50 protein-coding genes and 1 tRNA gene (1 of these 51 cut by a window edge) are annotated in these 55,372 nt (G+C 68.4%); 27 read left to right on the top strand and 24 right to left on the bottom strand.

The genetic code is table 11. From position 1 onward, the window contains the following. The 4 genes from AC5P53_RS00485 to AC5P53_RS00500 all read left to right on the top strand — a co-directional run. Positions 1 to 222: the 3' end of a beta-ketoacyl-ACP synthase gene (locus tag AC5P53_RS00485; protein WP_014648835.1), read on the top strand. It extends 1,017 nt beyond the left edge of the window; only the last 222 of its 1,239 coding nucleotides appear in the window; its start codon lies off the left edge, out of view; its stop codon occupies positions 220 to 222. A 61-nt stretch (positions 223 to 283) separates the two neighbouring features. After that, positions 284 to 724 (top strand): hypothetical protein, encoded by a 441-nt coding sequence (locus tag AC5P53_RS00490; protein WP_032960605.1) that lies wholly within the window; start codon positions 284 to 286, stop codon positions 722 to 724. A 160-nt stretch (positions 725 to 884) separates the two neighbouring features. Further along, positions 885 to 1,145, top strand: a complete 261-nt coding sequence (locus tag AC5P53_RS00495; protein ID WP_049404015.1) for a YcgL domain-containing protein — start codon at positions 885 to 887, stop codon at positions 1,143 to 1,145. Then, positions 1,138 to 4,476: an ankyrin repeat domain-containing protein gene (locus tag AC5P53_RS00500; RefSeq protein WP_032960601.1), complete on the top strand. Its 3,339-nt coding sequence runs from the start codon at positions 1,138 to 1,140 to the stop codon at positions 4,474 to 4,476. Before AC5P53_RS00495 ends, AC5P53_RS00500 begins: the two co-directional genes overlap by 8 nt. Before the next feature lie 190 nt (positions 4,477 to 4,666). Here the strand turns inward: AC5P53_RS00500 and AC5P53_RS00505 are convergent, their stop codons facing one another. Beyond that, complete coding sequence (locus AC5P53_RS00505) at positions 4,667 to 6,445, bottom strand: monovalent cation:proton antiporter-2 (CPA2) family protein (RefSeq protein ID WP_014648831.1); 1,779 nt, start codon at positions 6,443 to 6,445, stop codon at positions 4,667 to 4,669. 346 nt (positions 6,446 to 6,791) lie between these two features. On the opposite strand from AC5P53_RS00505, the gene mgtE reads away from it, so the two are divergent. After that, positions 6,792 to 8,162, top strand: a complete 1,371-nt coding sequence (gene mgtE, locus AC5P53_RS00510) for a magnesium transporter (protein ID WP_014648829.1) — start codon at positions 6,792 to 6,794, stop codon at positions 8,160 to 8,162. A 149-nt stretch (positions 8,163 to 8,311) separates the two neighbouring features. After that, positions 8,312 to 11,038 carry a bifunctional acetate--CoA ligase family protein/GNAT family N-acetyltransferase gene (locus AC5P53_RS00515; protein WP_134966438.1) on the top strand — a complete coding sequence of 909 codons (2,727 nt, stop codon included), beginning with the start codon at positions 8,312 to 8,314 and terminating at the stop codon, positions 11,036 to 11,038. Positions 11,039 to 11,120: 82 nt separating this feature from the next. Here AC5P53_RS00515 and AC5P53_RS00520 read toward each other — a convergent pair whose 3' ends face one another. Beyond that, positions 11,121 to 11,501, bottom strand: a complete 381-nt coding sequence (locus AC5P53_RS00520; protein WP_241887723.1) for a YbjQ family protein — start codon at positions 11,499 to 11,501, stop codon at positions 11,121 to 11,123. A gap of 138 nt (positions 11,502 to 11,639) precedes the next feature. Here AC5P53_RS00520 and AC5P53_RS00525 point away from each other — a divergent pair, with 138 nt between their 5' ends. Then, positions 11,640 to 12,347, top strand: a complete 708-nt coding sequence (locus AC5P53_RS00525) for an alpha/beta fold hydrolase (protein ID WP_032960593.1) — start codon at positions 11,640 to 11,642, stop codon at positions 12,345 to 12,347. A gap of 162 nt (positions 12,348 to 12,509) precedes the next feature. On the opposite strand, the gene dkgB is transcribed toward AC5P53_RS00525, so the two are convergent. Further along, positions 12,510 to 13,319, bottom strand: a complete 810-nt coding sequence (gene dkgB / locus AC5P53_RS00530; protein ID WP_014648825.1) for a 2,5-didehydrogluconate reductase DkgB — start codon at positions 13,317 to 13,319, stop codon at positions 12,510 to 12,512. A gap of 245 nt (positions 13,320 to 13,564) precedes the next feature. Further along, a complete protein-coding gene (locus AC5P53_RS00535) occupies positions 13,565 to 15,685 on the bottom strand; it encodes a methyl-accepting chemotaxis protein (RefSeq protein ID WP_134809416.1) in 2,121 nt (706 codons plus the stop codon). Positions 15,686 to 15,868: 183 nt separating this feature from the next. On the opposite strand from AC5P53_RS00535, the gene AC5P53_RS00540 reads away from it, so the two are divergent. Next, positions 15,869 to 16,324, top strand: coding sequence for an Rrf2 family transcriptional regulator (locus tag AC5P53_RS00540; protein WP_014648823.1), 456 nt, complete (start codon positions 15,869 to 15,871; stop codon positions 16,322 to 16,324). Further along, positions 16,314 to 17,219 (top strand): NAD(P)/FAD-dependent oxidoreductase, encoded by a 906-nt coding sequence (locus tag AC5P53_RS00545; RefSeq protein ID WP_049442056.1) that lies wholly within the window; start codon positions 16,314 to 16,316, stop codon positions 17,217 to 17,219. Before AC5P53_RS00540 ends, AC5P53_RS00545 begins: the two co-directional genes overlap by 11 nt. Positions 17,220 to 17,314: 95 nt before the next feature. Here the strand turns inward: AC5P53_RS00545 and AC5P53_RS00550 are convergent, their stop codons facing one another. The 4 genes from AC5P53_RS00550 to AC5P53_RS00565 form a co-directional block, all read right to left on the bottom strand. Further along, positions 17,315 to 18,535, bottom strand: a complete 1,221-nt coding sequence (locus tag AC5P53_RS00550) for an RtcB family protein (RefSeq protein WP_134809417.1) — start codon at positions 18,533 to 18,535, stop codon at positions 17,315 to 17,317. Positions 18,536 to 18,591: 56 nt separating this feature from the next. After that, entirely contained in the window at positions 18,592 to 19,716 is a 1,125-nt protein-coding gene (locus AC5P53_RS00555) for a slipin family protein (protein ID WP_014648820.1), read from the bottom strand. A 356-nt stretch (positions 19,717 to 20,072) separates the two neighbouring features. Further along, positions 20,073 to 20,145, bottom strand: a tRNA-Gln gene (locus AC5P53_RS00560). Between the two features lie 649 nt (positions 20,146 to 20,794). Beyond that, positions 20,795 to 21,751, bottom strand: coding sequence for an aldo/keto reductase (locus tag AC5P53_RS00565; RefSeq protein ID WP_197557179.1), 957 nt, complete (start codon positions 21,749 to 21,751; stop codon positions 20,795 to 20,797). A 169-nt stretch (positions 21,752 to 21,920) separates the two neighbouring features. Here AC5P53_RS00565 and AC5P53_RS00570 point away from each other — a divergent pair, with 169 nt between their 5' ends. Both AC5P53_RS00570 and AC5P53_RS00575 read left to right on the top strand, forming a co-directional pair. Beyond that, entirely contained in the window at positions 21,921 to 22,778 is an 858-nt protein-coding gene (locus AC5P53_RS00570; RefSeq protein ID WP_241887725.1) for a methyltransferase, read from the top strand. Positions 22,779 to 22,949: 171 nt separating this feature from the next. Further along, a complete protein-coding gene (locus tag AC5P53_RS00575; RefSeq protein WP_111205360.1) occupies positions 22,950 to 23,489 on the top strand; it encodes a pseudouridine synthase in 540 nt (179 codons plus the stop codon). 93 nt (positions 23,490 to 23,582) lie between these two features. Here the strand turns inward: AC5P53_RS00575 and AC5P53_RS00580 are convergent, their stop codons facing one another. Next, the gene (locus AC5P53_RS00580; RefSeq protein WP_014648816.1) at positions 23,583 to 23,957 is read right to left on the bottom strand and encodes a hypothetical protein; all 375 of its coding nucleotides are present in this window, start codon (positions 23,955 to 23,957) and stop codon (positions 23,583 to 23,585) included. 200 nt (positions 23,958 to 24,157) lie between these two features. Then, positions 24,158 to 26,662: an ATP-dependent helicase HrpB gene (gene hrpB / locus AC5P53_RS00585; RefSeq protein ID WP_197576162.1), complete on the bottom strand. Its 2,505-nt coding sequence runs from the start codon at positions 26,660 to 26,662 to the stop codon at positions 24,158 to 24,160. A 67-nt stretch (positions 26,663 to 26,729) separates the two neighbouring features. Here hrpB and AC5P53_RS00590 point away from each other — a divergent pair, with 67 nt between their 5' ends. Beyond that, positions 26,730 to 27,527, top strand: coding sequence for a TatD family hydrolase (locus AC5P53_RS00590; RefSeq protein ID WP_046433165.1), 798 nt, complete (start codon positions 26,730 to 26,732; stop codon positions 27,525 to 27,527). A 55-nt stretch (positions 27,528 to 27,582) separates the two neighbouring features. On the opposite strand, the gene AC5P53_RS00595 is transcribed toward AC5P53_RS00590, so the two are convergent. The 5 genes from AC5P53_RS00595 to AC5P53_RS00615 form a co-directional block, all read right to left on the bottom strand. Continuing rightward, complete coding sequence (locus tag AC5P53_RS00595) at positions 27,583 to 28,392, bottom strand: Rossmann-fold NAD(P)-binding domain-containing protein (RefSeq protein ID WP_262093735.1); 810 nt, start codon at positions 28,390 to 28,392, stop codon at positions 27,583 to 27,585. Between the two features lie 71 nt (positions 28,393 to 28,463). Beyond that, positions 28,464 to 29,402 (bottom strand): 2-dehydropantoate 2-reductase, encoded by a 939-nt coding sequence (gene panE, locus AC5P53_RS00600; protein ID WP_241887727.1) that lies wholly within the window; start codon positions 29,400 to 29,402, stop codon positions 28,464 to 28,466. 187 nt (positions 29,403 to 29,589) lie between these two features. Next, complete coding sequence (locus tag AC5P53_RS00605; RefSeq protein WP_041863959.1) at positions 29,590 to 30,357, bottom strand: hypothetical protein; 768 nt, start codon at positions 30,355 to 30,357, stop codon at positions 29,590 to 29,592. A gap of 250 nt (positions 30,358 to 30,607) precedes the next feature. Next, positions 30,608 to 31,399 carry an ABC transporter permease gene (locus AC5P53_RS00610; protein WP_014038898.1) on the bottom strand — a complete coding sequence of 264 codons (792 nt, stop codon included), beginning with the start codon at positions 31,397 to 31,399 and terminating at the stop codon, positions 30,608 to 30,610. Continuing rightward, positions 31,396 to 32,364, bottom strand: coding sequence for an ABC transporter ATP-binding protein (locus tag AC5P53_RS00615; protein WP_005411567.1), 969 nt, complete (start codon positions 32,362 to 32,364; stop codon positions 31,396 to 31,398). Before AC5P53_RS00615 ends, AC5P53_RS00610 begins: the two co-directional genes overlap by 4 nt. 84 nt (positions 32,365 to 32,448) lie before the next feature. Between AC5P53_RS00615 and AC5P53_RS00620 the strand changes: the two genes are divergently transcribed. Continuing rightward, entirely contained in the window at positions 32,449 to 33,198 is a 750-nt protein-coding gene (locus AC5P53_RS00620; protein ID WP_241887728.1) for a ferredoxin--NADP reductase, read from the top strand. Positions 33,199 to 33,311: 113 nt separating this feature from the next. Here the strand turns inward: AC5P53_RS00620 and AC5P53_RS00625 are convergent, their stop codons facing one another. The 3 genes from AC5P53_RS00625 to AC5P53_RS00635 all read right to left on the bottom strand — a co-directional run bounded on the left by AC5P53_RS00625 (position 33,312) and on the right by AC5P53_RS00635 (position 36,551). Further along, entirely contained in the window at positions 33,312 to 34,481 is a 1,170-nt protein-coding gene (locus tag AC5P53_RS00625; protein WP_014648808.1) for a lytic polysaccharide monooxygenase, read from the bottom strand. A 181-nt stretch (positions 34,482 to 34,662) separates the two neighbouring features. Then, positions 34,663 to 35,832 carry a lytic polysaccharide monooxygenase gene (locus AC5P53_RS00630; RefSeq protein ID WP_134809412.1) on the bottom strand — a complete coding sequence of 390 codons (1,170 nt, stop codon included), beginning with the start codon at positions 35,830 to 35,832 and terminating at the stop codon, positions 34,663 to 34,665. 191 nt (positions 35,833 to 36,023) lie between these two features. Beyond that, positions 36,024 to 36,551: a DUF1203 domain-containing protein gene (locus AC5P53_RS00635; protein ID WP_241887730.1), complete on the bottom strand. Its 528-nt coding sequence runs from the start codon at positions 36,549 to 36,551 to the stop codon at positions 36,024 to 36,026. A 296-nt stretch (positions 36,552 to 36,847) separates the two neighbouring features. On the opposite strand from AC5P53_RS00635, the gene AC5P53_RS00640 reads away from it, so the two are divergent. Genes AC5P53_RS00640 through AC5P53_RS00650 form a run of 3 tightly spaced genes read left to right on the top strand, consistent with a single transcriptional unit; the run spans position 36,848 to position 40,298 of the window. Next, a complete protein-coding gene (locus tag AC5P53_RS00640) occupies positions 36,848 to 38,374 on the top strand; it encodes an alpha/beta hydrolase (protein ID WP_041863953.1) in 1,527 nt (508 codons plus the stop codon). After that, positions 38,371 to 39,117 carry an ABC transporter ATP-binding protein gene (locus AC5P53_RS00645; protein ID WP_049442045.1) on the top strand — a complete coding sequence of 249 codons (747 nt, stop codon included), beginning with the start codon at positions 38,371 to 38,373 and terminating at the stop codon, positions 39,115 to 39,117. Before AC5P53_RS00640 ends, AC5P53_RS00645 begins: the two co-directional genes overlap by 4 nt. Next, on the top strand, positions 39,114 to 40,298 hold the full coding sequence (locus tag AC5P53_RS00650) for an ABC transporter permease (RefSeq protein ID WP_049404907.1): 1,185 nt from the start codon (positions 39,114 to 39,116) through the stop codon (positions 40,296 to 40,298). Before AC5P53_RS00645 ends, AC5P53_RS00650 begins: the two co-directional genes overlap by 4 nt. Positions 40,299 to 40,322: 24 nt before the next feature. Here AC5P53_RS00650 and AC5P53_RS00655 read toward each other — a convergent pair whose 3' ends face one another. Both AC5P53_RS00655 and AC5P53_RS00660 read right to left on the bottom strand, forming a co-directional pair. Continuing rightward, the gene (locus AC5P53_RS00655; RefSeq protein WP_241887734.1) at positions 40,323 to 41,033 is read right to left on the bottom strand and encodes a transposase; all 711 of its coding nucleotides are present in this window, start codon (positions 41,031 to 41,033) and stop codon (positions 40,323 to 40,325) included. Between the two features lie 99 nt (positions 41,034 to 41,132). Beyond that, complete coding sequence (locus AC5P53_RS00660) at positions 41,133 to 41,930, bottom strand: AraC family transcriptional regulator (protein ID WP_241887738.1); 798 nt, start codon at positions 41,928 to 41,930, stop codon at positions 41,133 to 41,135. Between the two features lie 78 nt (positions 41,931 to 42,008). Here AC5P53_RS00660 and AC5P53_RS00665 point away from each other — a divergent pair, with 78 nt between their 5' ends. Then, complete coding sequence (locus AC5P53_RS00665; RefSeq protein ID WP_049442042.1) at positions 42,009 to 42,263, top strand: hypothetical protein; 255 nt, start codon at positions 42,009 to 42,011, stop codon at positions 42,261 to 42,263. Positions 42,264 to 42,346: 83 nt separating this feature from the next. Here the strand turns inward: AC5P53_RS00665 and AC5P53_RS00670 are convergent, their stop codons facing one another. Both AC5P53_RS00670 and AC5P53_RS00675 read right to left on the bottom strand, forming a co-directional pair. Next, positions 42,347 to 43,360, bottom strand: a complete 1,014-nt coding sequence (locus tag AC5P53_RS00670) for an energy transducer TonB (RefSeq protein ID WP_014648799.1) — start codon at positions 43,358 to 43,360, stop codon at positions 42,347 to 42,349. Between the two features lie 201 nt (positions 43,361 to 43,561). Beyond that, on the bottom strand, positions 43,562 to 44,182 hold the full coding sequence (locus tag AC5P53_RS00675; protein ID WP_041863948.1) for a TIGR00645 family protein: 621 nt from the start codon (positions 44,180 to 44,182) through the stop codon (positions 43,562 to 43,564). A 112-nt stretch (positions 44,183 to 44,294) separates the two neighbouring features. Between AC5P53_RS00675 and AC5P53_RS00680 the strand changes: the two genes are divergently transcribed. The 4 genes from AC5P53_RS00680 (at position 44,295) to AC5P53_RS00695 (ending at position 49,781) form a co-directional block, all read left to right on the top strand. Next, positions 44,295 to 44,984, top strand: a complete 690-nt coding sequence (locus AC5P53_RS00680; RefSeq protein WP_014648797.1) for a glutathione binding-like protein — start codon at positions 44,295 to 44,297, stop codon at positions 44,982 to 44,984. A 163-nt stretch (positions 44,985 to 45,147) separates the two neighbouring features. Continuing rightward, positions 45,148 to 47,373, top strand: coding sequence for a S9 family peptidase (locus AC5P53_RS00685; protein WP_164077006.1), 2,226 nt, complete (start codon positions 45,148 to 45,150; stop codon positions 47,371 to 47,373). A 25-nt stretch (positions 47,374 to 47,398) separates the two neighbouring features. Beyond that, the gene (locus AC5P53_RS00690; RefSeq protein WP_049442038.1) at positions 47,399 to 47,914 is read left to right on the top strand and encodes a cytochrome c oxidase assembly factor Coa1 family protein; all 516 of its coding nucleotides are present in this window, start codon (positions 47,399 to 47,401) and stop codon (positions 47,912 to 47,914) included. 67 nt (positions 47,915 to 47,981) lie between these two features. Beyond that, positions 47,982 to 49,781: a DUF885 domain-containing protein gene (locus AC5P53_RS00695; RefSeq protein ID WP_046433089.1), complete on the top strand. Its 1,800-nt coding sequence runs from the start codon at positions 47,982 to 47,984 to the stop codon at positions 49,779 to 49,781. A 105-nt stretch (positions 49,782 to 49,886) separates the two neighbouring features. Here AC5P53_RS00695 and AC5P53_RS00700 read toward each other — a convergent pair whose 3' ends face one another. Then, positions 49,887 to 50,345 carry a hypothetical protein gene (locus AC5P53_RS00700; protein WP_005420187.1) on the bottom strand — a complete coding sequence of 153 codons (459 nt, stop codon included), beginning with the start codon at positions 50,343 to 50,345 and terminating at the stop codon, positions 49,887 to 49,889. 186 nt (positions 50,346 to 50,531) lie between these two features. Here AC5P53_RS00700 and AC5P53_RS00705 point away from each other — a divergent pair, with 186 nt between their 5' ends. From AC5P53_RS00705 to AC5P53_RS00720, 4 genes are all read left to right on the top strand, one after another. After that, entirely contained in the window at positions 50,532 to 50,780 is a 249-nt protein-coding gene (locus AC5P53_RS00705; protein ID WP_005420185.1) for a hypothetical protein, read from the top strand. Positions 50,781 to 50,903: 123 nt separating this feature from the next. Continuing rightward, complete coding sequence (locus tag AC5P53_RS00710) at positions 50,904 to 51,821, top strand: bestrophin family protein (protein WP_049404914.1); 918 nt, start codon at positions 50,904 to 50,906, stop codon at positions 51,819 to 51,821. Between the two features lie 19 nt (positions 51,822 to 51,840). Then, positions 51,841 to 52,830 carry a porphobilinogen synthase gene (gene hemB, locus AC5P53_RS00715; protein WP_014648793.1) on the top strand — a complete coding sequence of 330 codons (990 nt, stop codon included), beginning with the start codon at positions 51,841 to 51,843 and terminating at the stop codon, positions 52,828 to 52,830. A 32-nt stretch (positions 52,831 to 52,862) separates the two neighbouring features. Beyond that, on the top strand, positions 52,863 to 53,132 hold the full coding sequence (locus AC5P53_RS00720) for a gas vesicle protein GvpG (RefSeq protein ID WP_014648792.1): 270 nt from the start codon (positions 52,863 to 52,865) through the stop codon (positions 53,130 to 53,132). 120 nt (positions 53,133 to 53,252) lie between these two features. On the opposite strand, the gene AC5P53_RS00725 is transcribed toward AC5P53_RS00720, so the two are convergent. Beyond that, positions 53,253 to 54,116 (bottom strand): TolB family protein, encoded by an 864-nt coding sequence (locus AC5P53_RS00725; RefSeq protein ID WP_014648791.1) that lies wholly within the window; start codon positions 54,114 to 54,116, stop codon positions 53,253 to 53,255. Positions 54,117 to 54,164: 48 nt separating this feature from the next. Between AC5P53_RS00725 and aroE the strand changes: the two genes are divergently transcribed. Both aroE and AC5P53_RS00735 read left to right on the top strand, forming a co-directional pair. Beyond that, the gene (aroE, locus tag AC5P53_RS00730) at positions 54,165 to 55,010 is read left to right on the top strand and encodes a shikimate dehydrogenase (RefSeq protein WP_046433083.1); all 846 of its coding nucleotides are present in this window, start codon (positions 54,165 to 54,167) and stop codon (positions 55,008 to 55,010) included. Positions 55,011 to 55,013: 3 nt separating this feature from the next. Further along, complete coding sequence (locus tag AC5P53_RS00735) at positions 55,014 to 55,367, top strand: hypothetical protein (protein ID WP_014648789.1); 354 nt, start codon at positions 55,014 to 55,016, stop codon at positions 55,365 to 55,367. Positions 55,368 to 55,372 lie beyond the last annotated feature (5 nt).

Here is a 55,372-nt window from a genome sequence, read left to right on the forward strand (position 1 = left end):
CTGGGTGCCTGTGGCGCGTTCGAGGCCTGGCTGAGCATCCAGATGATGCGCGCCGGCTGGTTCGCGCCGACCCTGAACCTGGCCGAGGTCGACCCGCGCTGTGGCCAGCTCGACTTCATCACCGGGCAGGGCCGCGAACTGCAGGCCGAGTACGTGATGAGCAACAACTTCGCCTTCGGCGGCATCAACACCTCACTGGTGTTCCGCCGCTGGAGCGAGTGATCCACCGCCCCACCGCACTGTTTCCGCCATCCACCCGCACCCCTGACAAGGAGAAGTTTCGATGCGCCGCACTCTCATGATCGCCACTGCCACCGCGCTGCTGGCCCTGACCTCCACCGCCTCTGCCCGCGATACCCGCGTCGAGCAGTCCCTGCAGGAGCTGGTCAGCTCGCAGGCTGCCAAGGACGCCGGCATCGACGGCAGCGTGCGCTTCTACCTGGCCGGCCAGCCGGTCAGCGTGCAGCAGCGCCTGGGTGAAGACGTGACCAACAAGAAGACCAACGCCGCCAACAAGAGCGATGCCGAGGCCTGCCGCTGGGTCGCGCTGTCGGCGCTGCGCGCGCTGCAGGACGGCGCCAGGTCGCGCGGCGCCAACGCCGTGGTCGACATCGTCAGCTACTACAAGAAGAACGAGTTCAAGAGCAGCACCAATTACGAGTGCTATGCCGGCACCATCCTCGCCGGTGTCGCGCTGAAGGGCACCTACGCCAAGGTCAAGTAAGCGCCCGTGTGGCGGCGGCGTTGGCTGAACGTCGCCGCCACATTGCTGAACCTCGCAAGGGAAACGCCGCCGATCGCGCCGCCATCGTCGGCTGACGGCTTTCCCCGGTGTCGGCTTTCCGACACAATCATGGCTCTTCCCGGGTTATCGTCCCGCGGACATGCACGCCTACGTCTATAAAAGCCAACTCAAGCCGGACACCTACGTCTACGTTCCCCGACGCGATGATTTCAGCGCGCTGCCCGCGCCGCTGCTCACCTCGCTGGGGACGCTCACCTTCGTCCTGGAGGTGGCCCTGGATGTCCAGCGCCGCCTGGCCCAGGCCGATCCTGAAAAGGTCCGCAGCGAAATGAGCGAACGCGGGTTCTACCTGCAGGTACCGCCGTCGGTGGCCAGCCTGATGCCGCGACACTATGACTGACACCTCCCGTCCGCGTGCCCTGTCGATCGCCTTCGCCGTGGGTGCCATGCTGGCGTTGGGCGCTGCGGTGGGCGGTGTGCCGGGTGCCATCCTTGCCGCACTGGCGCAGCCGGCGTTCGCGCTGGGCGTGTCGTGGTGGCGTCGCAGCCGTGCGCTGCTGCCGCTGAAGGTGGTCGCACGCCAGGACCTGCCCGCACTGCTGGCGCTGTGGGCTGCCGCGCCATTGCTGCTGGCGCTGCTGCTGGCCTGGCCGCTGGCGGCCCTGCGTGACAGCGGCAGCCTGGCGGCGGTGCTGGGCCTGAGCGTGCTGGTCAGTGCCGGCCTGCTGGCGGCCTGGCGCACCTGGCCGCTGTGGAACGATGTCGAACGCCTGGATGGCAGCCTGGCCCAGCACTGGCAGGCGCTGGCCGGCCGCGACCTGACCGCCTGGCGTGGTCTTGGCGTGGCGGCGCTGGTGATCGCCTTGGCCGCACTGGTGGTGCTGCCGGCCTGGCCGGGCCTGTTGCCGGACGGCGCACGCTGGCCCGCCGCACTGGCGGTCGTGCTGCTGTCGCCGGCGCTGCACCTGCTGCTGCAGCGGGTCGCGCCCGCGCCGCTGGTGTCGCTGCGCCCCAGCCCGTTCGCCGCTGCCAGCAGCGAACAGGAACCGATGTTCCCCGCTGCGGCCGAAACCGCGCCGCTGGAGGCGATGGCGCCGCAGGAACTGACACCGGCCCTGTATGAGGCCGCGCGCCAGGGCCGCGTCGACCGCGGCCTGCAGCTGCTGCAGGCCGGTGCTGATCCGTATGCGCTGCCGGACCCGAACTGGCGTGACCAGCGCAGCCTGGCGGTGCTGGCGGCGGTGCTGCCGGACCTGCGCCTGCTGCGCGAGCTGATTGCCCGCGGCGTTGATGTGAACGCGCCGCACCGGGGTATGACCCCGCTGCTGGCCGCCACCCGTGACAGCTGGCATGGCCGCCCCGAAGCGGTGATGACTCTGCTCGCCAACGGTGCCGATTCGCGTGCCACCGACAGCGATGGCAACACCCCGCTGCACCATGCCGCACGCAGTTCCGACCCGGGCGTTGCCGCGCTGCTGCGCGATGCCGCTGCCGAAGTCGATGCGCTGAACCGCGAGGGCTGGTCGCCGCTGGCGGTGGCCTGCCAGGTCGGCAACTGGCGCCTGGCCCGCTTCCTGCTCGAGCGCGGTGCACGCAGCGAACCGGCCGATGGCACCCCGGTGCTGCTGGCCGCCGCCGCCACCGAGGACGACGATCCGGCCGGCGTGCAGCTGCTGCTCAAGCACAAGGCACGCGCCGACGCGCGTGATCGCCAGCGCCGCAGCGCGCTGCACGAGGCAGCGCTGGCCGGCCACGTGGAGATCATCGGCGTGCTGCTGGGCGCCGGCGCCAACCTGGAAGCGCGCGATGCACTGGGCCGCACGCCGTGGCTGGAAGCCGCCCGTGCCGGCCGTGCCGCCGTGGTCGAGCACCTGCTGCCGCACAAGCCGGACCTGGTCGCGGTGGACGGCGAAGGCCGCAATGCGGTGCAGCTGGCAGTGATGGCCGAGGATGTCTCGCCGCTGCTGATCAAGCGCCTGGTGGAACTGGGCATCGCCGCCGACGCCACCGACCCGGTTGGCCGCCGCGCGGTGGACTATGCGGCCGAAGCGGGCCGCTGGGCGATCGTGGCCCTGCTGGACCCGTCCTATCCGCTGCCGGCAGCCGTCAGTGATGGCCTGGCCGAGCGCGGTGAAGCGGCCAGCGCCAGCGGCCTGTTGCCGGACCGTCCGCCGCTGACCCTGCTGCGCGAAGCGCTGGGCTTCGGCAACACCGATGGCATGGCCGCGCTGGCCAGGCTGTGCCAGCCGGAAGAACTGGGCGGCCTGCTGCTCGATCCGGAGCTGGCCCTGGAGCCGCGCGCGGTCGATTGGCTGCTGGCCCACGGTGCCGATCCCTATGTGCGCGACGCCTGCGCCGATACGCCGATGTTCGCGCTGCTGTCGCGCGGCATCGACGCGGTGCCGGCGCTGCAGGTCATGCTGCAGCGCGGCCTGTCGCCGGCCGGGCGCGGTGGGCTGGCACGCTTCCTGGCCGCCTGCGCACAGCACGACCAGGCCGCCCGCGGCCTGGAACAACTGGCGCTGGAACTGCTGGAGCGTGGCGCCGATCCGTTCGCCGCTTCGCCGGCCGGTGACCCACCGCTGTCGCTGGCGGTACGCCTGGGCTGGCTGCGCCTGCAGCAGGCCCTGCTCAAGGCCGGTGTCGATCGCGAGGCGCGCGACAGCCATGGCATGACCGCACTGCACCTGGCCACCGCCCTGGCCCGCGAAGGCGCGCTGAAGCTGCTGGTGCAGCACGGTGCCTCGCCGGAAGCACGTGCCGCCGACGGTCAGACGCCACTGGGCGTGGCGCTGTCGATCGGTCGCCGTGACCTGGCCGACTGGCTGGACTGGCGGGTGTGGCCGCTGCCACGCCGTACCCTGCGCGAGGCCGATCTGCCGGCCGCTGCGATGGCCGGTGATGTGGACGCCGTGCGCCGCCTGATCGATCTGGGATTTGCCGTCGACGCGGTCGACGCACAGGGCTGCACCGCGCTGCTGCGTGCGGCCGGTGGTGGCCACCTGGCCGTGACCGACCTGCTGCTGGCGCGCGGTGCCGATCCGCAGCACGCCGCTGCAAGCGGTGCGACGCCGCTGTCGGCGGCGGTCAGCATGCGCCAGGTCGACATCGTTTCGGCCCTGCTCGATGCCGGCGCCAAGCTGGAACACCGCCTGCCGGGCGGGGTGACCGTGCTGATGCTGGCCTCGGCGCTGGGCCTGCCGGACATCGTCGCGCGCCTGCTCACTGCCGGTGCCGACGTGCATGCCGGTGACGCGCAGCAGCTGGGCCCGCTGCACTGTGCCGCGCTGTACGGTTTCAGTGCCCGCGACCGCTCGCGCCTGCTGGCCCTGCTCGACACCCTGCTGTTGGCGGGCGCCGAGCCGGACCAGGCCGCCGCCGGTTCGGTCACGCCGCTGCTGCTGCTGCTGGGCGCACGCGCCGAGCCGGGTACCGCCTGCGACGAGCAGGTGGTGATGGCGGCGGTAGAGCGCCTGCTGGATGAGGACGTCAGCCTGGACGTGCGTGATCCGCGCGGCTTCGGCCCGCTGCATCTGGCCGCCCTGCATGGACTGCCGCTGCTGGTGCAGCGCCTGTTGCGCGCCGGTGCCGATCCGGAAGTGCGCGACAGCCTCAACCGCAGCCCGCGCGAGATCGCGGTGATGCGCGGCTTCATCGACGTCGCTGGCGAGTTCGAACCGCGCGTGCCGGGCGTTTCGTCGATGGCGCGGTTCCTGCGCGACAACGGTTGAGCACCGGGATCGGAATCCGCAGTGGGTAGTGCCGGCCGCTGGCCGGCAACCTGCTGAGACCTCCGGGATACCGAGGCTGCCGGCCAGCGGCCGGCACTACCGGGTCCGCCATCGATCGGGTCGGTGCCAACCCTGCCCCCGGTGGGTGCCGATCGTGCCCCCGGTGGGTGCCGACCGTTGGTCGGCACGCCTACTTGCCGTCGCTTTCCGCGTCGGCCTCGAACAGATGCATCAGGTCGTTGCGTGCGTCGCGCGAGGTCTGGATCACCGCTGCCTCGTCGTCGTACACCAGATACTGGTCGCGCAGCAGCTGCTCATCGTGCTCGCGGAAGCGCTGCACATGGCGTTCGGCCACGTCCGGCGCCACGCCCAGCGCGGTCAGCACGCGTCCGCTCATCTCAAGGCTGGTGCCGAACACTTCGCGGAACGGCTCGGCCGACATGTCCATCAGGCGCCACGCATGCTGGCGGTTGCGTGCACGCGCCAGCACCGTCGCGTCCGGGTACAGCCGGCGCACCATGCGTACCGCGCGCAGGTTGGTCTCCGGGTCATCCACGGTGATCACGAACACATCGATGTGCTCGCCCCCCGCCGCACGCAGCATCTCCGGCCGGGTCGGATCGCCGTAGTACAGCTGGTTGCCGAAGCGGCGCAGGTCGGCAACGGTGTCCGGGTTCGCCTCCAGCGCCACGAACGGCACCTTCTGCGCGGTCAGCAGGCGCGCGATCACCTGGCCGAAGCGCCCCATGCCGGCGATCAGCACCTTGGGCCGGTTGTCCGGCGCCACCTTGTCGGCCTCGGCCGCCGCGCGTGGTGCGGCTTTTTCCTGGCCGAGCAGCTTGAGCAGCGCGATCATCAGCAGCGGCGTGATCGCCATCGACAGGCCGACGATCGCCACCAGCCGGTCGTGGTTGGCGTTGCCCAGCAGGTGCGCGCGCTGTGCCTCGTTGAATACCACGAAGGCAAACTCGCCGCCCAGCCACAGCACGCTGCCCAGCAGCAGCGATTGCCGCGAGCTGAGCCGGGCGACACGTCCAACCGCGTAGAGCAGGCTGAACTTGACCACCAGCAGGATGCCGACACCCGCGGCGATCAGCCACGGCTCGGCGGCGATGCGGTCCAGGTCGATGCCCATGCCCACTGCGATGAAGAACAGGCCCAGCAGCAGCCCCTTGAATGGTTCGATCTGCGCTTCCAGCTCATGCCGGAACTCCGAATCGGACAGCAGCACGCCGGCCAGGAACGCGCCGAGGCTGGGGCTGAGGCCGGCTTCCTGCATGAACCAGGCGGTGCCCAGCACCACCAGCAGGGCGGTGGCAGTGAATACTTCCGGGCTGCGGGTGCGCGCAATGATGCTGAACACCTTGCGCAGCACCGGTCGTCCGCACAGGATCACCACCGCCAGCGCACCCAGCGCCACGGCCGCATCTTCCCAGCGCAGGGTCTCGTTCTTCACTCCGCCCAGCAGCGGGATGGCCGCCAGCAGCGGGATCGCGATCAGGTCCTGGAACAGCAGGATGGCGAACCCGAGCCGGCCATGGTCGCTGTTGATCGCCTTGTGCTCGGACAGCAGCTGCAGGCCGACCGCGGTGGATGACAGCGCCAGCGCCACGCCGACCACCAGCGCGCTCTTCCACTGGAAGTGATCGAGCAGCAGCAGGCCGCCCAGCACCAGCCCGGACAACGCCACCTGCGCCGCGCCGGCGCCGAACACCGAGCGCCGCATCACCTTCAGGCGTGCCGGTGACAGCTCCAGGCCGATCACGAACAGCAGCATCACCACACCGATCTCGGCGGCACCGAGGATGCGGTCGGCGTCCTGCACGAAGCCCAGCCCGTCCGGGCCCAGCACCACGCCGGCCGCCAGGTAGCCCAGTACCGCGCCGAAGCCGAACTTCTTGAACACCGGCACGGCGATGACCGCCGCCAGCAGCAGTACCAAGGCCAGTTCCAGACCACCGCTATGCATGGGAATACCTGGTCATCGGGGGAGCCCGCTGTGCGTCCGTTCGGATGGGGGAGGGCGTGGCGAGCGCCACCACGACATTATGCGCGCCGGCCTGTGTATGCACGAGAACAACCGACCGGATGGGCGCCCAGCGCGGGGCGGCCAGGTTGACCTGCATGGCCCACGGGTCCAGACTGCCCGCCGCTGGCGGCGCGTCCGTTGGCATACGCATCCCGGAGTCCCCAACCCATGTCCAGCGACAGTAGAAGTCGACCTCGTTCGACGCCAGCGATGGCCACCGCCTGACACCGGGACGGTTTGCCTGCGTTGGCGTTGCGCGAGGTCGCATCCCCACAAGGCAAAACCGATGAACCAGAAGCAATTGCTGCGCCCGGTGGCCGATGCCGCCGCACTGGCCGCACCGCTGGCGAACTACAACACCGCCGACGCGGTGGAATTCCTCAACACGCTGGACCTGACCCGCGCCGCGGAAACGCTGGCTGCGCTGCCGTTGCCGCGTGCAGTGAAGATGCTCGAAGCGCCGGAGCTGCACCGCAGCGGTGAGCTGGTGGCCGCGCTGCCACCCGCGCGGGCTGCGGCGCTGCTTGGCCTGATGGCCGACGACCGCGCCACCGACATCGTCCACGAGCTGGATGAGGAAGAGCGCGCGCGGTTGATCCCGCTGCTGGGCACCGACGCCCGCCAGGTCATCCAGAAGCTGCTCAGCTACCCGCCGAACACCGCCGGCGCACTGATGACCACCGAGTACGTGGCGGTGCCCGCCAGCTGGACCGTGGCGCAGACCCTGCAGCACATCCGCCAGGTCGAGCGCACCCGCGAGACGGTGTACGCGATCTACGTGCTGGAGCCGGCCAGCCAGCAGCTGCAGCAGGTGGTGACCATGCGCCGGCTGATCACCGGCCTGCCCGAGGAATCGATCCTGGACGTGGCCCAGGTCAATCCGCCGGTAACAGTGGATGCGCTGATGGACCAGGAAGAGGTGGCACGGCTGATCCGCCGCCACGACCTGCTGGCGATTCCGGTGGTCGACGCGCAGCAGCAGATGCTCGGCATCGTCACCGTGGACGACGTGCTCGATGCGCTGATCGAGGAATCCACCGAGGACGCGCACAAGTTCGGCGGCATGGAAGCGCTGGACAAGCCGTACATGCAGATCGGCTTCTTCGAGATGCTGCGCAAGCGCGCCGGCTGGCTGAGCGTGCTGTTCCTGGGCGAGATGCTGACGGCCAGCGCGATGCAGCACTACGAGGACGAACTGGCGCGCGCGGTGGTGCTGACCCTGTTCATCCCATTGATCATGAGTTCGGGCGGCAATTCCGGCTCGCAGGCCACCTCGCTGCTGATCCGCAGCCTGGCACTGCGCGAACTGCGCCTGCGCGACTGGTGGAAGGTGGCCCTGCGCGAAGTGCCGACCGGCATGGTGCTGGGCGCCATCCTCGGCTGCCTGGCCATCGTGCGCATCGTGATCTGGCAGCTGGGCGGCCTGCACGACTACGGCGAGCACTGGATCCTGCTGGCGATCACCATCGGCGCCGCGCTGGTGGGCATCGTCACCTTCGGTTCGCTGTCCGGCTCGATGCTGCCCTTCATCCTGAAGCGGCTCGGCTTCGACCCGGCCAGCGCCTCGGCCCCGTTCGTGGCCACCCTGGTGGATGTGACCGGCCTGGTGATCTACTTCAGCATCGCCGCGATGATCCTGCACGGCACGCTGCTGTAACAAAACGTGCACGCCGGGGTCGGATCCCTTCGCGCAGCGAAGGGCTCTGACCCCGGATATCCGCAGCAGGGGTCGGAGCCCTTTCCTGCGAAAAGGGATCCGACCCCGCCTCCGACCCCATCGCCACGGAATTTGGGTACCGTAGGCGCATGAGTACCTACCACCTGCAGTCCGTGTTCCGTCCGCAGTCGGTCGCGGTGATTGGCGGCAGCCCGCGCGAGCGTTCGGCCGGGCGCGCGGTGATGCGCAACCTGCGTGGCACCGGCTTCCCCGGCAAGGTGGCGTGGATCAATCCGCGGCATGCCGAGATCGATGGCATCCGCACGGTCAAGCGGCTGAAGGACCTGGACTGGGTGCCCGACCTGGTGGTGATCACCGCACCAGCGGCGATCGTGCCGCAGGTGGTGCGCACTGCCGCCGAACGTGGCGTGCAGGCGGCGATCATCCTCACCGCGCACCTGGGCGAAGGCCCCGGTTCGTTGTCTGCACAGGTAGAGGCGGTGGCGCGCAAGCATGGCCTGCGCATCCTCGGGCCGCATTGCCTGGGCGTGATCGCGCCGCACGCGCGGCTCAATGCCAGCATCGCCGCACATTTTCCGCAGGCCGGCGACCTCGCGCTGATCTCCGAATCCTCGGCCATTGCCGCCGCGCTGGTGGAATGGGGCGTGGCGCGCTCGGTCGGGTTCTCCGCCGTGGTCTCGCTGGGCGATACGATGGACGTCGACTTCGGCGACCTGCTCGACTACTTCGCCACCGACTACCGTACCCGCGCCATCCTGCTCTACGTCGAGCAGATCAAGGACGCGCGCAAGTTCATGTCGGCCGCGCGTGCCGCCGCCCGCGCCAAGCCGGTGGTGGTGGTGAAGTCCGGCCGCGCCGAGCGCGTGCAGCCGGGCAGCCGCGATACCCATGTGCAGGCCCTGGCCCGCGCCGATGATGTGTACGGTGCGGCCTTCAACCGCGCCGGCCTGCTGCGCGTCGGTGCGCTGGACGAGCTGTTCACCGCCGCCGAATCACTGGGGCGGCTGGGCACCTTCCCTGGCCGCCGCCTGGCCATTCTCAGCAATGGTGGCGGCGTCGGCCGCCTTGCCGTGGACCAGCTGATCGCGCTGCGTGGCACGCTGGCCACCCTGTCCGACAGCACGGTGCAGAAGCTCGATGCGGTATTGCCACAGGGCTGGTCGCGCAGCAATCCGGTCGACATCGTGGTCGACGCCGATGGTGACCGCTATGCCGCGGCCATCGAAGCGCTGCTGGCCGACAACGAGAATGACGCGGTGATGGTGGTCAACGTGCCGACCGCATTCACCTCATCGGCGGACGCCGCGCAGGCACTCACCCGCACGCTCGGCCTGCGCCCGCGCCACCACCGCGACAAGCCGGTGTTCGCGGTGTGGCTGGGCAACGACGACCAGGCCACCGCCACGCTCAACGCGGCGCGGGTGCCGACCTATCCGACCGAGGCCGAAGCCGTACGTGGCTTCCAGCATCTGGTGCGCTACCGCGAAGCGCAGAACGCGTTGATGGAAACGCCGCCCAGCCTGCCGCAGGACTTCAGCGTCGACACGGCCGCCGCGCGCGCACTGGTCGATGCCGCGCTGGCCAACGGCCAGCAGTGGCTGGACCCGCTGGCTACGCATGAACTGCTCAAGGCCTACGGCATTCCCTCCGCGCCGGTGATGCATGCGCGTGATGCGCACGAGGCGATGGACCTGGCGCAGCCCCTGCTGGAACGCGGTGCCACGGTCGCGCTGAAGATTCTCTCGCCGGATATTCCGCACAAGTCGGAAGTGGATGGTGTGCGCCTGAACCTGTCCACGCTGCCGGCGGTGCAGAGCGCGGCCAACGCGATCCTGTCGCGCGCACGCCAGCTGCGGCCGGATGCGCGTGTCGATGGCCTGCTGGTGCAGCCGACCATCGTGCGTCCGAAGGCGCGCGAGTTGATTGTCGGCATCGCCGATGATGCGACGTTCGGCCCGGTGATCGTGGTCGGTCGCGGCGGCACTGCCGTCGAAGTGATCAACGACAAGGCGCTGGCGCTGCCGCCGCTGGACCTGCGGCTGGCCCACGAGCTGATTGGCCAGACCCGCGCCTCGCGCATCCTCAAGGCCTACGGTGACGTGCCGGCGGCTGACGAGCGCGCACTGGCGCTGGCGCTGGTGAAGCTGGCACAACTGGCCGCCGACATTCCCGAAGTGCGTACGCTGGACATCAACCCGTTGCTGGTCGACGGCAAGGGCATCCTCGCCCTCGACGCCCGCGTGGCGGTGGCGCCGTCGCGCATCCTGCACAAGGGCCGCGGCCATCCACGTTTCTCGGTGTTCCCGTACCCGAAGGAGTGGGAGCGCACCATCGAACTGTCCGATGGCGGCCGCGCCTTCGTGCGCCCGGTGCGGCCGGAGGACGACGCGCTGTTCCGTGCGTTCTTCGCCCGCGTCAGCGACGAGGACCTGCGCCTGCGCTTCTTCCAGTCGGTGAAGCACTTCAGCCACGAGTTCATCGCGCGCCTGACCCAGCTCGACTACGCGCGCTCGATTGCGCTGGTGGCGATCGAACCGCGCAGCGGCGAGATGCTGGGCGCGGTGCGCCTGCATGCCGATGCGGATTACCACCGTGGCGAGTACGGCATCCTGATCCGCTCGGACCTGAAGGGCCACGGCATCGGCTGGCGGCTGATGGCGATCATGATCGAGTACGCCAAGTGGCTGGGGCTGGACGTGGTCGAAGGCCAGGTGCTGCGCGAGAACAGCACCATGCTGGCGATGTGCCAGAGCCTGGGCTTCAAGACGAAGCTGGACCCGGACGACCCGACGGTGATGATGGTGACCCTGCCGGTGCAGCAGGTCGAGGTACCCGACGTCCCGCCGGTGGCCTGATTCCTGTAGAGCCGAGCCTACGCTCGGCTGCCTTGCATCACACGGGCACGCCTGAGCCGGGCATGGGCTCGGCTCTACAGCTTCAACGCGTGGGTTCCACCACCACCGCCGTGCCGTAGCACAGCACCTCGGTCAGCCCGGTCATCACATCGGTGGCGTCGTAGCGCATGCCGATGATCGCGTTGGCACCCAGCTGCCGTGCATGCTTGACCATGTCGCGGTAGGTTTCCTCGCGGGCCTGTTCGCACAGTTCGGTATAGATGGTGATGTTGCCACCGAAGATCGTCTGGATACCGCCGAGGAAGTTGCCGACGATCGAGCGCGAGCGCACGGTGATGCCGCGCACCACACCGAGGTTGCGCACGACGCGGTGCCCAGGCAGCTCGAAGGCGGTGGTGACCAGCGCATCATCGAAGCGGAGCGCGGGTGGGGTGGGGGTGCCGCTGTTGTAGGGGTCTGCCATGGTCGCGTCCGTATCGCTGCCTTCTGAGAGTCGAGCCATGCTCGACGGGCCGTGCAGCAGTCGAGCATGGCGCGACTCTACAACGCAACCGCCTGTTGCGGCATGGTTCCGTCACCGTGCTGGCGCGACAATACCCCCATGACCGACCGTATTCCCCTGCTGCTGCTGCCCGGCCTGCTCAACGATGCCGAGCTGTGGCGCGCGCAGCTGGCCGACCTGGCCGACATCGCCGACTGCACAGTAGGCGACCAGACCCGTGGCGAGACCCTGCAGGCGGTGGCCGAGGACGTACTCGCACAGGCACCGGAGCGCTTTGCGCTGGCCGGTTTCTCATTGGGCGGCTTCGTCGCCCAGCAGATCCTGCGCATTGCGCCGGAGCGCGTGCTGCAGCTGGCGCTGATCGATACCTCGATCCACGCCGATTCACCGGAACGTGCCGAGCAGCGCCGCAGCCAACGTGCCAGCGTGCGCCTGCCGGGGAAGTTCCACGGCTTCGGCGATGTGCTGATGCGCAGCTACATCGATGCGTCGCGGCTGGATGACTACGTGCTGGTGCAGCGCGTGCGCGACATGACCGCCCGCCTGGGCGCGGACGTGTTCCTGCGCCAGAGCGCGCTGGAACGCCGCGATGGCCATGATGTGCTGGCCGGCTACCGCGATCCGCTGCTGATCGTGTGCGGCGCGAACGATCGCATCACGCCGCTGGCGGTGAGCGAGGAAATGCACGCGATGGTGCCGCACTCGCAGCTGGTGGTGGTGCCTGACTGCGGGCACCTGGCACCGATGGAGAAGCCGGACGAGGTCAGTGCGGCGATGCGTGGGTGGTTGCTGCAGGGCAGGGGATGATCCCCGCCCTCTCGTAGGTGCCGACCTTGGTCGGCACGGTGTTCCAACGATCGATCAGGGCTCAGTGCCGACCAAGGTCGGCACCTACCTGTAGAGCCGAGCCATGCTCGGTTCCGGGGAGGCAGCAGCCGAGCGTGCGCTCGGCTCTACAGCACCACTGCCTCAATCCCAGGCCGGGGCGATGCCTTCCGGGTTGGCCAGGCGATGGCCGCGGTCGAGCTTGGCGATCTGTGCCATGTCTTCGTCGGTCAGGCGGATCGCTGCCGCTTCCAGGTTGCTCGCCAGGTTCTCGCGCTTGGTCGAGGACGGAATGACCGAGAAACCCTGCTGCAGCGCCCAGGCCAGCGCGACCTGCGCCGGCGTGGCCTGGTGGCGTCCGGCAATGGCCTGGATCACCGGGTCCTTGATCACCTCGCCGTAGGCCAGGCTCATGTAGGCGGTGATGTGGATGCCGTTGTCCTGCAGGAACTTCACCAGCAGGCGATTCTGCAGGTAGGGGTGGATTTCGATCTGGTTGGTGGCAATGGCACCGGCGCCGAGGATGCCGATCGCCTTGCGGGTCTGCGCGATGGTGAAGTTGGAGATGCCGATCTCGCGGGTCAGGCCCTGCGCCTTGGCTTCAGCCAGTGCGGCCAGGTACTCCTCCATCGGCACGTCGACCTTGTCGTTCGGCGATGGCCAGTGGATCAGCGCCAGGTCGACGTACTCGGTTCGCAGCTTTTCCAGGCTGGTGCGCAGGCTGGCGAGCAGCGCATCGCGCTTGAACGCGGTGATCCAGACCTTGGTGGTCAGGTAGATGTCGTCGCGCGGCACGCCGGAATCGGCGATGGCCTGGCCGACCTCGGCTTCGTTGCCGTAGATCTGCGCGGTATCGATGGCGCGGTAGCCGACCGCCAGCGCGTTGCGCACGGAGTCGATCACGGTCTGGTCTTTCAGGCGGAAGGTACCGAGACCGAAGGCGGGGACAGTCATGGGGGCTCCAGCAGAGGGGGAGGGAGGCGGGAATATCCACGAAAGGGTAGGCCAGCGGCCGTGTGCATGCCGGCAACGGTGCATTGCATCGACGTGTACGACGGCAGGTGGTGGTGGGTGCGGACCGTTGGTCCGCACTGTTCATGCCGCCACCCATGCAGCGTTGGACGCGGCCGGCCAGCGGCCGGCACTCCCCCTGTCTGCGCTCGACGGTAGTGCCGGCCGCTGGCCGGCAACCGGATCAATCAAGCCGCGCGTGCCAGCCCGCCCTTCGCCGCCGCCGTGGTCGACAGGTCGAACACATCCACCGCATCGATCAGGCGGTTGGCCTGCTGCTCCAGGCTGCGCGCGGCGGCGCTGGCTTCTTCCACCAGCGCGGCGTTCTGCTGGGTCGTGCCGTCCATCTGGATCACGGTCTGGCTGACCTGTTCGATGCCCGCGCTCTGCTCCTGCGAGGCCGCGGAGATCTCGGCCATGATGTCGGTCACGCGCTGCACCGATGCAACGATCTCGGCCATGGTGTCGCCTGCCTCGCGCACGCGCTGTGCGCCATGGCCAACCTGTTCCACCGAGGCTTCGATCAGTGACTTGATCTCCTTCGCGGCTGCCGCCGAGCGCTGCGCCAGCGTGCGCACTTCGCTGGCGACCACCGCGAAGCCGCGGCCCTGTTCTCCGGCGCGTGCCGCTTCCACCGCGGCATTCAGCGCCAGGATGTTGGTCTGGAAGGCGATGCCATCGATGACGCTGATGATCTCGGCGATCTGCCGCGACGAGGTCTCGATCGCGCCCATCGTCGCCACCACCTGGCCGACCACGCTGCCACCGTGCGAGGCGACCGTATGGGCGCCGATCGCCAGCTGGTTGGCCTGGCGCGCATGTTCGGCGTTCTGGCGCACGGTGGAGGTCAGCTCCTCCATCGATGCCGCGGTCTCCTCCAGGTTGGCCGCCTGCTGCTCGGTGCGGCGCGACAGGTCATTGTTGCCGGCGGCGATCTCCGCGGCGGCGGTGTGGATGTTGCCGGAGGCGTGCTTGATGTCGGTGACGATGGTCGCCAGCTGCGTGGCGGTGGTATTGGCATCGCCGGCGATACGGGCGAACACCCCCTGGAAATCACCGTGCATGCGCGCGCCGAGACGGCCATCGGCGATCGCGCGCAGCATCGTCGAGACTTCGCCGAGGTTCAGTTCGGTAGTCTGCATCAGGCGGTTCAGGCCTTCGACCATTGCACGGAAATCATGCTCGAAGCGGGCAGTGTCGCCGCGCTGGCTGAAGTCACCGGCGGCCGCCGCCTCGGCCAGGCGGCGGATCTCGCCATTGATCAGGCCGAGGTTGTGCTTGGCCATGTCCAGCGCTTCGGTGATCACCGCCTTCTCGCCGGGCAGGCGTTCCATGTCCTGGCTGAGGTCGCCGACCGCGTAGCGGCCCATGATCGAGATCGCGCGCATCTTCACCCGGATATGCGCATCGACCAGTGCGTTGCAGTCGGCCACCATGGTGCCGAACGCGCCGGGGAAGGCAGCGGCGTCCATGCGATGGCTGATGGTGCCGGCTTCGTGCGCCTGCGCCATCGCGGCCTGTGCATCCAGCACGCTGCGCAGCGTGGATTGCACCGCCTGCATGGCCTGCGCGAGGCGACCGATCTCGTCGCGGCTGCGCACCTGTACTGCGTGCTGCAGGTCACCGGCGGCCACCGCACGCGCCGCTGCTTCCACTGCCAGCACCGGCTGCACCACCGCACGCCGCAGCCACCAGGCCAGACCGATCAGCAGCAGCACGGCGGCCAGCACGGTCAGCGCCGCGCACAGCAGCAGGGTCTGCCGGGCCTGCTGCGAACGGGACGCCACCGCCGCTTCAGCCACCTGCGTGGCGTGCGTGCTCAGCGCATCCAGAGCCATCGCCACCGGGCGATCCTTGCCGCGCACCAGGTTGTCGCCGGCCGCGGGATCGTAGCCGGCCGCGGCAAATGCCTGCAGCGCCGCGTGATAGTCCTGCTGCAGCTGCGCGTGCAGGCCAACGAACGCCTGCGCCAGCTCACGCGTGCGCGGGTCCGGGCTGGTGGCCAGACCCTTGGCCAGTTGCCCGACCAGGCGGCCTTCGCTGTCGAAGCCATCCAGGTGGCGTTGGCGCAGCGCATCGTCGTGCCCGCGCAGCAGCACGTTCTTCCATTCCTGCACCTGGCCACGGAACTCACGCTGCAGGCGTTCGGCATCGCGGCTGTGCGCGACTTCGGGCGGGACCTCGGTGGACAACTTCAACCAGGCGGAGGCCAGGCCTGCCAGCGCGCACAGCAGGACCACGGCCAAGCCAACAGAAACCGCGCCGAGCAGCTTGGACTGCAGGCGCGGAGCACGGACAGACGCATTCATCGGGAAGCACTCTCGGGAAGGGGCAATGCGGTATCGACCCGCTACGCTTCCGCTGAAGTGCGACGAACATCACATTAGCGTTTCGTTTAGTGATGTGAAGGAAGTGTTTCATAGGACAAATGTGTCCATATGGAACAAATGCGGACCCTGGACAGGGGATATAAATGTAACTAATGTAGTTACATGAAATCCGCGAACCCGCTCTCTGACGCCCTGCACGTGATGGCGCATCTGGTCGGCCAGGATGGCCCGCGCACCTCCGGGCAGCTGGCGTCCTGCCTGCCGACCCATCCGGTGGTGATCCGCCGTCTGCTGGCGCAGCTGCACAAGGCCAGCTTGGTACGCAGCACCCGCGGTCATGGCGGTGGCAGCCAGCTGGCCCGCGACGCTGCAACGATCACCCTGCATGACATCTATCTGGCCGTGGGCGCACCACCGCTGGTGCAGGTCGGCGCCCGCGACGCCGGCGGCGGCTGCCCGATCCAGCAGCTGGTCAACAGCGCGCTGCTGGAGGGGGCACGCGAGGCACAGCGGTTGCTGGAGGCGCGCCTGCGGGCGACCACGCTGGACCAGCTCGGCGCCGACTTCGCCCGCCATCTCGCCCATCACCGTTCCCTGGAAGGTCCTCATGAATCCTGATGTGCTCATCGTCGGCGGCAGCTACGCCGGCATTGCCGCCGGCCTGATCCTGGCCCGCGCCCGGCGGCCGGTCACCGTCATCGACGCCGGCTCGCCGCGCAACCGCTTCGCCAGCCATTCGCACGGGGTGCCAGGGCTGGATGGCATCAGCGGCGCCGAGCTGCTGAAGACCGCGCGCCAGCAGCTGCTGGATTACCCCAGCGTGCGCTGGGTGCATGCCGAGGCTGTGCAGGCCAACGCCAGCGCAGAGGGCGTGGAAGTACGTACCGCCGATGGCCAGGTGCTGGCCGCGCGCAAGCTGCTGCTGGCCAGCGGTATCGCCGACCAGCTGCCGGAACTGCCCGGGCTGGCCGCGCGCTGGGGCAGCACCGTGCTGCACTGCCCCTACTGCCATGGTTACGAAGTGGGTGGCGGCGCCATCGGCCTGCTTGGCGGCCATCCGATGTCCGCCGGCAAGGCGCCGCTGTTTGCCGACTGGGGCAATGTCACCTTCTTCAGCCAGGGCCTGCCGATCACCGATGAGGAACGGGCTGCCATGCAGCAGCGCGGCGTGCAGATCGAGACGTCGCCGGTGCTGGGCGTGCAGGGCGACCAGCCGACCTGGCTGGAAGTGGAGCTGGCCGATGGCCGCCGCATCGCCCAGCGTGCGCTGTTCGTACCGGCCACCCAGGCGATGGCCACGCCATTGGTGCAGCAGCTTGGCTGCACCTTGGTCGAGAGCCCGCTGGGGGTGCTGATCGAGGTCGACATGATGAAGCAGACCTCGGTGCCCAACGTGTATGCCGCAGGCGATGCGACGACGGTCGGCAACATCACCCTGGCCATGGCCGAAGGCGTGCGCGCGGGCATCGGCGTGCATCATGCGCTGGTGGCCGAAGACAGCGTGCCGCGCTGAATGTGCCGGGGTCAGATCCCTTTCGCAGAAAGCGATCTGACCCCCGACGCGACGTGCTGCTCTGGTAGAGGCCGGCCTTGGCCGGCACCGCTCCGTTACCCCTTCACGCACAGCACCTGGCGCAGGGTGTGCACCACCTCGACCAGGTCCAGCTGCGCGGCCATCACATCGTCGATCGACTTGTACGCGGCCGGTGACTCGTCCAGCACGCCGCTGTCCTTGCGGCATTCCACGTGCGCGGTGGCCTCGCGGTGCTGGGCCAGCGTGATCTGCTGGCGCGCCGTGCCACGGCTCATCACCCGGCCGGCACCGTGGCTGCAGCTGTGGAAGCTGTCGGCGTTGCCCTTGCCGCGCACGATGTAGCTGCGCGTGCCCATGCTGCCGGGAATGATGCCCAGCTCGCCTTCGCGCGCACTCACCGCCCCCTTCCGGGTCACCAGCAGTTCCTGGCCGTGGTGCGTCTCCTTCTGCACGTAGTTGTGGTGGCAGTTCACCGCCATCGCTGCCAGCTGGAACTTCGGCAAGCGGTGGCGCATCTCGGCCAGCACGCGCGACATCATCGCCTCGCGGTTCTGCCGGGCGTAGTCCTGCGCCCACGACACGGCTTCGACGTAGTCATCGAACAGCGGCTCGCCTTCCATGAAGAACGCCAGGTCCTTGTCCGGCAGGTGGAAGCCGAGCACGCGCCGGGCCAGTTCCTCGCGCGCCTTCTCGATGAAGTAGGTGCCGATCAGGTTGCCGGTGCCGCGCGATCCGCTGTGCAGCATCACCCACACCGTGTCCGTCTCGTCCAGGCACAGTTCGATGAAGTGGTTGCCACCACCCAGCGTACCCAGCTGGCGGTCGAGCTTGTCGGTGCGGATTCTGCGGTGCCTGTCCTTGATCTTATCCAGGCCGGCGGCCAGCCCGGACTGCACGAGCCGCGTGTGGATGCTGTCGGGCATGCGGTGATGCTCGCCGCCGCGTCCGTTGCCGACCGGAATGCTGCGCTCGATGCTGTTGCGCAGCTGCCGCAGGTCGTCGGGCAGGTCGTTGGCGCGCAGCGTGGTGCGTACCGCCGCCATGCCGCAGCCGATGTCGACGCCGACCGCGGCCGGGATGATCGCACCGCGGGTCGGGATCACCGAGCCGACGGTCGCGCCCTTGCCCAGGTGCACGTCCGGCATCACGGCCACCCACGGCCCGACGAACGGGATCGCGGCGATGTTGCGCAGCTGCTCATGCGCCTGCGCTTCCAGCGGCACACCGTTGACCCAGCCCTTGATCGGCGTGGTGCCCTCGGCGTGCAGCCATTGATAGTTGTGTTGAGTGTCCATGTCTTCGTGTATGTCCTTGATGGGCCGGCGGCGCGTCCCTGCGCCGCCGCTACCCCCTACCTGATCGTCACCAGCTGCTTCAGCACGCCATCCAGGCCGCCGAACACGGTGAGCGTGTCGATCTTCTCGGTGACCTTCTCCAGTGCCTCCAGCTCCTTCAAGCGCATCAGCACCGGGTTGTCCTCGATCAGCTTTGCGGTGTTGAGCTGCGAACGCGTGGCGTTGGCCTCCTCGCGGCGACGGATCACGCTGGCCTGGGCCTGCTTCTCGGCCAGCACCACGCCATTGAGGATCTCCTTCATCTCGCCCGGCAGGATCACGTCCTTGATGCCCACGCCGAGCAGCCGCACGCCGTGGCCCTCGATCGCGGCCTGCACATGGGCGGCGATCTCGCCGTCCAGCGCCGCCTTGTCGCCCAGCAGCTCGTCCAGGCTGCGCGCGGCTATCGCCTGGCGCAGGCCGAACTGCAGCTGCCGGTAGACGAACTCATCGGCATTGCTGAGCGTGCGGTGTGCACGCACCGGGTCGATCACCTGCACGGTCGCGGCCAGGTTCACCCGCAGGGTCACCTTGTCGCGGCTGAGCAGCTCCTGGCCGGACACGTCCAGCGAACGTGCACGCAGTTCCACGCGCTCCACCGACACGTTGCCGTTGAAGTTCCAGAACGCGTGCAGGCCGGCGTCCAGCGTCTGCCGCAGCGTGCCATCGATGAACAGCAGGCCGACCGACTCGCTTGGCACGGTGCTGATCACCGCCACACGCGGCAGCACGCCCAGCTGGCCCAGGCGTTGCTGCACGTCCGCCGGGATGCGCGGCTCGTCACCCAGCGCCATCACGCGTACCTGGGTGTCGACCGAACCCCGCCAGTACAGACGGCGGCTGCCCGGCGGCAGCACTTCATCGATGCGGCCGTTGCGCAGCAACAGGCCGACTTCGGTGGCGCTGACATTGGCCAGCACGAAGTGCGTGTCCAGCGTCGCGCCCAGTGCCTCGATCAGGCTGTCCTGGTCGCTGCCTGTATAGGCCGCGCCCTTCGATGCGGTGTGGATGTCCACGTGCGGGCGGCCGCCGAACGGCGACAGGCGGTGCACGCCCGGCAGCAGCATCTGCTGGAAACGACGGTTGCGATACACCAGGCCGCGCTCGCCGTCGCCGATCACGACCTTGATGGTCCAGAACATGGGAGTCTCTCCTTGTATGGCTCTGGTGGTTCGACCCGTTGCGGATGAATCGCCATGACCCGGGTCGATCAGGTCGTGGCGCGGCCGCCTGCACACCACGTGCAGGCAGCGGAAGAGGGCGGCCATCGGCGGACGGTCCGCGCGCGGAGCCTTCGGTGCACCGGCAGTGCTGCCATCGCCGTTCCCGGCAGGCAGCACCGGGGCGGAACGTGGCTGGCAGTGGCGGCGGGCCGGGGCCCGGCGTGCGGTCCGTTGCCTTCCACGCCCCGCCCGAAGGCGATGGCGGTGGACGGCGACGATGGCCGCTGGGGCTTGCGCCCCGGGTGTTGCTTCAAGTCATGACGTGACAGGTCATGTGGTTTGGAGTGGGAGTCGAACCCACGACAGACGGAATCAGGATCCGTTGCTCTACCCTGCTGAGCTATCCAGTTGGGGACCGCGCGGAATCGAACCGCGTACCGGCGAACCGGCGCCTGCCTCCAGCAGGCGATCCAGGCGATGGCATGTCCGCGACCTCCGGCATACGCCACGGCAACGCCGCGCGCACCAGCCCGTGATGGAAACGGGACCGTTGGAGAATCGAGGGTGCAGGCCACCGACATTATCGACGAGCGATAATGTTTTGATGCGATGCAGATAATGTCCGGGCGCAGCCGATCGCGCGAAGTAAATCCTTCGGCGGGGCGGGAGAAACCTGGGTCAGTGAGCGGCGGGTTGCCGCGCGGGGTGCAGTTCTGGCATCGCGGGTCCTTGTGCCGACGCAAACGAAAACGCCCCCGGGACTTGCGTTCCGAGGGCGTCGTCAGGCCTCGGAGATCGGGGTGGCCGATCTCCGCAGGGCGGGTATCAGGCCGTTGTCAGCTGGTCTTCCTTGCCGAACGCGCGCGCCAGCCCGTCCATGCGCAGGCATGGCAGCAGTTTGGCGATGGCGACGGAATGCGCGTTCAAGGGAAGTTTCCAGTGGTTGTTGAAACGAGGTGCGCACGATAAACCACGATTTAGTCGCGTGCAACCATTTTGTTCAATTGTTTTCTTCGGCACGTGGGCAATGCCGGCCGGCGGCCGGCACTACCGGGCCTCACGCTTCGGCGCTGGCGGCGTCCAGCTGCGCGACATCCTGCACGCTCAGCGACACGTTGGCCGCTGCCAGCAGATCGTGCAGCTGTTCGACGCTGGTGGCGCTGACGATAGGCGCGGTGATCGACGGCCGCGCGATCTGCCATGCCAGTGCGATCTGTGCGGCGCTGGCACTGTGCTTGCTGGCCACGTCATCCAGCGCCTGCAGGATGCGCAGGCCGCGCGGGTTCAGATAGCGCTTCACCACCGTTTCGCCACGTGCCGGGCTCTTGGCCGCATCGGCCGGTGTGCGGTACTTGCCGCTGAGGAAGCCACTGGCCAGGGCGTAGTAGCCGATCACGCCGATCTGTTCGCGCTGCACCAGCGGTTCCAGCTCCTTCTCGTAGCCGGCACGGTCGTACAGGTTGTACTCCGGCTGCAGGGTTTCGTAACGCGGCAGCTTGTAGTCGGTGGACACCTTCAGCGCATCGGCCAGGCGCGTGGCGCTGTAGTTGGAGGCACCGATGGCGCGCACCTTGCCGGCTTCGATCAGGCGGCCGAACGCGGCCAGGGTCGCTTCCAGTGGCGTCGACTCATCATCCTCGTGGGCCTGGTACAGATCGATCACGTCGGTCTGCAGGCGGCGCAGCGAATCCTCGACCGCCGCATTGATGTTGTCCGGGGTCAGGCCGGGGCGTTCGGCCCATTTGGCCACCTTGGTCGCCAGCACCACCTTGTCGCGCTTTCCGCTGCGCGCGAACCATTTGCCGATCAGCGTTTCCGATTCGCCGCCGGCGTTGCCCGGCACCCAGGCCGAATACACATCGGCGGTGTCGACCAGGTTGAAGCCGGCGTCGACGAAGGCATCGAGCAGGGCGAAGCTGGCCTTCTCATCGGCGCTCCAGCCGAACACGTTGCCACCGAAGGCGAGCGGACGTACATGCAGGCCGGAACGGCCCAGTTCGCGGGTTGCCGTCATGGGCACGGACTCCTTGGGGGAAGTGCTCCAGAATAGAACGCGTAGTGTGACCGTGCTGCGGCGGCGACCACAAAACAGTGTTCCGCGATACGCACGCGGCTAACGTTTTGTGAACACCTGGGGCGCCGCGGCTGCTAGTCTCGCCGCATCTTCCGCTGGAGTCGCTCCGATGATGCCTGCTTCGTCCCTGCGTGGTTGCCGCCTGCTGCTTGCTTCGGCCCTGCTTGCCGCTGTTCCCGCGTTTGCCGCACCGGCCACGGTCGCGCCGGCGAAGATCGAGGTGTCGCCGGCCATCGACGCGGCGGTGAAGGCGCCCACCCGCGATGCCAACAACGTCAAGCGCGACGGTTTCCGCCACCCGGCGCAGACGCTGTCGTTCTTCAAGGTGACGCCGGAAAAGACCGTCATCGAGATCACCCCCGGCAACGGCTGGTACTCGGAGATCCTGGCGCCGCTGCTGCACGACAAGGGCCACTACGTTGCTGCGGTGGTCGATCCGATGGCGGTGCCCGAAGGCCGCGGCCGTGACTACCAGCAGCGCAGCCGCGACAGCCTGGAAAGGAAGTACGCCGCTGCACCGGCACAGTTCGGCAAGACTGCCGTGGTGGCCTACGATCCGGCCAAGCCGGTGTTCGGCCCGGCCGGTTCAGCCGATGTGGTGCTGACCTTCCGCAACGTGCACAACTGGCGCAAGGCCGGCCAGGCGCAGGGCATGTTCCAGGGCTTCTTCAACGTGCTCAAGCCGGGCGGCGTGCTGGGCGTGGTCGAGCACCGCGCCAAGGCCGACGTGGCCGACGACGATGACACCGGCTATGTCGGCCAGCAGCAGGTGATCGCGATGGCCGAGGCCGCCGGCTTCAAGCTGGACGCGCGCAGTGAGGTCAACGCCAACCCGCGCGACACCAAGGACCACCCGAACGGCGTGTGGACGCTGCCGCCGACCAACCAGCACGACAAGGCCGATGATGCGAAGTACCAGGCGATCGGCGAAAGCGACCGCATGACCCTGCGCTTCATCAAGCCGTAAGAGGGGTGCCGGGCTGGCGCATGCTGACTCTGTAGAGCCGAGCCCATGCTCGGCTGCTGTTGCGTTCCGCCGTGCTGTGCGCGATGAGCCGAGCATGGGCTCGGCTCTACAGCCGAGTGGCGCGTGGCGCGGCATGGGACAATGCGCCACCCGCCGACTGCCGTGCCCGCAATGCTGATCGCCTTCAACAAGCCCTTCAACGTGCTCTGCCAGTTCACCGACCGCAGCGTACCGCCGCGACCGACGCTGTCCGGGTTCGGCCTGCCGCCGCGCGTGTATGCCGCCGGTCGCCTGGACCATGACAGCGAAGGCCTGCTGCTGCTGACGGATAACGGCACGCTGGCGCACACGTTGACCGACCCGAAGCACAAGGCCGACAAGACCTACTGGGTGCAGGTGGAAGGCACGCCCAGCGATGAGCAGCTGCAACGGTTGCGCGATGGGGTGGAGCTGAATGACGGGCCGACCTTGCCGGCGAAGATCGAGCGCCTCGATCCGGCGCCGTCGCTGTGGACACGCGATCCGCCGGTGCGCTTCCGCAAGACCGTGCCCGATGCCTGGCTGGCGATCACGATCCGCGAGGGCCGCAACCGCCAGGTGCGGCGGATGACCGCGGCAGTGAACCTGCCAACGCTGCGGCTGGTGCGGGTGGCGATGGGGCCCTACCGGCTGGACGACCTGCAGCCGGGGCAGTGGCGGCAGATCGGTTGAAACAGAAAGGGCCGGATACCTCGCGGCATCCGGCCCTCTCGTAGCTGGTAGGGTCAGAGCCCTTCCTGCGGAAGGGCTCTGACCCGGGCAGCTTCACGCGTCGCTGCCGATATCGCTGTGCTCGTCCACCACGGTGTCGTTGCGACGGTCGCGTGCGTGGATGCGCTGCGCCTGCCCATTCACCACGTGGCCATTGGCAGCCTTCTTCTTCTGCTGCTTGCGGTACAGCGCATAGCCGAGCAGGCCGACGCCGACGGCAGCCGCGGCAATGGTCACGGCCGGGTTGCGGCGGGCGAACTTGGTGGCGACCTTGCCGCCGGTCTTCACTGCGCCGAGGGCGGCGCCGGTCTTGATCCAGTCCGCGTTGCGCAGGCTGCCACCGGCGCTCTTCAGGCCATCGCCGGCGGTGTGGGCCAGCTCCAGGGCGCGCTCCAGAGCGCGGTCGGTGATTACGGTCAGCTTGCTCATGCGGGGGTCCTTTGCCTCGGGTCGAAGTCCAGTGTCGCGTGTTGCCCGTAAACGGTATGTCAGTCGGGGACGCACGTGGTGTGACTTTACCGCAGCCATTCAGGATCAGGCAGGCTCCGCACCCGGTAGTGCCGGTCGCTGGCCGGCAATGCTCTCCGCCTGGTGCCAGGGGGCTGTCGGCCAGCGGCCGGCACTACCAATCAGGTTCCGCGCGGCTTGGCCCGGTGCGTTGCCGTCGCCGTCCACGGATCATCCGGCCATGGGTGGCGCGGGTAACGGCCCTTCATCTCCTTTTTCACTTCGGCGTAGGTGCTTTCCCAGAAGTTGCGCAGATCCTGGGTGACCTGCAGCGGGCGGCCGCCGGGGGAGAGCAGGTGCAGGGTCAGCGGCACGCGGCCATCGGCGATGCGCGGCGTGTCGGCCAGGCCGAACAGTTCCTGCAGCTTCACCGCCAGCACCGGCGGCAGCGGATCGCCGCTCTCGCTGTCCAGCGCATAGGTGATCGGCCGCTCCAGTCCGGACGGCACGGTGATGCGGGTCGGCGCATGACGCTCGACCAACTGCCGTTGTGACCACTCCAGTGGCGATTTCAGCGCCTCGCCGAAGCTGGATTCATCCAGCGCATCCAGTCGCGTCCTGCCGGCGAACGCGGGCTGCAGCCATTGCGCGCGCGTGGCCAGCAGGGCATCGTCGCTGCAGTCGGGCAGGCCGAGCTCGGGCATCCAGCGCCGCAGCGATTCCACCCGTGCCTGCCACTGGCGCAGGCCCTCGGTCCACGGCAGCGCCTGCAGGCCGAGCTCGGCCACCGCATCGGTCAGCGCCTGCGCGGCGTGCTGCGGATCGACCCGGCCGGCCGAGCGGCTGTCCAGCACGATCCGGTCGAAACGGGTCTCGCGCAGCGCCACCAGGGCGCGTCGCTCGCTCTCCCAGCGCACCACGTCTTCGGTGACGAAGCGCTCCGGCCATGCCTTGCGCAGCTGGCCTTCATCCACCGGTGCGGCACGCAGCAGCAGCGCATCGCGCGCCTCGAAGCGCAGTTCGCTGGCCACCAGCCACGGCTCACCGCGCAGGTCACTCAGTTCGTGCAGGCGCGCGCTGCGGCCATTGGCCAGCAGGTAGCGCAGCGGATCGCCGGGATGCTGGAAACCGATCCGGTCGGGAAAGGCGTGTGCAAGCAGATCGCCCAGTTCGTGCGCCTCGATGCTGGCCGGCGGCGTAGCCTCGCAGCGCAGGCGGCGACGCCACTGCTTGGCGGCGGCATCAATGGCGGCCAGCCCGCTGCGGTTGGCATCGCCCGGCGCGCGGCCAGTGCGGAACGCGGCCAGTGCGCGCCAGCGGGCCGCCAGCGCGTCACCGCCCTGGCGCAGCGGGTCGCGCGCTTCCAGCAGGGCGGCCAGATCGGCGGCCAGCGCCTGCGCGCGGGCATCGGGCGCTGCCAGCAGCATCGCCGCCATCCGCGGGTGCGTACCCAGCGCCAGTACACGGCGCCCGAGTGCGGTGATCGCGCCCGAGTCCGACAGTGCACCCAGGCGTTGCAGCAGTTCGCGCGCCGCACCCATCGGGCCGGCCGGTGGCGGGTCGAGGAAGCGCAGGTCGCTGCTGCCCCACGCGGCCAGTTCCAGCGCCAGTCCGGCCAGTTCCACCTGGTCGATCTCCGCGCGGCGCTGCGGCTCCAGCCGCTGCGACTGCGGCCACAGCCGCCAGGCCACGCCCTCGGCCACGCGACCGGCACGGCCCGCGCGCTGGTCGGCCGACGCCTGCGCGATGGCCACCACGTCCAGCCGGGTGAAGCCGCTGTTGGGGTCGTAGCGCGGCTCGCGCGCCTGGCCGCTGTCGATCACCACGCGCACGCCGGGCAGGGTCACCGACGACTCGGCCACGTTGGTCGCCAGCACCACGCGACGGCGGCCATCGCTGGCGGCCTGCAACACGCGCGCCTGTTGTTCGACCGGCAGCTCGCCATGCAGCGCCAGCACCTCGACGTTGCCATCGAGTGACTCCTGCAGGCCGGCCTGGACGCGCGCGATCTCGCGCTGGCCGGGCAGGAACACCAGCAGGTCACCGGGGTGCTCGGCCAGTGCCTGCTGCACCGCGCGGCGCACCTGCAGTTCCAGGGCTTCATCGCGGCGCGCCGGGAAGTGGCTGATCGCCACCGGATAACTGCGGCCCTCGCTGCTCAGCCGCGGCGCATCGAGGAAGCGTGCCAGCCGCTCGCCGTCCAGCGTGGCCGACATCACCACCAGGCGCAGGTCGTCGCGCAGCTGCGCCTGCACGTCCAGCGCCAGCGCCAGGCCCAGATCCCCACTGAGATGGCGCTCGTGGAATTCATCGAACAGGATCGCGCCGACGGTTTCCAGCATCGGGTCGTCCTGCAGCATCCGGGTCAGGATGCCCTCGGTGACCACCTCGATGCGGGTGCGCGCGGATACCTTGTTCTCGAAGCGGATGCGGTAGCCGACCGTGCCGCCGACCTCCTCACCCAGCTGCCGTGCCATGAACAGCGCCGCGCTGCGCGCGGCGACCCGGCGTGGTTCCAGCAGAATGATCTTGCGGCCCTGCAGCCACGGCGCGTCGAGCAGCGCCAGCGGCACCTGGGTGGTCTTGCCGGCACCGGGCGGGGCCTCCAGCACCAGCCGTGGTTGCACGGCCAGCTGCTGCTGGATCTGCGGCAGCAGCGGGGAAATCGGGAAGAGCGGGGCGTTCATATGCAAAGGATAAGGGGCCACGGCAGGCGCAGGTACAATGCGCGGGCACTTTTCCCCCGCGATGACCATGCACCTGATCGATATCGGCGCCAACCTGACCCACGACTCCTTCGACCGCGACCGCGATGCCGTGCTGGACCGCGCGCGCCAGGCCGGCGTGGTGCAGATGGTCATCACCGGTGCCAGCCGCGAGCACTCGCCACTGGCCCTGCAGTTGGCCCAGCAGCACCCCGGCTTCCTGTACGCCACCGCCGGCGTGCACCCGCACCACGCGGTGGAATACACCGAGGAATGCGATGCCGAAATGCGCGCGCTGCATGCCCACCCGGAAGTAGTGGCGGTGGGGGAGTGCGGGCTGGACTACTTCCGCGATTTCTCGCCGCGCCCGGCCCAGCACCGCGCGTTCGAGCGCCAGCTGCAGCTGGCCGCGGACAATGGCAAGCCCCTGTTCCTGCACCAGCGCGATGCGCATGCCGATTTCATGGCACAGATGAAGAACTTCGAAGGCCGCATCGGCCCGGCGGTGGTGCATTGCTTCACCGGTGAGCGTGACGAGCTGTTCGACTACCTGGACCAGGACTGGTACATCGGCATCACCGGCTGGCTGTGCGACGAGCGCCGTGGCGCGCACCTGCGCGAACTGGTGAAGAACATCCCGGCCAACCGCCTGATGATCGAGACCGACGCACCGTACCTGCTGCCGCGCACGCTGAAGCCGATGCCGAAGGACCGCCGCAACGAACCGATGTTTCTCTCGCACATCGTGGAAGAACTGGCGCGTGACCGTGGCGAGGACGTGGCAGTTACCGCCGCGAATGCAACGGCCGCGACGCGTACGTTCTTCCGCCTGCCCGGCGCAGGTTGATGGTAGTGCCGGTCGCTGGCCGGCAACACGGTTGATTGCCGGCCAGCGGCCGGCACTACCGGAGCAGGTCGCGCAGGCCCTCACGGTAGCTGGGGAACCGCGGCGCCCACGCCAGTGCTTCACGCGTGCCACGGCTGTCGATGCGCTTGTTGCTCTGGTAGAAGCGTCGCAGGGTCGGGCTGAGTGCAGGGTCGTCCCATGCCACGGCAGGTGGCATCGCAAACCCGCCCAGCTGCGCGGCGAAGGCCAGTACCTCCTGCGGCGGTGCCGGCTCGTCATCGGCCGGCAGATACAGGCCATCCACGCACGGCCGCTGCATCGACGCGATAACGACCGTCACCAGGTCATCCACGTGCAGCCGGTTGAATAGCAGCCCGGGACGCACTACGTGGCGGGCACGTCCCTGCGCCAGCTGCAGCAGCGCATTGCGCCCCGGCCCGTACAGGCCGGGCAGGCGGAACACTGCCGATGCGATGCCGCGTTCTCCTGCAAGCGCACGCCATTGCGCTTCGGCCCGCAGGCGCTGCACGCCGGCTGCTTCAGTGGCATCGGCTGCGCTGCGCTCGTCGACCCAGCCGCCGGCGCGGTCGGCATACACCGAAGTGGACGACAGATAGCCCACCCAGCGCAATGCCGGGCTGGCCCGCAGCGCGGGCAACAGCAGGCGCAGTGCAGGATCGCCATCGGCGTCGGGTGGCACGCTGCACAGCACGGCCTCGGCCTGCGCGATCTCATCGAGCAGGGCGGGCGATGGCGTGGCATCGGCACCCAGCGGATGGCGACGCAGACCATCGCGTGGTGCCGATGCGGGATCGCGTACCGTGCCGGCGACGTGTGCGCCCAATGCCTGCAGATGTCGGGCCATCGCACCGCCACTCCAGCCCAGCCCGAGGATCAGCACCCGCGAGGGCGATGCACTGGCGGCGGAGATGATGCTCACGCGCCGCGCAGTGCCTGGTAGGCCTGCAGGCTGCTGTAGGCGACCTGCAGCAGCAGGGCTTCCTGGTCGGCCTTGCGCGCGCGGGCCAGCATGTCGCCGACGATCTGTTCGGCCTCCACCTGTTGGCCGGCTTCCAGGTCACGCAGCATCGATGCCTTCAGTGCCGAGCCGGCCTGGGTCAGGGTGCCGCGCGCGGTGTCCTGCGCGGCCACGGGAACCGGTTCACCGGCGGCTTCGGCCACGGCCAGGCATTCGTCGTACAGGCCGCGCACGATCGCCTCGCCATCATCGGTGGCAACGATGGTGCCGATGTCGGCGCGCAGCAGGCAGGTCGCCGCCGCCAGCGCGGTAAGGAAGGTGTACTTGATCCATTGTTCCTGGCCGATGTGTTCGCTGGCCAGGTGATCAAGATGGGCCTGCGCGCAGACCGCAGCGAAGGCGCGCACGCGCGCCGAGGCCGCGCCGCTGTCGCGCTCGCCGAAGGTGAGCTTGGCCGGTTTGCCCAGGTGCAGCACCGCACCGTCGGGGGCCTTGGTGGCGCTGATGAAGCACAGGCCACCAAGCACGGCGTCGCGGCCGAAGCGCGCGTCCAGTGCGTTGTAGTGATGCAGGCCGTTGAGGATCGGCAGCACGGTGGTGCCTGCGCCCACGGCCGGGGCAATGGCGTCGATCGAGCTGTCCAGGTCGTAGGCCTTGCAGCTGAGGATGACCAGGTCGAACGGCTTCTGCGCGGCCAATGCGGGCAGTGCATCAGCGGTGACATGCTGCACGGGGAAGCTGGCATCGCCGAGCGGGCTGCGGATGACCAGGCCGTCGCGATCCAGCTGGGCGGCGCGCGCGGGGCGCACGAGGAAGGTCACGTCCACACCGGCCTGGGCCAGGCGACCACCGAAGTAACCGCCGGTACCGCCGGCGCCGAGGATCAGGATGCGCATTGCACGTTCACCGTGTTCTGGGGAATCAGGATTTCGATTGTGCCGGAGATCGCGGCCAACGGCGGTGCCACTCGTGGTGGTTCGCGGGAAGCACGGTTCAGTGGGGTTGGCCGGGTGCGGCCACCACGGAAGACAGATCAGGAGCGGAAGCGGGCCGCTCGCTGCGCGAGCGCGTGTAGAACCGCGCTCAGGGCAGCTGTTCGCTGAAGCCTTCGGTGTATCCCAATAGAAGCGTGGTGCGGGAGGACAGCGTTGCAGCCAGTTGTGACCAGGTGTCGTGCGTTCCGGCAGCGTAGACGCGCTGCAGGTCCGCGACCAGAGCGTCCGCTTCCGCAGGCGACGGCGCGCTGTCACGCTGGAAGCCCAGCCACGATGCGCCAAGCCCGAACAGGCGGTAGTCGTAATGCTCTTGCAGGTGCCGGATCAGGGCGTGGTTCTGGAAGATGTTCCAGTCCGCGCTGAAGTAGCCGTTGGGCAGGGCGGCGATCAGCAGGTCGTCACGATCCACGGGCACCTGTTGCACGCAGACCACCTCGTCGACGATGAGATCCGGTGCGGCATTGGCCGCGACCAATGCCTCGATGTCCGCGTCATTGCACATCAGCGTGCCCGCCAGCGTGCTCCATTCCAGCCGATGCGTCGAATGCTCAAGCTGCGCGACCACATGCGCCAGCAACCGCCCGCGTGCCGCCAACGCATCGTCGGGGGTCGCCGGGTCTTCGTCCTCGTAGAGCGCGATGCGCGCGTCGTCTGACGCGTGCATGCTGGTGTAGCGGCACTGGCCGGCATCATCGAGCGTGCACAGGTAGCGATACCGGGGATCAGCCGCGTGCCGCGAGGCCAGGTATTCCAGCACCTCATCCAGCGTGGGTGAATCGCCCAGCAACGCATGGCTGAAGGCATCGATGGGGCCGTCCGACACGGCTTTGTCCAGCGCAATGGAAGTGATCTTCATCGCCACAACCTAGCTGCAATCCCGAACGAGAAAAGCGGAACATCGGCTTTGCCGTGAAAGCTCCATCCACGCATGGCGTCGATCCATCGTGTCGACCAAGGTCGACACCTACCAGCAGCAGCGGAGAACGACATCCCGGCAGATCGCCGGAATTTGCCATCCCCCGGATAGTCAGCTTTTGCCGTTGCCGTTGCCGTTGAAGTTGACGTTGATTCGGCGGGTGCAGGGCCGCAGGCCCTGCAGGCCACCCTTAGCTGCGCATGCCCACGCCACGGCGCAGCAGCCACAACGCCAGCGCCGTCAGCGCCACCACGAAGCCGATCATCAACCCATAGGCCACCGGCAGCGGCACATCGCTGCTGCCCAGCAGGCCATAGCGGAACGCATTGACCATGTAGAAGATCGGGTTCGCGTGCGTGGCCGCTTCGGCCCAGCCCGGCAGCAGCTTCACCGAATAGAACACGCCACCCAGGTAGGTCAGCGGGGTCAGGATGAAGGTCGGCACGATCGCCACGTCGTCGAACTTCTTCGCATACACCGCATTGATGAAACCGGCCAGCGAGAAGATCGTCGCGCCCAGGATCACCGTGGTCAGCATCACCAGCGGGTGCGGAATGCGCACCGGGGTGAAGAACATCGCGATGATCAGCACGATCACGCCCACCATCAGGCCGCGCAGCACGGCGCCGGCCACGTAGCCCCACAGGATCACCCAGTTCGGCATCGGGCTGACCAGCAGCTCTTCCACGTGGCGGCCGAACTTGGCACCGAAGAACGAGGAACTGATGTTGCCGTAGCTGTTCTGGATCACGCTCATCATCACCAGGCCCGGCACGATGAACTGCATGTACGTGTAGCCGCCCATGTCACCCACGCGCGACCCGATCAGGTTGCCGAAGATCAGGAAGTACAGGGTCATGGTGATCGCCGGCGGCACCAGGGTCTGGCCCCAGATGCGCATGATGCGGGCGACTTCGCGGCGCACGATGGTCATCAGTGCGATGCGGTTGCGCTGGCCGTCGGTCAGCTCGGTGGTGCTCATGCAGGCTTCTCCAGGTTGCCGGTGAGGCGCACGAACAGCTCCTCCAGGCGGTTGCTCTTGGTACGCATCGAACGCACGCGGATACCGGCCTCGTTGAGCGTGGCGAACACGCGGTTGAGGTCCATTGCGCGCGGCATGTCGATGTCCAGCGTGTGCGGGTCCGGCGCGGTCAGGGTCGCGCCCTCGATCACCGGCAGCTGCGCCGGCAGGTCACCGTCGATGTCCAGCAGGAAGCCCTCCACGTCCAGCTTGGCCAGCAGGGTGCGCATCGGCCCCTGCTCGACGATCTGGCCATGGTTGATGATCGCCAGGTGGCGGCACAGGTACTCGGCTTCTTCCAGATAGTGCGTGGTGAGGATGATCGTGGTGCCGGCAGCGTTGATCTCCTTCAGCACGCGCCACATGTCGCGGCGGATCTCGATGTCCACGCCGGCGGTCGGCTCATCCAGGATCAGCAGGCGTGGGCGGGTCATCATTGCGCGGGCGATCATCAGCCGGCGCTTCATGCCGCCGGACAGCGTGCGGCTCATCACCTGCGCCTTTTCCCACAGGTGGGCCCGCTTCAGTTCCTCTTCGGCGCGCTGCTCCGCTTCCTCGCGCGGCACGCCGTAGAAGCCGGCGTAGTTCACCAGGATGTCGAAGGGCTTTTCGAACAGGTTGAAGTTGATTTCCTGCGGCACCAGCCCGATCAGGCGCATGGTGGCGCTGCGGTTGCGCACCAGGTCGCTGCCGAACACTTCCACCTGGCCCTCGCTGAGGTTGACCAGGGAGCTGATGATGCCGATCAGGGTCGACTTGCCGGCACCGTTGGGGCCCAGCAGGGCGAAGAAGTCGCCCGGGGCCACTTCCAGGGAAACCCCCTTCAGGGCCTGGGTGCCGTTGTCGTAGGTCTTGCGCAGGTCGCGCACGCGCAGGGCGGGCGCCGTATCGTTCTGGGATGCCAAGCTCGAAGCCTTCGCGCCCATGGGCTGGCGCTGGAGAGGGGCGGGGAGGGGCTATTATAGAAGACCCCGAGGGCTTGCCCCGGCTACACACTGTCCCGAAAAGTCGTGCCTGTTCAATTCCCCCTCAAGCTGGTCGGCCGCCGCATGCTGGCCCGGACCGTCGGCCACTACCAGTTCGTGCGTGACGATGGGCAGCCGCTGGATTTCCAGCCCGGCCAGTTCATCCAGGTCCATTTCAGCTACGCCGATGGCACCGAAACCAAGCGCAGCTACTCGCTGGCGACCATTCACGACCACGCACTGGGCCCGGGCGAGGCGGTGGATATCGCGGTCAGCTTCGTGCCCGGTGGCGCCGCCACCGCGCTGTTCGAGGCGCTGGAGCACGGCGGCCAGATCAGTGCATCCGGCCCCTACGGCCGCTTCTGCCTGAATCCCGGTGACCACAATGCCCGCTACCTGCTGATCGCCACCGGTACCGGCGTTACCCCGTACCGCTCGATGCTGCCGCTGCTGGAAAAGGCCATGGCCGAACGTGGTGCGCAGATCGTGCTGCTGCAGGGCGCGCGCAGCCCGGGCGAGCTGCTGTACAGCGAGGACTTCTACAGCTTCGCCGAAAAACACCCGAACTTCCGCTATGTTCCGTGCCTGTCGCGCGAACTGCCCGCCGATCCGCATCCGGACGTGCAGCACGGTTACGTGCAGCAGGCGCTGGCCGGTTTCACGCCGGACCCGGCCACGGACATCGCCTACCTGTGCGGCAACCCGGACATGGTCGATGCCTGCGCCGAGCTGCTGAAGGCCGCCGGCCTGGGCAACCCGCAGATCCGCCGCGAGAAGTACGTCAGCAGCAAATAGGTCCGGCTGGCGCCGGCCGCTGGCCGGCAACCCCACGAACCTGGTAGTGCCGGCCGCTGGCCGGCAACCCTGGAAACCGGAGGCGACCCCACGCCGCCCCCGGTGCCCTGCCTTCAGTACTCGATCCAGGCATCACGCCAGGCAGAGCCGGTACCCGGGCGGTAGGCCTCTGCATTGATGTTGCACCAGGCGCCTTCCGGGAACGGGCGGCAGGCATACAGCTTGCCGTCGGTGCCCTTCACCACGGTCTGGCCCGGCGTGTAGCTGCCGATACCCGCGGGGTATACGAAGTCGTAGTCGTCAGCCGGCGGCGGATCGATCGGATCGACCGGATCCGGCACGCGGGTATCGAGCTGGAACAGGTGGCCTGGCTTCAGATAGACGCGGTTCCCGGTAGCCGAGGCGACGGGCGTGATCACGCCGTTCTTCATCACCCCCACGCGCGCCTGCTGCGCAGTGCCATTGACCTTGTGGGCCAGTGCCAGCGGCCACTGGTTCGCAGCGGTCTGGCCGGCGGCAAGGGTGATCTGCGGGCTTTCCAGATCGTTGCCCTGGGCGTTGAAGACCCGCAGGGTCAGGATGGTGCCCACGTCCAGCGCACCACGGGCAGTGACCGGACCCGCGTCCTGCCACTGCGGCGGCGGGGTCACACCACCGCCCCCCTCGAAGCGCACGTCTGCGCAGGTATAGAACGCCTCGCCCGAATCCGAGCGCTGCCAGGTGTTGTAGATGATGTGCTGGCCGCTGCGCTTGGGTAGCGGGCAGTCCAGCTTGTAGACGTCACCGGAGACCGGCACGTTGCCCAGCGTGCAGAATTCCTGCAGGTCGGCCCAGCGCAGCGGGCTGCCCGGTTGCCAGCCATCGCGGGTGACATAGAACTTCCACTCGCGGGTGGCATGCGGGGCCGGCGCCTTGAACTCGAACGTGTAGCGGCCACGGGCGTCGGCTCGGATCGGCGAGGTCTCCCAGTCACTGCGGTTCAGATCCAGGCCGCGGTATTTGCTGTTGCCGCCGCTGCACAACTCGCCATCGGGCACGACGGCCTGGTGGTTGCCATGGGCCTCGGCCTGGTTGATCCCGGCCCAGTCATAGAACGGTTGCGCACCACCGATGGCCTTGGCGGCAGCGCAGGCGGGGTTGGTCGGATTTTCGGGATTGCCCTGGTAACAGGCATAGACACGGCTGGCGGGTTTGGACAGGGTGCCGTGGGCGAACGCGCTGCCAGAGGTGGCAATGCCTGCGATCACAGACAGCGCGATGACGGTCCGGTGTGACAGATGCATGGAGATCTCCTGTGGGTGGTGAAACCCCGCGAAGTCTCGACATCCCGCCCGCCCGCATCCATCGGATTACGTTGAAAAAAGCATCGCGTGGTTGCATATGGGAACGGCTTCCCACTCACACGCTGGCGCGTCTCACGCTATGCAGGGAACGGCGCTCTGCCACCGTTCCCTGTACCCGGTCTCAGTATGCAATCCATGCATCGCGCCAGGCCGCACCCACACCCGGCCGGTACGCCTCGGCGTTGACGTTGCACCATGCACCTTCCGGGAACGGGCGGCAGGCGTACAGCTTGCCGTCGCTGCCCTTCACCACGGTCTGGCCCGGCACATAGCTGCCGATGCCCGCCGGGTACACGTGGTCGAAATCACCGCCCGGTGACGGTGTACCCGGGTCGGGCACCTGGGTATCGAGCTGGAAGCGGTTGCCGTCCTTCAGGTACACGCGGTTGTCGGTGGCCGAGGCGGTCGGCGTGATCACGCCATTGGCAAGCACGCCCACGCGCGCGTGCTGGGCACTGCCATTGACCTTGCGGGCGAGCACCAACGGCCACTGCGCGGGTGCGGTCTGGCCGCTGGCCAGGGTGGCCTCCACACGTTCGACGTCATTGCCGTTGGCGTTGAACACGCGCAGCGCCAGCGTCGTGCCAACCGGCAGCTCACTGCGTGCGGTGACCGGGCCGGCGTCCTGCCATTGCGGTGCCGGTGCGGTCCCTCCGCCGCCCTGGAAGCGCACGTCCATGCAGGTATAGAACGCCTCGGTCGAATCCGAGCGCTGCCAGGTGTTGTAGATCACATGCTGGCCGGTGCGCTGCGGCAACGTGCACTGAAGCTTGTAGGTGCCGTCGGCCGACAGCGGCGTATTGCCCAGCGTGCAGAACTCCTGCAGGTCGGCCCAGCGCAGCGGGCTTCCCGGCTGCCAGCCTTCGCGGGTAACGAAGAAGCGCCAGTCGCGCGTGGCGTGTGGTGCGGTCGCCTTGAACACGAAAGTGAACTTGCCATTGGCATCGGCCTGGATCGGCGTGGTCTGCCAGTCACTGCGGTTCACGTCCAGGCCGCGGAAGGTCGGGTTGTTGCCGCTGCACAGCTTCCCGTCGGGTACCACGGCCTGATGGTTGCCGTTGGCGTTGGCCTGGTTGATGCCGTTCCAGTCGTAGAACGCCTGTGAACCGCCAATCGCTTTTGCAGCGGCACAGGCCGGGTTGGTCGGGTTCTCGGGATTGCCCTGGAAGCAGGCATAGACGCGGCTGACCGGCGTGGTCATCGTGCCGTGGGCGAACGCGCTGCCGGCCAGGCACAGGCCCGCAGCGGCGAACGAGGTGGCCAGCAACAGCGGTGTGGATCGTAATGACATGGCGCATCCTTGTGGTCGTCGAAAGGGAACGGTGACCGCAGGAGCTGCGCTGCGCGGCGGACTTTCGGCGGCACCACGGCGAGTATCGAGCCGCACTGCAGGGGACGGAACCATCGCAGTGCCGATCCGTGACTGCGCATGTGAAGCCCTTCCCGCAGGCTTCACGCAGGGCTGAACGGATGCGCTGGACGTCACGTGACCGGCGTGGCATCGATCACGTCATAGAGATCACGCGACGCAGTCCCGGTACCCACCCGATCTGCCTGGCACGAGAAACAGCCATGCGCCGCGTTGTGCAGCTGCACGAACGCCACCGACGGGTCGGCAAACAGTGCATCCAGGTGGTCGGCCACCTCGGTGCCCGCGCAGACCTGGGCACCGCACATCAGCGCGGCGTGGTCATAGGCACGCATCGAGATCATCCGGCGCTGCACATACGGGGGCACCTCGCCCGGCGGCAGGACGCAACGGGTCACGCCGCGCTGCACGAAGATCGGGCCGGCGGCGCGGTACGGCGAATGCAGCGGCAGGTGGACGTGGGACAGCAGGAGCAGCTCGCTGCCAGGCGCGGGGTCGCTCAGGCTGATCCGGCAGGGATGTCCGCCGTTGGCGCCGGCCCAGCGACGCTGGATGCCGAGCGTGGCGAGCGCGCTGTCGCTCATCTCGAACAGGTGCAGGAAAGGGCGGTGGTCGATGCCGCCGAGGTACCACGCGTGCATGGGCGTCTCCTTGGGTTTTCCGCGGATTGTGCGCATGCGCCGGTCGCCGTGCTCGCCGTTTTCAGACCCCGCATCGCCGTCGGGCCGGAACACTGGCCCTTGGGGTGCTGCTGGCCGCCGCCGATGCCGCCCTGCACGGGCCAAGGCCGAGCGCGGGACTGCCAGGTCTGCGCGCCGTCGGCGGCGGATTCGTCATTGCCCATCGCCGTCGGCGCGCTGCCCGTGTAAGTTGGGTCACATCTTCCGCGGCAGCCCGTCGTGGTCGACAGGAACGTCCTCCAGGGGAAACGAGCACGATGCAAAGACACCACCTCGCGCTGGCCGGGATGCTGGCCAGCCTGATGCTTGCCGGGTGCAGCCAACCGCCGCCGGCCGCCGCCGGAAGCGCCAGCGATGCACCCAGCCGCCGCTTCGGCACGATCGACTTCCAGCCCTGCACGTTGTCCACCGAAGGCGCCAGCGCCAACGTGGAGGCGCAGTGCGCCACCCTGCAGGTGCCGGAGAACCGGGCCCAGCCCGATGGCCGCCGGATCGGCCTGCGCATCGCCTGGCTGGAATCGGGCAGCAGCGGCGCCAGCCAGCCCGACCCGGTGTTCTTCCTGGCCGGCGGCCCCGGACAGGCGGCCAGCGAGGTGGCGGTCATCGTCGATACCGCACTGCGCCAGGTGCGCAAGCAGCGCGACGTGTTCCTGATCGACCAGCGCGGCACCGGCGGCTCCAACCCGCTCAGCTGCCTGGGCGCAGATGGCAAGCCGCTGCAGATGGACGAGGATGCCGCGCCTTCCGAGGCATCGCTGCGCGACTACGCCCAGCGCTGCGCCGCATCGCTGCAGGGGCGTGCCGATGCGCGCTTCTACACCACCACCGAGGCGATCGCCGATCTGGATGCGGTGCGTGCGGCGCTCGGTGTGGACCAGCTGAACCTGGTTGGCGGCTCCTACGGTACCCGCGTGGCCCAGCGCTATGCCGGGGCCTATCCGCAGCACACCCGCAGCATCGTCATCGATGGCGTGGTACCGAACGAGCTGGTGGTCGGTGGCGACTTCGCGACCACCTTCGAGGATGCGATCGCCCTGCAGTCGGCGCAGTGCCGCAAGGATGCCGCGTGCAGCAAGCGTTTCCCGACCGACACCCGCGCGCAGCTGCGCAGCGTGGTCGACACCCTGCGCCGTGCACCGGTCTCGGTCGAGTATCGCGACCCGGGTACCAACGCACCGCGGCAGGATGTCCTGACGCCGGACAGCGTGGTCGGCCTGGCCTTCGCCTTCTCCTACGTGCCGCAGTATTCCTCGCTGCTGCCACTGGTGCTGGATGAAGCCGCGCACGGTCGTTATGCCCCGTTGGCATCGCTGGCGCGCGGCGCGAACCGCAGCATGGATTTCCAGATCAACCGCGGCATGCAGTGGTCGGTGATCTGCAGCGAGGATGCGCCGCGCTACCACGCGCCGGCCGAGGACCCCGAGCGGCTGTTCGGCAACGAAGTGGCCAGCGCCTTCTTCGCCGCCTGCCCGGTGTGGCCGCACCGTCCGGCGCCGGCAACCGATGCCGTGCCGCTGCGCAGCGACGTGCCGGCACTGCTGCTGTCCGGTGAGCTGGACCCGGTGACCCCCCCGCGCTACGCCGCACAGGTGCTCAAGGGCCTGCCCAATGGCCGTGCGCTGGTCGCCCGTGGCCAGGGCCATGGCACGTTGACCGCCGGCTGCATGCCGCGGCTGCTCGGCCAGTTCATCGACAAGACCGATGCCAAGGCGCTGGATGCCGGCTGCCTGGACACGCTGAGCTACGTGCCGGCGTTCACCTCGTTCAACGGATGGGAACCATGATCGTCGCCGACAACCTGCACAAGGCCTTCGATACCCGCACGGGCCGCATCCAGGCGGTCGCCAACGTCGGCTTCCGCGCCGGCGATGGGCAGATCACCGGCCTGCTCGGCCCCAACGGTGCCGGCAAGACCACCACCATGCGCATGCTCTACACGCTGATGACCCCTGACCAGGGCAGCATCAGCGTCGATGGCATCGATGCCGCCGGCAATCCGGTGGAGGTACGTCGCCACCTGGGCGTACTGCCCGATGCGCGCGGCGTCTACAAGCGTCTGACCGCGCGCGAGAACATCGCCTACTTCGGCGAGCTGCATGGCCTGTCGGCCGAGCGCATCCGCGAACGCATCGAGGTGCTGTCGCACGCGCTGGACATGGGCGACATCCTCGACCGGCAGACCGATGGTTTCTCGCAGGGCCAGCGCACCAAGACCGCGATTGCCCGCGCGCTGGTGCACGATCCGCGCAACGTCATCCTCGACGAACCGACCAACGGCCTGGACGTGATGACCACGCGCGCGCTGCGCCGCTTCCTGCTGGGCCTGCGCGAAGAGGGTCGCTGCGTGATCCTGTCCAGCCACATCATGCAGGAGGTGGGCGCGTTGTGTGACCACATCGTGATCATCGCCAAGGGCACGGTGATGGCCGCCGGCAGCGCCGACGAACTGCGTGCACAAGCCGGTGAAGCCAATCTTGAGGACGCGTTCGTGAAACTGATCGGCAGCGAAGAGGGCCTGCACGCATGAGCATGATGTCGACCCTGATGACGGTGATGCGCAAGGAACTGCGCGACCTGTCGCGTGACCGCCGCACGCTGCTGCTGACCCTGCTGTTCGGGCCGCTGCTGTACCCGGTGCTGCTGCTGGGCATGGGCAAGCTGGCCGAGAGCCGGGTGCGCACCCAGATCGAGGAGCCGTTGCAGATCCCGACGATCGGCGCGGAGAACGCGCCGAACCTGGTGCGCTTCCTCGCCGCACAGGGCCTCAATGCCGCGCCGGCGCCGAAGGACCTGGCCGAGGCCATCCGCAGCCAGGATATCGATGTGGCGCTGCGCATCAGCGGGGACTTCGGCAAGGACTGGGCCGAGGGCAAGCCGGCGCTGGTGGAGGTGATCAAGGACAGCACGCGTCGCGCGGCCGAGGTACCCAGTGCACGCCTGGAGGCGGCGCTGGCCACCTACAACGGCCAGGTCGGTGCCTTGCGCCTGATGGCACGCGGCATCGATGCACAGGTGGCACGCCCGCTGGACGTGGCACGCCAGGACCTGGCCAGTGCCGAAGCCAAGCGCGGCATGATCCTGTCGATGCTGCTGCCGGTACTGCTGACGCTGACCTCGTTCATCGGGGGTGCCTACCTGGTGATGGACGCCACCGCCGGCGAGCGCGAGCGGCAGTCGCTGGAACCCCTGCTGGCCACGCCGGGCTCGCGCAGCGCGATCGTCAGCGGCAAGATCGCCGCCGCCTGCGTGGTCGGTTTCGTGTCGCTGCTGCTGACCCTGGTCGCGTTCAAGGTGAGCGCGCAGATCGCACCCGGCAACATCGGCCGCCAGTTCAACATGAACGTCGGCTCGATGCTGCAGATGCTGCTGGTGATGCTGCCGATGCTGCTGATCGGTACCTCGCTGCTGACCTTCCTGTCGGCCGCGGCCAAGAGCATGAAGGAAGCGCAGAGCCACATGACTTGGCTGATGCTGCTGCCGATGCTGCCCGGCTACGCACTGGTGGCCTACCCGCTGAAGAGCGAGATGTGGCAGTACGCCGTGCCGTTCCTGTCGCAGAACCAGATGCTGCTGAAGGTGATCCGCCACGAGACCATCACCCCGACGGTCTGGGCGATCTACCTTGGTGCCAGCCTCGGCCTGGCCGCCGTGCTGTGGTTCGCCGCCGTGCGCCGCTACCACAACGAGCGCCTGGCCATCTCCGGCTGACCCCAAAAAAGGGGACGGAGGGGATTAAGTCGTTTCTGCCCCTCCCGTCCCCTCCTTGCGCGGGCGGCCTTGTCTTCGCATCGCCACCGGCCGCCCGAGCATCTTCTCTACCATCCGCAGGAACGCAGCATCCCCCAACGGACGCTGTTTGGCGCTATGACTGCGGATTGCGGGCAGATCGGCGGACGCATTCACATCGCGCAGGAATCGCGCATACACCGCCGTCCTGTTGCGAGCGGTCGCGGCCAACGCTCTGAATGCGGGATGCGGGGTCAGCATGGGGTCATCGCGTCGTTGAAGGTTGCCGTGCACGCTGGACCACGGATGATCTTCAGCACTGACCGCAATGCCGGCACGAACGGGATTGCGTTCGATGTAGCGGTATACGCTGAGCAGGTAAGCGTCGCTGTCGATCATCGAGGAATGGAAGCGGCCCTGCCACAGGGGACCGGTGCGGCCGTGCCGCTGGTTGAAAGCCTGTACATAGTTGTTGCCCTGCATGCGCATTGCATCGGCCAGCCCACGCTGCGTGGATGGCGTGGCCAGCAGGTGGATGTGGTTGTCCATCAGTACGTAGGCATGCAGTGCGACGCGGTGCTTGAGGAAAGCGCTGTGCAGCAGATGCAGGAACAGTTGCCGGTCGATGTCGTCGACAAAGATCGCACCCTTGTTCACACCGCGCTGGACCACGTGATAGGCCTGGCCGGCCAGCATCAGGCGCGCTTGTCGGGGCATGGGATTCCCAGGTCGAAGGGGGCCTCAGCCTGGCATCGGCACCGTGGCGTAGGGCATCAGGTAATGCCGCGCAGGCGTATCGGAGGAGTCAGAAGCGACTTAATCCCCTCCGTCCCCTTTTGCGTACCGCGCGGGCGTTACCCCCATCTCGCGCTTGAACACGTTGATGAAGGAACTGGGCGTGTCGTAGCCCATCGACAGGGCGACGCTGATCACCGGTTCGCCTGCCTGCAGGCGTGGCAGTGACAGCAGCACGCGCAGGCGCTGCCGCCACTGGCTCAAGGTCATGCCTGTTTCGGCCTGCCAACGGCGGGCGAGGCTGCGGCTGGACAGTCCGCTGGCGGCTGCCCACGCTTGGACGCTGCGCAGGTCGTCCGGCGAACGCGCCAGCGCCGCCGCGATCCGCCACAACCGGCGATCCCGCGGCTGTGGCAGGGCAAATGGCAAGGGAGTGCTGGCACGGATCTCATCGGCGATGACGCCGGCCAGGCGTGCCTGCGCAGCGTCCAGTGCCTGATGCGGCCAGCGCAGTGCGCGCGTCACCGCCGCCTGCAACAGCGCATCGGGTTGGAAAATACGGGGCAGCGGGGGCAGATCCAGGCCGGCATCGGCGCGGACGTACAGGCTCCAGCCATCGAACCCGTCTGCCCCGAGCAGCGCATGGGGCAGCAGCGGCGGTATCCAGGCAACGTGCCCGGCCGGAAGCAGCCACTGCAGATTCCCGGCTTCGATCCGCAACAGGCCCTGATGGGCGCCCAGCAATTGACCGCGCCGGTGTTGGTGGCGGGCGGTGCGCCGCCTCCCGGGCACGCGCAGCTGGCCGGCCAGCACGATGGGGCCGTCGTCGGCGTCCGCCAATGCCGGATCAATCAAGCCGGTCGGTGTCTGATCTGCCATATCCATTGGCAGTTATACGGCAGAAGCGCCGATCCGCGCGCGCCACACTGGGCGCCCATTTCAACACGAGCCGCCCCGATGCAGCCCCAGGACATCCTTCCCGACCACCAGAACGAAGTACAGGTAAACGGCCTCACCGTGCGCAAGGGCAGCGTCGGCGCCTTCCTCGCCAGCGTCCGTGACTGGCAGGACCCCGCCAGCGATGACGCCACCCGGGCCACCGCCGAAGCAGATCTGCGTGGGCTGCTGCCGGGCCTGCATGCGCTGGGCCTGTTCCAGGTGCTGGCCGCGCGCGATCCGGCACTGCAACGCCTGATCGACAGCCTCTCCTGAAACGAACACGGCCCGGACATGCCGGGCCGTGTCCTCATTGCGGGGGCGGAAACGACTTAATCCCCTCCGTCCCCTTTTTGCGGTCAGGTGCCGCCCGGGGCGAATACCAGGGTACGGCGGGTGGTGACCGGTGCGCTGACCGGCTCGAAGCGCCAGCGCTTGACCGCGTTCATGGCTTCGCGATCGAAGACGCGCGACGGTGTTGCGCGCAGCACGCGGGCGTTGGTCACTGAGCCGTCGGTGCCGACGGTGATTTCCACCAGCACTTCGCCGGAGGTGCCTGCACGCAGTGCCTCGGACGGATAGCGCGGCGCCGGGGTGCTGACCGGGCGCAGGTTCGGCGCCGCAGCGGCCGCTGGAGCCGCGGCCTGGCGTGCGGCACTGGCCTGCTGGGCGGCGGCCTGCTGCTGCTTCAGCTCGGCTTCGCGGCGCGCGGCGGCCTGGCGCTCGGCTTCCTGGCGCTCGTTGTCGCGACGGGCGGCGTCCTGCTGGGCAGCGATCTGCTTGGCCGCGTCGGCTTCCTTGGCACGCTGCTCGGCCAGGCGCTGCTGTTCGGTCTGCTGCTTGCTGCGGTCCTCGGCGTCCTTCTTGGCCTTCTCGGCTTCGGCCTCGGTGCGCTTGGCCGCGTTCTGCACGCCCTTGGCCAGGCCGTCCTTCAGGCGCGGCAGGGCCGGCGCGGAGGCATCCACCTTCTCGATCAGCGCCACCAGCCGCTGCGCTTCGGTGTAGTCCTCGCGCCCCAGGTGCTGTTCGGCGGCGATCAGGGTGTAGGGCAGCAGGTCGGTCAGCGCGCTCTTCACCGAGGCGTCGTCCGGGGTCTTGTCGCGCAGCGCGAGGTAGTACTCGATGGCGTTGTCGCCGGCCGGCGCGTACATGCGGTTCTCGCGCAGGGCCTGGCTGGCCGACTCACGCAGCTGCTCGGTGCCCATCGACTGCACTTTGGCGGCGACCACCGGTGCGGCCGGTGCAGCGGCGGTGGGGGCGGCGGCCGGAGCCGGTGCTGCGGATTCTTCCTTGCCCGAGCAGGCGGCCAGCGCCAGTGCCAAGGCAACCGGCAGCCACCGGCGCGCGGCGGTGATCGTTGAGACGTGCGACATCCAGCTCCCCTTTAGAAGACGACGTGACGTAAATCATTGATATGCATGGCCGGGACCCGTGGTCCAGGCGCGGCAGGGTGGCGTTTCCCGACGCCACCGCCGGCAACGGCGAGGATGCAATCTAGCATCCCGGCCACCGCCCCGCACAAGGGGTGGTGGCCGGGTGGGGCCGCGGCGATCATGTCGTGGCCGGCGGCGACCTCAGTGGTCGTGTGCCTTGTCGTGCGACTTGCTGTGGCCGTTGGACATCAGCTTGTCGGTCCAGGCGATGCCGATCGCCGACAGGATGAACACGCAGTGGATGATGGTCTGCCACAGCACGCCTTCCTGGGTCAGCATCGAGCAGCGGGCGACACCGATGTTGGCGGCGGCCACGCTCATCTGCTCCGGCGTGCACAGCGGGATACCGCCCAGCGCACCGCTGGCGATGAAGGTCTTCAGCAGGTGGATCGAGGAGATGCCGATGATCGCCATCGCCAGCTTCACCTTCAGCACGCTGGCATTGACGTGGCTCAGCCATTCCGGCTGGTCCGGGTGGCCTTCCAGGCGCAGGCGCGAGACGAAGGTCTCGTAGCCGCCGACGATCACCATTACCAGCAGGTTGGAGATCATCACCACGTCGATCAGGCCCAGCACGATCAGCATGATCTGCTGCTCGCCCATCGAGGCGGAATGCGAGATCAGGTGCCACAGTTCCTTGCCGAACAGGAACACGTAGACGCACTGCGCCACGATCAGGCCCAGGTACAGCGGCAGCTGCAGCCAGCGCGAGGCGAAGATCAGCGTGGACAACGGGGAGAGCGGCGGGCGGTTTGCACTCATGCGGGGGATGCTGCGTTTCGGGGGAGAGGCGAGGTTACCGGCCCGCCATGACGGTGCCAACCCAACTCACGCACTAGACTTCAGGTTCCTTTCCGCACCCCGAGCCGACGCCATGATCGACCTGTATTACTGGCCCACCCCGAACGGCCACAAAGTGACCCTGCTGTTGGAGGAAGCCGGCCTGGAGTACCGCATCCACCCGGTCAACATCGGCTCGGGTGACCAGTTCAAGCCAGAGTTCCTGGCCATCTCGCCCAACAACAAGATGCCGGCCATCGTCGACCACGCCCCGGCCGATGGCGGTGCCCCGCAGAGCGTGTTCGAGTCCGGTGCGATCCTGCTGTACCTGGCCGAGAAGACCGGCCGCTTCCTGCCCAGCGACCCGCGCGGCCGCGTGACCACCCTGGAATGGCTGTTCTGGCAGATGGCCGGCCTGGGCCCGATGAGTGGCCAGATGGGGCATTTCAATGTGTATGCGCCGGAAAAGATTCCCTACGCGATCGAGCGCTATGACAACGAAGTACGCCGCCTGCACGGGGTGATGGACAAGCGCCTGGCCCAGCACGCCTTCCTGGCCGGCGACGAGTACACCATCGCCGACATGGCCAGCTACCCGTGGATCGGCGCCTACGACAAGCTGCCGGTGGACTTCGCCGCGTTCCCGAACCTCAAGCGCTGGCACGAGGCCATCGCCGCGCGCCCGGCCACCCAGCGCGCCTATGCGCTGCGCCAGCAGGTGAACCCGAACGCCGGCAAGCCGCTCAGCGACGAAGAGCGCAAGCACCTGTTCGGCCAGCGCTGACCCGCCGCGGGGTCGGATCCCTTTGCAACGCAAAGGGCCCTGACCCCAGCACCGCAGCATGGGCAGAAGGTCATGCTGCCTTCCTGCACGGGCTTGGTTAGGATGGGGGAACGACCGCCCCGCGCCTGCCGCCGGGCGGACCTGCCGTTTGCCGGGATCCTCCATGCGCCACCTGTTCGCTTCGCTTGCCCTCATGCTCGCCACTAGTACCGCCGCCCACGCCGAAAAGCTGACCCTGGAAGCCATCACCGGCCCGCTGCCGCTGTCCGGCCCGACCCTGATGAAGCCCAAGGTGGCGCCGGACGGTTCGCAGGTCAGTTTCCTGCGCGGCAAGGACAGCGACCGCAATCAGCTGGACCTGTGGACCTACGACATCGGCAGCGGCCAGACCCGCCTGCTGGTTGATTCCAAGGTGGTGCTGCCCGGCACCGAGACCCTCAGCGATGAGGAAAAGGCGCGCCGCGAGCGCCAGCGCATCGCCGCGATGACCGGCATCGTCGATTACCAGTGGTCGCCGGACGCACAGCGCCTGCTGTTCCCGTTGGGCGGCGAACTCTACCTGTACGACCTGAAGCAGCAGGGGGCGGCGGCCGTGCGCCAGCTGACCCACGGTGAGGGCTTCGCCACCGACGCCAAGCTGTCGCCCAAGGGCGGCTTCGTCAGCTTCATCCGCGGCCGCAACCTGTGGGTGATCGACCTGGCCAGTGGAAAGCAGCTGCAGCTGACCCGCGACGGCAGCACCACCATCGGCAACGGCGTGGCCGAGTTCGTCGCCGATGAAGAGATGGACCGCCACACCGGTTACTGGTGGGCACCGGACGATTCGGCCATCGCGTTCGCGCGCATCGACGAGGCACCGGTGCCGGTGCAGAAGCGCTACGAGGTCTACGCCGACCGCACCGATGTGATCGAACAGCGTTACCCGGCCGCCGGTGACGCCAATGTGCGCGTGCAGCTGGGCGTGATCGCACCGGCCGCCGAGGCGCAGCCGCGCTGGATCGACCTGGGCAAGGAACAGGACATCTACCTGGCCCGCGTCGATTGGCGCGATGCGCAGCACCTGAGCTTCCAGCGCCAGTCGCGCGACCAGAAGCAGCTGGACCTGGTGGAAGTGGCACTCGACTCCAACCGCCAGCGCGTACTCGCCCACGAAACCAGCCCGACCTGGGTGCCGCTGCACAACAGCCTGCGCTTCCTTGAAGACGGCAGCGTACTGTGGTCGTCCGAGCGCACCGGCTTCCAGCACCTGTACCGCATCGACAGCAACGGCAAGACCACCGCGCTGACCCACGGCAACTGGCCGGTGGACGAGCTGCTGGCGGTGGATGAGACGGCCGGCAAGGCCTACTTCCGTGCCGGCATCGAAAGCCCGCGCGAAAGCCAGATCTACGCGGTATCGCTGCAGGGCGGTGAGCCGCAGCGCCTGTCGAAGGCGCCGGGCATGCACAGCGCCACGTTCGCCCGCAATGCCAGCGTCTATGTGGACAGCTGGTCCAACAGCACCACGCCGCCGCAGATCGAGCTGTTCCGCGCCAACGGCGAGAAGATCGCCACACTGGTGGAAAACAACCTGGCCGATCCCAAGCACCCGTATGCGCGCTACCGCGACGCGCAGCGCCCGGTCGAGTTCGGCACGCTCACCGCCGCCGACGGCAAGACGCCGCTGCACTACAGCCTGATCAAGCCGGCCGGCTTCGATCCGTCCAGGCGCTACCCGGTGGCGGTGTATGTCTATGGCGGCCCGGCCAGCCAGACTGTCACCGACAGCTGGCCCGGCCGTGGCGACCATCTGTTCAACCAGTACCTGGCCCAGCAGGGCTACGTCGTGTTCTCGCTGGACAACCGCGGCACCCCGCGCCGCGGCCGCGACTTCGGTGGTGCGCTGTACGGGAAGCAGGGCACGGTGGAAGTGACCGACCAGCTGCGCGGCGTGGCCTGGCTCAAGCAGCAGCCGTGGGTGGACCCGGCGCGCATCGGCGTGCAGGGCTGGTCCAACGGCGGTTACATGACCCTGATGCTGCTGGCCAAGGCGTCGAACCAGTACGCCTGCGGCGTGGCCGGTGCCCCGGTCACCGACTGGGGCCTGTACGACAGCCATTACACCGAGCGCTACATGGACCTGCCGGCGCGCAACGACGCCGGTTACCGTGAAGCGCGCGTGCTGACCCACATCGATGGGCTGCGCTCGCCGTTGCTGCTGATCCACGGCATGGCGGACGACAACGTGCTGTTCACCAATTCGACCAGTCTGATGAGCGCGCTGCAGAAGCGCGGACAGCCGTTCGAGCTGATGACCTACCCGGGTGCCAAGCATGGCCTGTCCGGCGCCGATGCCCTGCATCGCTACCGTGTGGCCGAAGCCTTCCTGGGGCGCTGCCTGAAGCCTTGAAACACAGACGGGAAGGAGCCCGCCGATGACACTGCCGCCGCCGATTCCCACCCACGGCCCGAAGCCCGCCGGCTGGTGGTCCCGCCACTGGCGCTGGGCGATGCCCGTGGCCGTGCTGCTGGTGCTGGCCGGGGCTGGTGGCACGGTGGCCTGGAGCGTGCTGCGCTGGAGTGAGGCGGCACGCGAGAGCCCTCCGATGCGCGAGGCGATGCGTCGCGCCGGCTGCAGCATCGAACTGGTGGAAGCCTTCGGCGAGCCGCTGCGTGCCGAATCGATGCCGCTGGGCAGCATGCAGACCGCGCTCAACGGCCAGCGCGATGTCGGCCTGACCGTGGCCCTGGAAGGCCCCCGCGCACACGGCCGGTTGTTCGTGAAGGGCACCCGCAGTGACGACGTGTGGGACTACCCGGTGATGTACGTGCTGGGCGAGAACAAGCAGACCTTCGACCTGACTGCGCTGGATGACGATGAGGCCGCGCAGGAATGCGAACTGCAGGCCTGCCGCGAACGCGGCGAATGCCCGCTGACCGCAGCGTTGTGACCTCCGGCCGATTGTCGCCACCGCGCTGAGCGCGTAGGGTGCGGGCAACCCTGTCCTGGAGTGCACCATGAAGCCGATCGCGTTGGCCGTTGCCCTGGCCCTGACCGCCGCCCCGCTGCTGTCCGCACCGCCGGCGCTGGCGGCACCCGCCGCCAAGGCCGCCACACCGGCCAGCCCGGCCTGGGTCGCCCGCAGCAACGCACTGGCGCAGATCCTGCTCGATGCGCAGGGCCCGTTCCAGCCGGAAGAAACCGGCTTCTTCGGCGTGCCCGGCTACGACGACAAGGTGGCCGACCTCGGCGCGGACAACGGCAAGCGCTACCGCGCCGCGATGGCCAAGGCCCGCGACGAACTGAAGGCGAAGCTGGCCACCGAGCAGGATCCCAACGTCCGCCAGGACCTGGAGATCATGATCCACGCCGCCAACCAGAACATCGAAGGCAGTGAGCTCAACGAGAAGTACCTGCTGCCGTGGAGTGACGCGCCGCAGACGGTGTTCAGCGGCCTCAACCTGCTGCTGTCCGACCAGGTGCCGGCCGAGCGCCGGGCCAAGGCGATCGACCGCCTCAAGGCTTACGCCGGCCTGCAGCCGGGCGGCACCGCGTTCACCACGCTGGCCCGCCAGCGCTACGAAGAGCGCTTGAAGGACAGCAGCCTGCTGCAGCCGACGAAGATCGAAGTGCAGCAGTCGCTGGACAACGTCGAGACCTACATCAGCGGCATCGAGTCGCTGCTGAAGAAGTACCAGATCGCCGGCGCCGATGAAGCGATGAAGGCCCTGGCCGGGCAGATGAAGGACTACGCCAGCTGGACGCGCTCGACCGTGCTGCCGAAGGCGCGCACCGACGCACGGCTGCCGGCGCCGCTGTACGCCTACCAGCTCAAGCAGGTCGGCATCGACATCGACCCGAAGCTGCTGATGCAGCGCGCGCAGCTGGAGTTCATGGAAACCCGCTCGGCGATGCAGCAGCTGGCGCCGCTGGTGGTGAAGGAGAAGGGCCTGAAGGTGGCCGACCCGAGCGACCCGGTGGCGGTGATCCGCGCGCTGAAGGCCGACAAGATCGCCGACGACCATCTGGAAGGCCACTACCGCAAGGTGATCGACGCGATCGATCCGCTGATCCGCGAGCACGCCATCGTCGACGTGCCCAAGCGCGCCATGCAGATGCGCCTGGGTTCGGCCGCCGAGAGCGCGGCCAGCCCGGCCCCGCATTTCCTGCCGGCGCCGCTGGTCAACAACACCGGGCAGCAGGGCACCTTCGTGCTGCCGCTGGGCAACCCGGCCGCGGGCCCGGGCGCACAGTACGACGACTTCAACTTCGGTGCGGCGGCGTGGACGCTGAGTGCGCATGAAGGCCGCCCCGGCCACGAGCTGCAGTTCACCGCGATGGTCGAGCGTGGCGTGTCGCTGGCACGCACCATGTTCGCGTTCAATTCGGTGAACGTGGAAGGCTGGGCGCTGTATGCCGAGGCCGAGATGGTGCCGTACGAGCCGCTGGACGGGCAGATGATCGCCCTGCAGTTCCGCCTGCTGCGCGCCGCACGCGCGATGCTCGACCCGATGCTCAACCTCGGCCTGACCGACCGCGCCAACGGCGAGCGCGTGCTGATGGAGCAGGTCGGCCTGTCCAAGGCGATGGCCACCCAGGAACTGGACCGCTACATGGTGCGCATGCCGGGCCAGGCCGGCAGCTACTTCTACGGCTACACCCGTATCCTGGAACTGCGCATGCAGACCGAGCTGGCACTGGGTGCGAAGTTCGACCGCCTGGCGTTCAACAACTTCCTGCTCGACCAGGGCCTGCTGCCGCCGGACCAGCTGGCCGACGCGGTGAACAAGGTGTTCGTGCCGAAGTACAAGCGCTGAACACCCCCCGGTAGTGCCGGCCGCTGGCCTGCATTCCCCTGACGTCGGGAGGATTCCTGAGGTTGCCGGCCAGCGGCCGGCACTACCTGCGGTGACGCTGCCGCGTCACCGCTGCGGGGTGATCACCTGCGTCGGCAGTCGTGCCGGCGGTTCCGGGTTCGGCACCCAGATCGCCACGCCGGCGGCGCGCTTCTGCGTGGTCGGAATACCGATGCCGACGCCACCGCCGACATGCGAGCCGAACGTGCCGGCACCCACCGACATGCCCACCGGTGAGCCGCTGCTGCCCACGCCCATCAGCACCACGCCATTGGCGCCCAGCGCTGCGGCCTCGCGCTTCAGGCGCGCCACCGCTGCATCGGTCTGGCCCTGCGTGCCGAAGCCCACGGCAGACGCCGATTCCAGCTGGGCGATTTCCTGGGAGCCGGCCGGCGGCGTCGAATAGATCTGCACCAGTGCCGGATCGATCGGCGCGCGGGCGCGCCCCAGCATGACCTTGGAGGTGCTGGCACAGCCGGCGGCGACCAGCAGGATGGCCGCCAACGCGGCCCAACGGATGTTCATGGCACGACCCCTGTAGGACTGGTTGCGATCATCGGCGGGCCACTCTGAATCGGCGCCAACACCCGGCCCAGAGCAGGCACGGCGGCACGCTAGCACGGTGCCGGTGACAGCCCCGCCAACGGCAGTAGGCGGCGACGGCGGGAACGACTATGGTGCACAGACAGGAACCAACGGCGGGAGAGTGGAATGGGCGTGATCAGTCTGTTGTGGGGCGTACTGGCGCTGTTGTGGATGATCCTGGCGCTGATTCCGCTGCTGGGCTGGGGCAACTGGTTCCTGATCCCGTTCGCCGCCGTGGGCGCGGTGATCGCCGCGCTGGGCATCCTGTTCACCCACCCGACCAAGCGCGGCCGGGCCTGGGCCGGGCTGGTGCTGAACGGCATCGTGGTGGTGGTCGGCATCCTGCGCCTGGGCCTGGGGGGCGGCGTGATCTGAGCCGCATCGCCGGGTGCGACAGGGCGTCGCAGGTACACGGCCGCGGGCCGGGCAGGGGCGTACAATGAACGGCTGCGCGAGCCCCCCGCGTGCCTGTGAATCCGCGCCCGGCGCGGCTGCCCCATGATCATCCGACCCCGTCCCCACGGCTGGCAACTGCTGTACATCCTGCGCGGCTCGATCGTAAAAGCGATCGCGCCGAAGGTGCTGGCCATCCTGATCCTGTCCATCGCGGTGGCCGCGGTGGTGGAGCTGGCGCCGCCGACCGGCATCGAGCGCGTTTCCGTCACGCCGTTCACGCTGCTCGGCCTGGTGCTGTCGATCTTCCTCAGTTTCCGCAACAGCGCCTGCTACGACCGCTGGTGGGAAGGCCGCAAGCTGTGGGGCCAGCTGGTCTACGAATCGCGTTCGCTGGCCCGCCAGGTGAACCTGCTGCTGGCCGATGACGCCGGTCGCCGCCGCCGCATCGCCTACCTCACTACGGCTTTTGCCCATGCGCTGGCCGCGCGCCTGCGCGGGCGCATCGTGGCCCTGGCGGCGTTGCCGTGGCTGGACAAGCCGCAGCGCGAGCAGCTGGGCCAGCGCGAGAACGTGCCCGACGCATTGCTGTCGATGATCGCTGCCGAGCTGGCCCACGCCCTGCGCGCCGGCGAACTCGACCCGATCCTCTACACCCAGCTGGAAGAGCGACTGCACGCGATGTCGTCGATCCAGGCCGGCTGCGAGCGCATCCTCACCACGCCGCTGCCGTTCGCCTACACCCTGCTGCTGCATCGCTGCGCATGGATGTTCTGCGTGCTGCTGCCGTTCGGCCTGGCCAGCTCGCTGGGCTGGGGCACGCCGGTGCTGTCGGCGGTGCTGGCCTACGCCTTCTTCGGCCTGGACCAGCTGGGCGAAGAAATGGAAGACCCGTTCGGCCTGGAGCCGAACGACCTGCCGCTGGACGCGCTGGTGCGCACGATCGAGATCGACCAGCTCGACGCGCTCGGCGAACGCCCGTTGCCCGAACCCCTGCTGCCGCAGGGCTACCTGTTGCAATAGCCACTCCTCGGAGCCTGCCATGTCCCACCCGCTTTACCGCCCGCGCCGCATGCGCCACGACGAGTTCTCGCGCCGCCTGATGCGCGAGAACACGCTGACCACCGACGACCTGATCTACCCGGTGTTCGTGCACGAACGGGCGGGCCGCACCGCAGTGCCGTCGATGCCGGGCGTGGAGCGGCTGTCGATCGAAGAGCTGCTGAAGGTGGCCGAAGAAGCGCTGGAACTGGGCATTCCAGTGATCGACCTGTTCCCGGTGATCGACCCGTCGCTGAAGTCGCTGGACGCGTCGGCGGCGTGGGCCGAGGACGGCCTGGCGCAGCGTGCGATCCGCGCGCTGAAGTCGCGCTTCCCGGAACTGGGAGTGATGACCGACGTGGCGCTGGACCCGTACACCACCCACGGTCAGGACGGCATCATCGACGACAAGGGTTACGTGCTCAACGACATCACTGTCGAAGCGCTGGTCAAGCAGTCGCTGTCGCACGCCGAGGCCGGTGTGGACATCGTCTCGCCGTCGGACATGATGGACGGCCGCATCGGCGCGATCCGCCGTGCGCTGGATGCCGACAACCACATCAACGTGCGCATCATGGCCTACTCGGCCAAGTACGCCTCGGCGTTCTACGGCCCGTTCCGTGATGCGGTGGGCAGCGCGGCCAGCCTCGGCAAGGCCGACAAGAAGACCTACCAGATGGACCCGGCCAACGGCGACGAGGCCTTGCGCGAGATCGCGCTGGACCTGGAAGAGGGCGCCGACATGGTGATGGTCAAGCCGGGCATGCCGTACCTGGACCTGGTGCGCCGGGTGAAGGAGACATTCGGTGTGCCGACCTTCGCCTATCAGGTGAGTGGCGAGTACGCGATGATGAAGGCCGCCTTCGCCAACGGCTGGCTGGACGAACGCGCCTGCGTGCTGGAGTCGCTGCTGGGTTTCAAGCGGGCCGGCGCCGATGGTGTGCTGACCTATTTCGCGCCGCAGGTGGCGCGATGGCTGCGCGAGCGCTGACAATAGCGCCACGATAGACGGAGGACTGCGCGATGGGACCCGAACTGGGATGGGTGCAATGGCTGATCTGGGGCACCGGTACGCTGGTGTTCGGCGCCATCATCGTCGCTGTCTTCATCGCCGCCTGGCGGGCCGGCAAGCGCCCGCCGGAACAGCTCTCCGCTGCCCGCCACGTGGCCCGTGAGCAGGCGCTGCCGGAGACCGTGCAGGCCGAGCTGGCCGCGTTGAACCAGCGCAAGGACAACGGCCAGCTGAGCGAGATGGAGTACGAGCAGTTGCGCGCCAAGGTGTTGTCGCGCTGACGGGGCGTTTCATCCACGCATGGCGTGGATCTACTGGTAGTCGCCAACCTTGGTTGGCGCTTTCACGTATGCCAACCAAGGTTGGCATCTACCAAACGGCCATCCACGCATGGCGTGGATCTACCGCGCGCACCCGGCCACCGCCGCCACCTTCGGCACCGCCAACCGGTACACGTCCACGCCACCGGCACGCGGCGCCTTCGCTGCACTGCTGGCCACCATCATCTCGCCCGGCTTGGCGTTGTCGACCACCGGCGCACCGGTCCAGCCGCCGGCCTGGTTGAACGACAGCCCCAGCGGCTGCAGCGCTACACCGCTCCACGCACAGCCGCTGCTCCAGACCTGCGCGGTACTGCCATTGCCGCGGCTGAACACCACGGCGCCGTCCTGGCCCAGCCAGTCGCCGTCGGTCTCGTCGTCGGCGCTGTTCAACGCGCTCAGTGCGCTGGCCGGGCCGCGCAGGCCCTGCGCATCCAGCGTCGCCACGAACAGGTCCCAGCCGGCGCCACGGCCCTGCTGGCGGGCAAACAACAGCTGCTTGCCGTCCGCGCTCAGGGCCGGCCCGCGCTCTTCGCGGCGCCCGCCGTCACCGGCCAGCGGCTGCGCCGGGCCCAGCCGGCCGTCGGCGGCCAACGCGGCGCGGTACAGCGCCAGCGCGCCCTCGCGGCCGGCCGCGAACAGCAGCCAGCGGCCGTCGCGGCTGAAGTAGGGATCGCGCGCTTCACCGGCCACGCCTACCGGCAGTACCTGTGCCTGCTGCCAGCGACCGTCCACCACGCGCGCCTCCCACAGGCCCCAGCCGGCCTCGCCGCGGCGGGCGAAGACGATGCGCTGGCCATCGGCGCTGATCGTGGCGCGACCTTCGTCGGCGCGGGTCGAGACCACGCCCATGCCTTCGATGCCGTACTCGTTCAACGCCATCGCCACGGGGGCAGAGAGTAGACTGGCGGCGAGCACCAGCAGGGGCGGGGTGATGCGCATCATCCGGTTCCGTGCACGAAAGAGCATCAGTCTAGCCAGCTTGAGGATTCCATGACCGACCGTTACGCCGTCTTCGGACACCCCGTTGCCCACTCGAAGTCGCCGCAGATCCACGCGACGTTCGGTCGCCAGGAAGGCATCGCCATCGACTACCGCGCGATCGACCTGGCCCCGGATGCGTTCCTGGCCGGACTGGAGGCCTTCGCCGCCGAGGGCGGTGTCGGCGCCAACGTCACCCTGCCGCACAAGGAAGCCGCGTTCTCGCTGTGCACCACGCTGACCGCGCGCGCGCGCCGCGCCGGCTCGGTCAACACGCTGCTGCGCAAGGGCGACCGCTGGCACGGCGACACCACCGATGGCATCGGCCTGGTGCGCGACCTGACCGACCGCCACGGCCTGGACCTGCGCGGTCGCCGCGTGCTGATGATCGGCGCCGGTGGCTCGGCGCGCAGCGTCGCCCCGGCGCTGCTCGATGCCGGCATCACCGAACTGGTGGTGGTCAACCGCACGCCGGAGCGCGCCGACGAACTGATCGACGCGATGGGCGAGCCCGGCCGTGCGATCAGCCGCTACTGGGAAGACCTGCGCGACCTCGGCGACTTCGAACTGATCGTCAATGCCACCTCGGCTGGCCGCGACCGCGACGTCGAGTTCAAGCTGCCGCTGTCGCTGGTCAATTCGATGACCACTGCCGTCGACCTGAACTACGGCGAGGCGGCCATCGCCTTCCTGGCCTGGGCCCGTGCGGCGCAGTGCCGCAATACCGTCGACGGCCTGGGCATGCTGGTCGAGCAGGCCGCCGAGAGCTTCCTGCAGTGGCACGGCGTGCGCCCGCAGACCGGCGAGGTCTACCAGTCGCTGCGCCAGGGCTCGGCCGTGCTGGCCGGCGAGGACTGACCGATGGACAGCACAACCCTGATGGTGACCGTGCTGAGCATGGTCGGCGTGCGCCTGCCGGTGCTGATCGCGCTGTGCGTCGGCCTGGTCTGGGTGGTCGGTGCGCCGCGCGATGCCACCCGCACCGGCGCGCTGGTCGGCCTGCTGCTGTTGCTGCTGTCCAGCCTGGGTGGCCTGGCGGCGGGCATGCTGCCGATGTGGCTGGTCAGCAGCGGCAACTTCAGCGCCATCTCGGGCATGAGCGCCATCTTCGGCGTGGTGCACTTCGCGCTGGCGATGGTCGAGGCCATCGGCGTGGTGCTGCTGGTGTGGGCGCTGGTGCGCCTGCTGCGTAGCCGTCCCGCCCCGGTCGCCTGAGCGCT

It is taken from the genome of Stenotrophomonas sp. YJH_SMC_82 (assembly GCF_059368875.1).

What these genes read in the sequence shown, in the direction of transcription:
- AC5P53_RS00490 (WP_032960605.1), top strand. Translation starts at nt 284, where the DNA reads ATGCGCCGCACTCTCATGATCGCCACTGCCACCGCGCTGCTGGCCCTG.
- AC5P53_RS00540 (WP_014648823.1), top strand. Translation starts at nt 15,869, where the DNA reads ATGAAATCCGCGAACCCGCTCTCTGACGCCCTGCACGTGATGGCGCAT.
- AC5P53_RS00675 (WP_041863948.1), bottom strand. Translation starts at nt 44,182, where the DNA reads ATGAGTGCAAACCGCCCGCCGCTCTCCCCGTTGTCCACGCTGATCTTC.
- AC5P53_RS00595 (WP_262093735.1), bottom strand. Translation starts at nt 28,392, where the DNA reads ATGGCCCGACATCTGCAGGCATTGGGCGCACACGTCGCCGGCACGGTA.
- AC5P53_RS00655 (WP_241887734.1), bottom strand. Translation starts at nt 41,033, where the DNA reads ATGCCCCGACAAGCGCGCCTGATGCTGGCCGGCCAGGCCTATCACGTG.
- AC5P53_RS00685 (WP_164077006.1), top strand. Translation starts at nt 45,148, where the DNA reads ATGCGCCACCTGTTCGCTTCGCTTGCCCTCATGCTCGCCACTAGTACC.
- AC5P53_RS00680 (WP_014648797.1), top strand. Translation starts at nt 44,295, where the DNA reads ATGATCGACCTGTATTACTGGCCCACCCCGAACGGCCACAAAGTGACC.
- AC5P53_RS00505 (WP_014648831.1), bottom strand. Translation starts at nt 6,445, where the DNA reads ATGCATAGCGGTGGTCTGGAACTGGCCTTGGTACTGCTGCTGGCGGCG.
- AC5P53_RS00575 (WP_111205360.1), top strand. Translation starts at nt 22,950, where the DNA reads ATGCTGATCGCCTTCAACAAGCCCTTCAACGTGCTCTGCCAGTTCACC.
- hemB (WP_014648793.1), top strand. Translation starts at nt 51,841, where the DNA reads ATGTCCCACCCGCTTTACCGCCCGCGCCGCATGCGCCACGACGAGTTC.
- AC5P53_RS00625 (WP_014648808.1), bottom strand. Translation starts at nt 34,481, where the DNA reads ATGCATCTGTCACACCGGACCGTCATCGCGCTGTCTGTGATCGCAGGC.
- AC5P53_RS00515 (WP_134966438.1), top strand. Translation starts at nt 8,312, where the DNA reads ATGAGTACCTACCACCTGCAGTCCGTGTTCCGTCCGCAGTCGGTCGCG.
- AC5P53_RS00665 (WP_049442042.1), top strand. Translation starts at nt 42,009, where the DNA reads ATGCAGCCCCAGGACATCCTTCCCGACCACCAGAACGAAGTACAGGTA.
- AC5P53_RS00605 (WP_041863959.1), bottom strand. Translation starts at nt 30,357, where the DNA reads ATGAAGATCACTTCCATTGCGCTGGACAAAGCCGTGTCGGACGGCCCC.
- AC5P53_RS00495 (WP_049404015.1), top strand. Translation starts at nt 885, where the DNA reads ATGCACGCCTACGTCTATAAAAGCCAACTCAAGCCGGACACCTACGTC.
- AC5P53_RS00580 (WP_014648816.1), bottom strand. Translation starts at nt 23,957, where the DNA reads ATGAGCAAGCTGACCGTAATCACCGACCGCGCTCTGGAGCGCGCCCTG.
- AC5P53_RS00645 (WP_049442045.1), top strand. Translation starts at nt 38,371, where the DNA reads ATGATCGTCGCCGACAACCTGCACAAGGCCTTCGATACCCGCACGGGC.
- AC5P53_RS00650 (WP_049404907.1), top strand. Translation starts at nt 39,114, where the DNA reads ATGAGCATGATGTCGACCCTGATGACGGTGATGCGCAAGGAACTGCGC.
- AC5P53_RS00720 (WP_014648792.1), top strand. Translation starts at nt 52,863, where the DNA reads ATGGGACCCGAACTGGGATGGGTGCAATGGCTGATCTGGGGCACCGGT.
- AC5P53_RS00710 (WP_049404914.1), top strand. Translation starts at nt 50,904, where the DNA reads ATGATCATCCGACCCCGTCCCCACGGCTGGCAACTGCTGTACATCCTG.
- AC5P53_RS00555 (WP_014648820.1), bottom strand. Translation starts at nt 19,716, where the DNA reads ATGTTCTGGACCATCAAGGTCGTGATCGGCGACGGCGAGCGCGGCCTG.
- AC5P53_RS00700 (WP_005420187.1), bottom strand. Translation starts at nt 50,345, where the DNA reads ATGAACATCCGTTGGGCCGCGTTGGCGGCCATCCTGCTGGTCGCCGCC.
- aroE (WP_046433083.1), top strand. Translation starts at nt 54,165, where the DNA reads ATGACCGACCGTTACGCCGTCTTCGGACACCCCGTTGCCCACTCGAAG.
- AC5P53_RS00670 (WP_014648799.1), bottom strand. Translation starts at nt 43,360, where the DNA reads ATGTCGCACGTCTCAACGATCACCGCCGCGCGCCGGTGGCTGCCGGTT.
- AC5P53_RS00690 (WP_049442038.1), top strand. Translation starts at nt 47,399, where the DNA reads ATGACACTGCCGCCGCCGATTCCCACCCACGGCCCGAAGCCCGCCGGC.
- AC5P53_RS00610 (WP_014038898.1), bottom strand. Translation starts at nt 31,399, where the DNA reads ATGAGCACCACCGAGCTGACCGACGGCCAGCGCAACCGCATCGCACTG.
- AC5P53_RS00705 (WP_005420185.1), top strand. Translation starts at nt 50,532, where the DNA reads ATGGGCGTGATCAGTCTGTTGTGGGGCGTACTGGCGCTGTTGTGGATG.
- panE (WP_241887727.1), bottom strand. Translation starts at nt 29,402, where the DNA reads ATGCGCATCCTGATCCTCGGCGCCGGCGGTACCGGCGGTTACTTCGGT.
- AC5P53_RS00565 (WP_197557179.1), bottom strand. Translation starts at nt 21,751, where the DNA reads ATGACGGCAACCCGCGAACTGGGCCGTTCCGGCCTGCATGTACGTCCG.
- AC5P53_RS00525 (WP_032960593.1), top strand. Translation starts at nt 11,640, where the DNA reads ATGACCGACCGTATTCCCCTGCTGCTGCTGCCCGGCCTGCTCAACGAT.
- AC5P53_RS00635 (WP_241887730.1), bottom strand. Translation starts at nt 36,551, where the DNA reads ATGCACGCGTGGTACCTCGGCGGCATCGACCACCGCCCTTTCCTGCAC.
- AC5P53_RS00535 (WP_134809416.1), bottom strand. Translation starts at nt 15,685, where the DNA reads ATGAATGCGTCTGTCCGTGCTCCGCGCCTGCAGTCCAAGCTGCTCGGC.
- hrpB (WP_197576162.1), bottom strand. Translation starts at nt 26,662, where the DNA reads ATGAACGCCCCGCTCTTCCCGATTTCCCCGCTGCTGCCGCAGATCCAG.
- AC5P53_RS00630 (WP_134809412.1), bottom strand. Translation starts at nt 35,832, where the DNA reads ATGTCATTACGATCCACACCGCTGTTGCTGGCCACCTCGTTCGCCGCT.
- AC5P53_RS00550 (WP_134809417.1), bottom strand. Translation starts at nt 18,535, where the DNA reads ATGGACACTCAACACAACTATCAATGGCTGCACGCCGAGGGCACCACG.
- dkgB (WP_014648825.1), bottom strand. Translation starts at nt 13,319, where the DNA reads ATGACTGTCCCCGCCTTCGGTCTCGGTACCTTCCGCCTGAAAGACCAG.
- AC5P53_RS00695 (WP_046433089.1), top strand. Translation starts at nt 47,982, where the DNA reads ATGAAGCCGATCGCGTTGGCCGTTGCCCTGGCCCTGACCGCCGCCCCG.
- AC5P53_RS00570 (WP_241887725.1), top strand. Translation starts at nt 21,921, where the DNA reads ATGATGCCTGCTTCGTCCCTGCGTGGTTGCCGCCTGCTGCTTGCTTCG.
- AC5P53_RS00500 (WP_032960601.1), top strand. Translation starts at nt 1,138, where the DNA reads ATGACTGACACCTCCCGTCCGCGTGCCCTGTCGATCGCCTTCGCCGTG.
- mgtE (WP_014648829.1), top strand. Translation starts at nt 6,792, where the DNA reads ATGAACCAGAAGCAATTGCTGCGCCCGGTGGCCGATGCCGCCGCACTG.
- AC5P53_RS00545 (WP_049442056.1), top strand. Translation starts at nt 16,314, where the DNA reads ATGAATCCTGATGTGCTCATCGTCGGCGGCAGCTACGCCGGCATTGCC.
- AC5P53_RS00660 (WP_241887738.1), bottom strand. Translation starts at nt 41,930, where the DNA reads ATGGCAGATCAGACACCGACCGGCTTGATTGATCCGGCATTGGCGGAC.
- AC5P53_RS00520 (WP_241887723.1), bottom strand. Translation starts at nt 11,501, where the DNA reads ATGGCAGACCCCTACAACAGCGGCACCCCCACCCCACCCGCGCTCCGC.
- AC5P53_RS00590 (WP_046433165.1), top strand. Translation starts at nt 26,730, where the DNA reads ATGCACCTGATCGATATCGGCGCCAACCTGACCCACGACTCCTTCGAC.
- AC5P53_RS00725 (WP_014648791.1), bottom strand. Translation starts at nt 54,116, where the DNA reads ATGATGCGCATCACCCCGCCCCTGCTGGTGCTCGCCGCCAGTCTACTC.
- AC5P53_RS00615 (WP_005411567.1), bottom strand. Translation starts at nt 32,364, where the DNA reads ATGGGCGCGAAGGCTTCGAGCTTGGCATCCCAGAACGATACGGCGCCC.
- AC5P53_RS00640 (WP_041863953.1), top strand. Translation starts at nt 36,848, where the DNA reads ATGCAAAGACACCACCTCGCGCTGGCCGGGATGCTGGCCAGCCTGATG.
- AC5P53_RS00735 (WP_014648789.1), top strand. Translation starts at nt 55,014, where the DNA reads ATGGACAGCACAACCCTGATGGTGACCGTGCTGAGCATGGTCGGCGTG.